Here is a 57,671-nt window from a genome sequence, read left to right as displayed (position 1 = left end):
TTCGTTGTCCCAGGGTTTCAGCACAAAATCCGCGGCTCCGTTCTTCAGTGATTTCACGGCTAGGTCAATATCTCCATAAGCCGTCAACATGATGACCGGCAATTCCGGTACGGTTTCGTGGATGCGCTGGAGCCAGAATAGTCCTTCATTGCCGGTATTGACTCCCACGGAGAAATTCATATCCAGAATGACCAGATCGATGGAATGTTTGTCCAGGACAGTGATTATCTTGTTGGGGTCGGATATCGTTTCCACTCTTTCAAACTCACCTTCCAAAAGCAGTTCAAGGGAGGTCAATACGCTTTTATTGTCGTCTGCGATTAGGATTCTTCCGGGGTGCATAGGTTCTTTTTTGGGAATAAAGGTATGGGTTTTGCAAGTGCCCGGCAAAAAATCGTCTAATTATTTGACACTTTTGCAATTTAAGCTGGTTATGTTCCTCGTAAAGACAGAAAAGCATTCTCAATATCGGGCATTTTGTTGCTGTTTGTATAGCGGTGATAATCAATTACTTCTAACTTTACACTTCTTTATTAAGAATAAAGTGTTACTGTAATGCTGATAAAGTGGTGCTGTAACACCGGTAAAGTGGTGCTGTAACACCGATAAAGTGTTACTGTAATACCGATAAAGTTGTCTCTGATACTCGGAATGAAGTGTCGGTTAAAGAATGTGTCAAAAGATTGGACGGTGCGGCGTCAAAATGATAGACGGTTTTTTGTTTGATTGATTTGCAATCATCTATTTATTAGTATGTTGTATGTTTGGCATGCGGTTTGTATTGTGGAGATAAGTCTATAAGTAGCGAGTTGTTGGATATGAATGCGAGAATAACAATCAAACGTGGTTTATGGGTTCTGTTGTCAATCGGTATTTGGATGCCGGAGGTTGGCAGGGCACAGTCCGGTTGGACCGTAGAGGAGTGCATGCGTTATGCCGTCGAACATAATTTCCGGATACGGAACCGTCGGTTGGATTCGAAGATGGCCCGCACGGATGTAGCGGCGGGCTACGGAGATTTCCTGCCGTCGATACAGATTACCGGTGCGTCGGGCAAGCGGGAGGGACGTTCGGTAGATCCTCGCACGAACCAATATACTTCCGAGTCTTTTCTTGAAAACTCCTTTGGCCTGAACCTTTCTCTCTCTTTGTTTGAAGGGTTTGCGCGCATCAATAGATTGCAGTTTTATAAGCTGAATGGAAAAATGAGTGCCTTTACGGAAAAAATGGAAGAAAATGGGGTAGCCTTCAGGGTACTTGAAGCGTTTTATTGCTATTGTTTCGACGAGAAACTGTATGAACTCGCCATGAAACAGCGGAAACAGAGTGAACGTTATTACGAGCAAATGCTTGCCTACATTGACTTGGGGTTGCGTTCCCGCTCCGACTTGCAAGAAGTGAAGGCACGTTTGCAAGCCGACATTTATCAGGAAACGGTGAAATCAAACAATTGTCGTCTCTCTCTATTAACCCTGAAGGAGTTGATGGGGCTGAAAGATACGGATACCTTGTCAGTCTGTGTGGCAGACGGGCAGGGCACACCGGATGCTTCCCTTTCTCTAAGCTTGGATGACCTCTGTGCAAGCGCCGAGTCCTCCCTTCCGGAGTTTAATGTAATGAAGATGAGAGAGGAGGCCTCTCATGAACTGGTGGCCGTGGCATGCGGTTCTTTGTGGCCTTCCGTCCGGATGGAGTTTAACCTTGGTTCCGGATATTATGATACGGAGAAGGAAGAGTCCGGAAAAACGGTGCCGTTCTGCGAACAATGGAACAATAACAAGAGCCGGTATATCGGAGTATGCGTATCTTTACCCTTGTTTGACGGATTGTCCCGGCTCAAGAATATAAGGAAGGAGAAACTCCGCTTGCAGCAAGTGCGCAATGAGAATGAACAGCAACGCCTGTCCCTTTATAAAGAGATGCATGATACTTATTTTTCCTTCCGGGCTACGTCCGACGAGCGCCTTCGGGCCGACGAGCAACTCCGCGCAGCTGCTATCACGTGGGAAGAAAGCGAGGATAAATGGAAGGAAGGCATGGTGTCGGTGTTCGAGTTGCTGGAAAAGCGGAACAGGTACATGCAGGCCAAAGCAGAAGTGGTGCGAACGGGCTTGCAGCATGACTTGAAAAGCAGGATGGTACGATTCTACCAGGCAGGGACATTTTTAGAATGAGTAACAAATTTCGGAAGTTGCTTGGATTTTGTTTAAACTTGGAAAATGCTTATAAGAAAATCCAAACAGCTTCTCATATTCAATCAAAAAGAAACGAATGATGAATTCTAGTGATTTCAACGGAATGGATACGAAAATAGAGCGGAAGAAGCGTTTCCCGTTTCAAGTCGTCCTAGGTTCGGTTCTGGGTTGCATAGGCTTGTTGTGGATAGTTTTCCGTGACACTTCTTCTTCCATGAACGTGGATAAGGATAGTGTGACGATTGCTGCGGTGCGAGAAGACGAATTCAACGATTACATCCGTGTGGTAGGGCAAGTCATCCCCGATCATATCATCTATCTGGATGCCATAGAAGGCGGACGTGTGGAAGAGCGACCGGTCGAGGAGGGAGCACAAGTGAAGGCCGGAGACGTGATTCTTCGGCTGAGTAATCCGTTGCTGAACATCGGCATCTTGCAAAGCGAGGCAGATTTGGCTTATCAGGAGAATGAACTCCGCAACACCCGTCTCAACATGGAGCAGGAACATCTCCGCCTTCGCCAGGAGCGTATTACTTTGAACAAGGAACTGGTGCGCAAGGAACGCCGTTCCGGGCAGTACGAACGATTGTACCGGAAAGAGCTGGTGTCGCGCGAGGATTATCTGCAGGCCCGGGAAGACTACCGCGCGGCTTTGGAGCAGTTGGGAGTCGTGGATGAAAGAATCAGGCAGGATTCCTTGTTACGCGACAATCAGCTGCAAAGCCTGAATGAGAATATCCGGAACATGAAGAAGAGCCTTGTGCTGGTGCGCGAACGTCTGGAGAACTTGAATGTCAAGGCTCCCGTTGACGGGCAGTTGGGAAATGTGCAAGCTCAGGTGGGGCAGTCTATCTCGCAGGGCGAGCGTATCGGACAAATCATTACTCCGGAACTGAAAGTGGAAGCGCGGATTGACGAGCATTACGTGGAGCGCATCGTGCCCGGACTCCGTGCCCGCTTCGAACGTGAAGGGAAAAGCTATGACATGGTAATGGCAAAAGTATATCCGGAAGTGCAGAACGGCCAGTTTCGTACAGACCTGCACTTTGTTGCCGACCGCCCCGGCAATATCCTTGCCGGGCAGACCTGCCATATCGACTTGCAGCTAGGCGACCCGACGCAAGCTGTTATCATTCCGCGTGGAAGCTTCTACCAGACCGGTGGAGGCGGGTACGTCTACGTGGTGGACAAAGACGGAACGGTAGCCCACCGTCGTCCGATACGCATAGGTCGCCAGAACCCTTTGTACTACGAAATACTGGACGGGCTGCATTCGGGCGAGAAAGTCATAATCTCGGGATATGACTTATTTGGCAAGAACGAACGATTAAATTTACGATAATGGACTATTTCTCTCAGATTATGAAGAGCCAGCGGGTCAGAAAATCGCTTTCTGCCCTGAATGTATTGGGCCTTTCCGTGTGCATCGGTGCGGCTTTGCTGATTTTGTTTTATGTACGGTTTGAGTTGAGCTTCGATTCGTTTCACGACGGTGAACGAATCTACCGCGTGGAAAGCCGCCTTTATGAAGGAGAGGTGTTGACGGACAATTGGGCCACAACGGCATTTGGCCATGCACCCGTGATGCACCGCGAGATTCCCGGTATCGAGCAGTATGTAAGGGTTACCGCACAAGACCGTGAGCAGGAAGTGACGTACGGTGACCGTCAGTTCATCGAAGAACGTTATTGCTATACGGAACCCTCTTTTTTTGACCTGTTCAATTTTTCTGTCATTAAAGGAAAAGAAGAGGGGCAGCTGGTTCGTCCGCATACGGCCGTGATTACGGAGAGTGCTGCACGTCGCTACTTCCGCGACAGTGACCCTATAGGCAAAATTCTCTCTTTCAAGACCCCTTCGTCGGAACAGCATTTCGAAGTTACGGGAGTCATGGCAGACATGCCCTGCAACTCTCATTTGCGTTATGATTTCTTGCTTTCCTATTCGTCCATTCCCGAAGCCCGGCGCGACATCTGGTATATTCACGGGGTATATACGTACGTGCGTTTGGAGCCGGACAAGAATCCGCGGGAGGTGGAAGAAGCCTTTCGTGCCATCTCCGGGAAATATAAGACGGCGGCCTTGAAGCACAAGGATTGGCGGGTGGAGCTGATTCCTCTGAAGGACATTCACCTGACCCCTCGCAAATCGTATGAAAAAGAGGAAAAAGGAAGTCGGACAGCCGTTCGTATCCTTTCGGTGATGGCTGTGGCCTTGCTGCTGATAGGGTGGGTGAACGCGCTGAACCTGACTATTGCCCGCTATCTGGAGCGTGGCAGGGAGTTCGGGCTCCGCAAGGTCTTCGGGGCTTCGCGCCGCCAGATTGTGGTTCAGGGCTTGTTGGAGTCAGGGTTGTTGAACCTGTCGGCTTTGTTTTTGGCACTTGGCTGGTTGGAAGTCTTGCTGCCGGTTGCTTGTCGCTGGGCCGGGCGGGATTTTGCTTCCGGTGTGTCGGCATCGCCGGAGTGCTGGGCCATGACAATCCTGATATTTGCCGTCGGGGTTCTGTTCATCGGGTTCTATCCCTCCTTTTTGCTCACGCATATCAAGCCTTCGGATATTATGCGGGGAAAGCTGCTGCATAGCCGCAAAGGCAACAGGATGCGTAAGTTGCTGATTGTCGTTCAGTTCATGGCTTCTTTCATACTGGTATCGGGTACTTTTGTCGTGGCCCGTCAGATAGACTATATGCAACAGGCGACCGCTTCTGCTTCGTTGAGCCGGGTATTGGTCTTGAAACATCCTGCTTTGGCAGATGAGATGACCGTCAGGATGCAAAACTTCAAGAAAAGGCTGGAGCAGGAATCCTACATCAGCGGAGTGTCCGTTTCAGGTGCCGTGCCGGGCGTGGAGGTGGCGAATTATTTTACCAACCGTCCTTACGGAAGCGACATTTCGGAAGTGAAGCTCATACAGATGTTTGCCGTCGATTACGACTACCTGACGCTTTATGCGCCGGAATTGCTTTGTGGACGTGGATTTTCCGAGGAGTATGGTAATGAACTCAACAAGGTGGTGCTGAATGAAGAGGCTGTTCGGTTGCTGGGATATACTTCTCCCGAGGAGGCTTTGGGCAAGCAGCTGGCCATGGAAGTGCTGAAAGAGCCGCTCGAAGTGATTGGTGTGGCAAGGAATTACCATCAGCAGTCACTTGCCGAACCCTATAAGCCCATCATGTTTTTCATGAAGGAGCGTGTTCCGATTATAGCCACTCCTTATATATCGGTCAAAATGGAGGCTGGGATAACTCCGGAAAGGTTGGCCGGGATAGAACGGATTTACCGGATCTACTTTCCGTCGGCGGTCTTCTCTTATTTCAAATTAGACGATTATAACTACGAGTTGTATAAGTCGGACCGCAATTTCAGTTGGATATTCACGTGTGCGGCCTTGTTGGCGATATTCGTGGCTTGTTTGGGCCTGTGGATTATGGCTCTTTTTTCTACCCTGGCCCGTGTTCGTGAGGTGGGAATACGGAAAGTGCTGGGGGCCGACAAGAAGAGCCTTTTCAAGCTCCTGACCCGTGAGTTGCTGCAACTTACCGTATGGGCCGCAGTGTTGGGGACTCCTGTTTCTGTCATACTGATGAATGAATGGCTCAAGGGCTATGCCTTCCGTGTGTCGTTGCCTTGGTGGGGCTATGCCGTTGCCTTTGCAGGGATGCTGGGTATTGCCTTGCTGACGGTCAGCTATCAAGTCTGGCGTGTAATCCGGTTGAAGCCGATGCATATTTTGCGGAATGAATAATCTAAATACATAAAAAAATGATTAAGACAGAGAATCTATCTATGGTCTTCACAACCGAAGACGTACAGACCAGAGCACTGAGCGGTGTGAACCTGGCCATCAAGCCTGGTGAGTTCGTGGCCATCATGGGGCCGTCGGGATGTGGGAAGTCCACGTTGCTGAATATTTTGGGAACCCTTGAACTCCCGACCTCCGGCCGTTATCTTTTTGACGGCAAGGAGATGACCGGAATGAGTGAAGGCCGACTGACCGATTTCCGCAAGAAGCATATCGGTTTTGTTTTCCAAAGTTTTAACTTGATAGATGAGTTGACGGTATTCGAGAATGTAGAGCTACCTTTGATTTATCTGGGGATGCGGAAAGCGGACCGGAGGCGGAAAGTGACGGACGTGCTGCAACAAATGAACATCGCTCATCGTGCCGGACACTTCCCGCAACAGCTTTCCGGAGGGCAACAGCAACGGGTGGCCATTGCCCGTGCCGTCGTGACGGACTGTCCGCTGATTCTGGCAGACGAACCGACCGGCAATCTGGACTCCGCCAATGGACTCGAGGTGATGTCCTTGCTGCAAAAGCTGAACGAAGAAGGAACGACTATCGTTATGGTCACACACTCGGAAAGGGATGCGGGCTATGCCCATCGAATCATTTATCTGCTGGATGGCAGAATTGTGGAAAGGCAGTGATTGGTTTGCATTTATTGCTTCTCTTCTTCGAACATCCGGTTGAAGATCTGCCTTAACACATCTTTGTCCGCAAGGATAGCCCGGAGTTTCTTCAGCTGTTCCGCATTCTTGCCCTCGGGAAACCGGAGCTTCAGGTAACCGCCGGGGGCGTATTTCTCCGTAAGATGCCGGCAGAACCGCTGGTAGTGCCACTCTCTGTCTGCAGTGGGATTCGGGTATCATGCTTTTTCTGATTTATATGATGTCACGACGTCTTTCATTTAAAGGAATCAGAAGAGTTACAGGAAAAAATTGTAATATACTTTGCAAAAGTATGTATTTTCAGCTGTTTTCTGTTAATTTTGCGTGGGATATTTTGTATTTCGTGTTACATTAAATTTATAGATAGTATGAATAAACTGACATCAATTCTCATGTATGGCCTTACGGGAACGGTGGCAACCGCCTCATTTTCTTCCTGCAAGAACATGAAAAAAGAAGAGGTTAAGAAACCTATGAACATTGTCTACATCATGTGCGACGATCATTCGTTCCAGACAATCAGTGCCTACGACCGGCGTTATATGCAAACACCTAACATTGACCGGATAGCTAACGAGGGAGTGCGCTTCACCAACAGTTTTGTAGCCAATTCGTTGAGCGGACCTAGCCGTGCCTGCATGCTTACAGGCAAGCACAGCCATGCCAACGGTTATACCGACAATGCCGACGGAAACATGTTTGACGGTAGCCAGCAGACCTTTCCCAAGCTTCTGCAACAGGCCGGCTACCAGACAGCCATGATTGGGAAGTGGCACTTGGGCTCCGAGCCTACGGGGTTCAACCATTGGGACATCCTGGTAGGGCAGGGAGATTACTACAATCCCACCTTCATACGCAATGGCGAGAAGCTGAAGCGCGAAGGCTATGCAACAAATATTGTTACCGATGTTGCCCTCAACTGGATGGACAGTATTCGCGATGAGAACAAGCCTTTCTGCCTCTTCATTCACCATAAGGCACCGCACCGCACCTGGATGCCCGACCTCTGCGACCTCGACCTTTATGAAGATGTGACGTATCCTATGCCCAAGAACTTCTATGACAAATATGAGGGGCGTATTCCGGCTTCCAAGCAAGAGATGAGCATTATCGAAGACATGGATTTGGTCTATGACCTGAAAATGGCCGACAAGGAGAATGAAATACATACCAATACCGGGCTGGAAGGCTACGGTCGCTATCTGTATAACGCATTGAACCCCGAACAGAAAGCTGTGTGGGACAAACATTACGACCCCATTATCGCCAAGTTCAAGAAAGACAAACTATCAGGAAAAGCGCTGGCAGAGTGGAAGTACCAGCAATACATGCACGACTACATGCGCGTCATACATTCCGTAGACCGTAACGTGGGCCGCGTACTCGATTATCTGGAAGCACACGGTTTACTGGAGAATACCATGATTGTCTACACTTCCGACCAAGGCTTCTATATGGGCGAACATGGATGGTTCGATAAGCGATTCATGTATGAGGAGTCATTCCGTACTCCGCTTCTGGTGCGTCTGCCCGGTGGCAAGAAGGGGGATGTTGACGAGATGGTGCAGAACATAGACTACGGTCCCACTATTCTTGACCTGGCAGGCGTACAGGTGCCCGAAGATATGCACGGAGTTTCCTTCTTGCCGTTGCTAAGGGGAGAAGAAGTGCCCGAATGGCGTAGTTCCTTGTATTATCATTTCTATGAATACCCTGCCGAGCATTCCGTTTGCCGTCATTATGGCGTGCGCACCGACCGTTATAAACTGATTCACTTCTATAATGATGTGGATTGCTGGGAACTGTATGACTTGCAGACCGACCCGAGCGAGATGAACAATATCTTCGGAAAGCCCGGTACGGAAGAGATTACGAAGCAGTTGAAACAGGAGATGCTGAAGTTGCAGGAGCGGTATGACGACCCGATAAGGAACCAATATGAAGACTGATATCACCAAGCCTTCGAGGTGAACGGAAAAGGTAGAGAGCCGGAATACTTCGCGTACTCCGGCTCTCTATGTATAAAAAGGTTTTGGTTGGTTTAGGACTCGAATATTTTACTTTAAAAGAGAATTTGTCTGTTACATGTTGGGGTTGTCCATGATTACCGTCATCTCGGGAACCAGTACATATTCACCCTTCTTGCTGTTCCATTTATAGTACGTGGTAGTCATCGTCTTGCCTTGGTAGGCATAACGGATGCATATGTCGTTACCCCATGCATTCTTGGTGCTGTTCCATTTCAAGGCTTCGCTTTCTGTCATGCGGTTCTGGTCGTCGTACTTATAATTATACTTCATATAGTTGGCGAGCGTGTTTCCGTCCATCTTGTATACGGTCTCTGCCACTTTCATGCCATTTACTTCTTCCGAATTGTAAATGAAGTTGCTCTTATTGTCGGCTGATGCATTTAATCCGCAAACTAAGAGGAGTGCTGAAATAATCACTGTTTTTAAAGATACTTTTGCTTTCATGGCCTTATGTCTTTTTCTGTTTAACTTTCTATTTTCTATAAATATGTCATTTATTTCGCTGCAAAGGTACGTATTAAATTGACATAAATATAAATATTGGATTAAATTTTATCAATTTGTTATTATTGAGGAGCCCGCTATGCTTCCCTTTTGGCAAGATAGGTGAACAAAAAATATCCGGTAGCGAGGTTACCGGATATTCTGATGAGCAAACTGTATTTGGAAAGGATTGCTTCTGTTGCTTTCTGATTGTAAGTTAAATAAAGTTATTGGGCTGTTTAGTGTGCCTGCAACCAGTTGTTTCCCCACCCGCAATCGGCTTTCAGGGGTACGTGCATGCGATATGCCTGCTCCATCTCTTCGATTACGATTTTCTGCACAAGCTCCTTTTCCGCCTCTGGAACGCTGAAATTTAATTCGTCGTGGACTTGCAAAATCATCTTTGCTTTCAGATTGTAAGCTTGGAAACGTTGATAGATGTGTGCCATGGCTACTTTTATGATGTCGGCGGCACTTCCCTGGATGGGAGCATTGATGGCATTCCGTTCGGCATAGCCTCGGACTACTCCGTTTCTTGAGTTGATGTCCGGCAGAAAGCGCTTGCGGTGGAAGATGGTTTCCACATAGCCGTTTTCGCGTGCCACTTGGATACTTTTGTCCATGTACTCCTTGACTTGCGGATAGGTTTCAAAGTATCCGTCTATCAGCTCTTTGGCTTCCTGGCGGGAAACATCCATGCGCTCAGCCAGTCCGAAGACGGAGATGCCATAGATGATGCCGAAGTTTGCCGTTTTTGCCTTGCGGCGCATGTCGGCGGTTACGTTGCCGATATCTACCTTATATATCTTGGCAGCGGTGGCGGCATGGATGTCGTGCCCGCTGAGGAAGGCGTCTATCATGTTCTTGTCCTCGCTCAGATGGGCCATGATGCGCAGCTCTATCTGCGAGTAGTCGGCAGAGAAGAACTCGCAGCCGTCATCGGGGATGAACGCCTTGCGGATTTCCTTTCCGTCTTCGTCGCGGATGGGGATGTTCTGCAGGTTGGGGTTGCTGGAGCTGAGGCGTCCGGTGGCTGTCACCGCCTGGTTGAAGGAGGTGTGGATGCGTCCCGTGCGCGGATTGATGAGTTGGGGCAGGGCGTCTATGTAGGTGCTCAGCAGTTTTTTCAGTCCGCGGTACTCGAGTATCTTTCCGATGATTTCGTGCTTGCTGCGGTAGCTCTGCAGCACTTCTTCGGAAGTGACGTACTGCCCGGTTTTGGTCTTTTTGGCTTTCTCCACGATTTTCAGCTTGTCGAAGAGCACCTCGCCTACCTGCTTGGCAGAGCTGATATTGAACGTTTCTCCCGCCATCCCGTAGATTTCCTTTTCAATCTCCTGCAGGCGGACGGTGAAGTGCTGGGACGACTGCTTCAATGCTTTCGTATCGAGCAGTACTCCATTGCTCTCTATATTGACAAGTACGGGCACGAGCGGCATCTCTATTTCGTAGAACAGATGTTCGGCACTTTGCTTTTTCAGCTCCTTTTCCAGTACGTTCTTCAGTTTGAGGGTGACGTCTGCATCCTCGCAGGCATAACGGTAGACGTCTTCGGGCGGAAGGTCGCGCATGTTCTTCTGTTTTTTGCCCCGCGCTCCAATCAGCTCGTCGATGTGGATGGTCTGGTAGTGCAGATAGATTTCCGCCAGATAGTCCATGTTGTGCCGGAGTTCGGGTTGAAGCACGTAATGGGCAAGCATGGTGTCGAAAAGCTTGCCCTTCACCCGGACTCCGTAATTCTGGAGGATAATCATATCGTACTTGATATTTTGTCCTACTTTCATGGATTTTTCGTTTTCGAGGAGTGGGCGGAACTCATTTACAATTTTTAAGGCTTCCTCTCGTTCAGCAGGCACGGGTACGTAGTACGCCCGATTTTCAGCGTCGCTGAAGCTCATTCCCACGAGTTCGGCATCCATCGGTTCGGTTCCGGTGGTTTCGGTATCTATTGAGAGAATTTTGCTTGTAAGTAACTTTTGAATAGTTTTCCTTCTTTTTTCTTCTGTATCAATGAGTTGATAATCCACATCGAGCATTTCTAACCGCTTCAGATTTGAATTTTCGGAAGCGCCCGTCCACTCGCCCGCCAAATTTGCAAACAAATCGCCTTGAACGGGGACACTGTTTTCGGGAGTGGAGATTTGCGGCTGGGCAAACAGAGTTCCGGCAAAGGGGTCGGGGGCCGGAGAGGTTGGGGTGGGGGAGGAAGAGTCGCCGTTTCCTTTTTTGAGTACTCGGTCGATAAGCGTACGGAATTCCAGTTCCTCGAAAATCCTGCGGAGTTCTTCTTCGTTCGGCTCTTCCCGGACAAGCGAATTCATGTCGAGTCGGATGGGGACATCCGTTTTGATGGTGGCAAGGAATTTGGAGAAGGTAATCATCTCCCGGTTTGTCTCCACTTTCGTTTTCAGTGCGCCTTTCAGTTGCCCGGTGTGTTCCAGCAGATTCTCGATACTGCCGAATTCGGCAATCAGTTTCTGTGCGGTTTTCTCGCCCACACCCGGACAGCCGGGGATGTTGTCGGAAGCATCTCCCATCAGCCCGAGCATATCGATGACCTGCTCCGTGGACTGTATATTGAACTTCGTCTTTACCTCTTCCGTGCCCATAATCTCGAATCCGCCGGTGTGCTTGGGACGGTACATGAAGACATTGGCTGATACTAGTTGTCCGTAGTCCTTGTCGGGAGTCATCATATAGGTGGTGATGCCCTGCCGTCCGGCTTCGGTGGCAAGCGTGCCTATTACGTCGTCCGCTTCATAGCCGCCCACCTCGAGGATGGGGATGCGGTAGGCGCGGATGATATCCTTTATAATAGGTACGGAAAGGCGGATGGCCTCGGGCGTCTCTTCGCGCTGTGCCTTGTATTGCTTGTAGGCTTCGTGGCGGAAGGTAGGTCCCGACGGGTCGAAGGCCACCCCTATGTGTGTGGGATTCTCTTTTTTGAGTACTTCTTCCAGGGTATTCACAAAGCCTAGAATGGCCGAAGTGTTGAATCCTTTTGAGTTGATTCTCGGGTTCTTGATGAACGCATAATAAGCCCGATATATCAGTGCGTATGCATCGAGCAAAAACAGTTTATCGATTGAATTCATACATTTAATCCTTTTTTTTCATGGTAAAAGTACAAAAAAATACCGTATTAACCGTTTTATTACTATTTTTGTGGGCAAATAGAGATGCATGGACTACTCATCACTTATACAATCTCCGATTTCTGAGGAATTGGAGGACTTCAAGAAACTTTTTGAAAGTGCCCTCACCAGTTCCAACCTTTTGCTGAACAGCGTGATTGCGCATATCCGGCAGAAGAATGGAAAGATGATGCGCCCCATTCTGGTGCTTCTGGCTGCGAAGCTTTTTGGTAGGGTATGTCCTGCAACCCTGCATGCTGCGGTTGCGCTGGAACTTCTTCATAATGCAAGCCTTGTGCACGATGATGTAGTGGACGAAAGTACTGAACGCCGTGGACAACTCTCCGTTAATGCCGTTTTCAATAATAAGGTAGCCGTGCTGGCAGGCGATTATCTGCTTGCAACAGCGTTGGTGCAAGTGGGCATGACCCGTAATCATGACATCATTGACATTGTCTCCTGTCTGGGGCAGGACTTGGCGGATGGTGAGCTTCTGCAGCTCTCCAATGTCAGCAATCTCCATTTCTCCGAGGATGTCTATTTCGACGTTATCCGCAAGAAGACGGCCGTGCTTTTTGCGGCTTGTACGAAGGCGGGAGCTCTTTCGGTGGGAGCCGGCGATGAAATGGCGGAATCTGTACGTCTGTTCGGTGAATATATCGGGCTTTGCTTTCAGATAAAGGATGATATTTTCGATTACTCCGAGAGCAAGGAGATAGGCAAGCCTACCGGAAATGATATGGTGGAAGGGAAGTTGACTCTGCCCACGCTCCATGTACTCAATACCGTGAAGGATAAAACAGCGGAAGAGATAGCCGTGAAGATAAAGAACGGGGAGGCAACGACGGATGAAATAGCCCATTTAATCGAATTTACCAAACAGCATGGTGGTATAGAGTATGCCTCGCAAGTGATGTATGAATATAAGGAAAAGGCTCTTTCTTTGCTGGCTTCTTTGCCCGATACGGAGGTGAAGGCGGCGCTTGCCGGGTATCTGGACTATGTGGTGGAGCGGGAGAAATGACGGAGCTGTTTCCGGCCGATGATAATGATAAAGCCTGATGGAATCCAATCCGTCAGGCTTTATTCATAGGTAGATGCAGCTTCTTCTTAGAAGAATTTCATCTCTTCACCCTTGATTTCCGAAAGCAGCAGGTTGGCAAGACGGCTGGTTCCCAAGCGGAACAGTTCGTTGTTCAGCCATTCTTCGCCGAGCACTTCCTTGACGATAGTGTAGTAAATCAGTGCGTCATTCACGCAGTTGATTCCTCCTGCAGGCTTAAAGCCTACCTTGATACCCGTCAGCTCGTGATATTCCTTGATGGCCTGGCACATGACCAGAGCGGCCTCCGGTGTAGCTGCAGGCTGCTGCTTGCCGGTGGAGGTTTTGATGAAATCGGCACCCGAATACATGGAAAGGATAGAGGCTTTCTTGATGTTCGAAGCCGTTTTCAAGGCTCCGGTTTCGAGGATTACCTTCATGTGGTGCTCCTTGCAGGTAGCCTTGAGCTCCTGTATCTCCTCGCACATGCTTTCGTAGTCGCCTGCCAGGAACTTGCCCACCGAAATGACGATGTCTATCTCGTCGGCGCCTTCCATCAGGGCCATGGCGGTTTCTGCCACTTTCACTTCGACGAAAGTCTGGGAGGAGGGGAAACCGGCCGATACGCAGGCGATTTTTACATCTTCCACTTCCAATGTGTCTTTTACGACTTCTGCGAAATTGGGGTATACGCAGATGGCTGCCACGTTCTTCAGGTCGGGGAACTCTTCGTCGAACCTGTTCACTTTCTGGGTGAACTTCATGACGCTTTCGTCGCTGTCTTCACTCTTCAGGGTAGTGAGGTCGATGCAGTTGAACAGGAACTTTTTCACTTCCGGTGTATTGTTTTCCGGTACTTTTTCTTCGATGATGGCGGCTGTTTGTGCGGCTATTTCCGCATCATCCAGCTGGGTGTTGTACTTTGCCAGGGCGGCATCGTACTTGCTTTGGGTAGGCTCATTTTTCTCCATAATCTTTCAATTTCGGGTTATTGATATGTCTTGTCCGGTCACGTCCGGTTTTCTTCTCGAGGTTGCGGTGAAAGGCTTCGGTAAGGTTCACTCCGGTCTGGTTCGCAATGCAGAGAAGTACCCAGAGAACGTCTGCCATTTCATCGTCGAGGTTGTCTTTTTCTCCCTCCTTGAAGGACTGGTCTCCATACTTGCGGGCCATGACACGGGCCAGTTCGCCCACCTCTTCGGTCAGGATGGCCATGTTGGTGAGTTCGCTGAAATAGCGTACTCCGTATTCCTTTATCCAGGAATCCACTTGTTTCTGTGCTTCTTCTAGCGTCATTATTCCTTGTTTTTTGTATCCATACAGATGGTCACGGGGCCATCGTTCATCAGTTCTACCTTCATGTCGGCGCCAAATTCGCCGGTACCTATTTCTTTACCTAAAGCCAGACTCAGTTCTCTGCAGAATTGTTCGTACAGCGGCACGGATATTTCCGGCCGTGCCGCCCGTATGTAGGAGGGACGGTTGCCTTTCCTGGTGGAGGCGTGGAGGGTGAACTGGCTGATGACCAGTATGTCGCCGCCTGTATCAAGAATGGACTTGTTCATTACGCCGTTTTCGTCATCGAAAACGCGCAGGTTGACTATCTTCTTGCAGAGCCAGTCGATATCTTCCTTTCCATCGGATTCTTCGATGCCTACGAGTATCATGAGGCCCTTTCCGATGGAGGCTTTGCAGGTTCCGTTGATGGTGACGGAAGCGTGTCCGGCACGTTGTATCACTACTCTCATGTTTTTCTTGTCTTTTTGAGGCAACAAAGTTACGAATTAATTCGTTGCGTACATGGCTTTACGGGCCGATTTATCAGGCATTATCCGCGGCTTTTTCATTTGCAGCAGTTAGAGGATCTATCACTTCGCTCCGTCAGGAGCTAAAGAAGTTAGAGTCGGTACTCTTGCGTATGTACTTGCAGAAGTATCGGCTTAACTCCTGAGCCCGAAGGGCGATAACTCCCTTTACCTCCTTTAAATGAAACAGCCTTTGAATGAAATAACCGTGAGCATTATCAGGCGTTTTGACAGATACTGGACTTTGTCGTCTCAGACGCCAGTGTCTGTCCGCTTGAACACCAGTGTTTGTCCGCTTGAACACCAGTGTCTGATAATGGCTGCTCAATACGCTGTAAATCAGTGCTTATTTTTCCGAAAAATAGGTCTGTATGATTCTTGCCTTTGCTTCTCCCACTACGGTTGCCAGCTCTTGGGCAGATGCTTCGCGGATACGCTTCACGCTTTTGAACTCCTTGAGCAACGCACTTTTTGTCTTTTCTCCGATGCCTTTTATCTCGTCCAGTGCAGAGGCTATCTGCCGTTTGCTGCGTTTGTCGCGGTGGAAGGTGATGGCAAAGCGGTGTACTTCATCCTGAATCTGCGTCAGCAACCGGAAGAGGGGGGTGTTCTGTTTCAATCCGATGGTTTGGGGAGGGAAGCCGTACAGCAGCTCGGAAGTGCGGTGTTTGCCATCCTTGGCAAGTCCGGCGATGGGGATGTTCAGACCAAGTTCGTCCATCACCTCTTTTACGGCGTTCATTTGCCCTTTCCCGCCGTCGGTGATAAGGAGGTCGGGCAGGGGAGCTTTCTCTTCTATGGCGCGCTGATAGCGCCGTTTTACGACTTCTTTCATGGAAGCATAGTCGTCCGGCCCCTCTACGGTCTTGATATTGTACTTGCGGTAATCTTTCTTGGAAGGTTTCCCCTTGACGAAGACCACGCACCCGGCCACGGGGTCGGAACCTTGGATATTGGAGTTGTCGAAGCATTCTATCTGCATGGGCAGGCGGTCCAGGTGCAGCTCTTGCTGTATCTCTTTCAGCAGACGTACGGTCCGTTGTTCCGGATTCAATTTTTCGGCTTGTTTCAGACGGTCGGCTTTGTACTGCTTCACGTTGAGGATGGAGAGTTCCAGCAGTTTCTTTTTGTCTCCCCGTTGCGGGATGGTGAAAACGACGTCTTTCAGTTCCATATCCAGCTCAAAAGGCACGATGATTTCGCGCGAAAGGCTTTTGTACCTCTCCCGCATTTCGATGATGCCGAGTGAGAGCAGTTCTTCTTTGGTCTCGTTCAGCCGCTTCTTATATTCGAAGGTGAAAGCCTGGTTGATGGCACCGTTCGTGATGTGCAGGTAATTGATAAAAGCAGACTTCCCGTCACTGTCTTCTTCGATGGAGAATACGTCGATATTGTGCAGCACGTTACTTACCACTTCCGATTTCGCCCGGTAGTTTTCAAGCAGCAGGTATTTCTCCTTTATCTTCTGTGCTTCTTCAAACTTCATTTCGGCTGCCAGTTCCTGCATTTGTTGGAAAAGCATCCGTTCTATCTCCTGGGTATTCCCTTTGAGTATTTCCTTGATTTCAGCGATGTTTTTCAGATACTCCTCCTGACTTTGTCTGCCGATGCAGGGTCCTGCACAGTTCTTGATGTGATATTCCAGGCAGACATTGAACTTTCCGGCACGTATGTTCTCCGGAGAGAGGTTCAGGTGGCATGTACGCAAAGGGTACAGGTGCTTGATGAGGTCGAGTAATGCGTACATGGAAGGTATATGGCTGTAAGGGCCATAATAGGAGGAGCCGTTACGGATTATCTTCCGGGTTCTGAATACGCGTGGAAAGTATTCGTTCTGCACGCAGATGCTGGGATATGTTTTGTCGTCTTTCAACAGCACGTTGTAGCGTGGCTTGTATTTCTTGATAAGATTGTTTTCCAGCAACAGCGCGTCTTCTTCCGTATTCACCACGATATACCGAATATCTGCAATCTTGCTTACCAATACCCGTGTCTTTCCCGGTTCGTGCTCGCGGTTGAAGTAGGAGGATACTCTTCGCTTCAGGTTTTTGGCCTTTCCTACGTATATGATGGTTCCTTCAGTATTCAGATATTGGTAAATACCGGGGCTTTCGGGAAGGTTGGATACAATCCCTTTGAGGTAGTCGTTGGTTCGTAATTCAGAACTGCTTTCCATAAATTATCTTGTATCTATAACCTGATTTTGATTTCTTGTTCTCCATGATTGTTCTATCCCGTCCTTTGGTTTCCCTCCTTCCGGAAGGAGGAAAATTGGAGATGGCTTAGGGAGACGATTTGCTTATAATGAAAGCACCGTCTCTACCTCTACATCCTTGCCGAACACTTCTCTCCCGTGGAGGTCTTTCAGCTCGATGATGAAGTTTACATAAGTTTTCTTGGGATTTGTCTGTTTCACCAGCTTGCAGGCTGCTTCCATTGTTCCGCCGGTTGCCAGCAAGTCGTCGTGCAGCAATACTACATCGTCTTCGGTGATGGCATCCTTGTGCATCTGTATGGTGTCTTTGCCGTATTCTTTGTCATAGCTTTCCTCAATGGTTTCTGCTGGCAGCTTTCCCGGTTTGCGGATGGGAACGAAACCTGCCCCCAGTCTGGTGGCGAGAATTGGTCCCATAATGAAACCTCTTGATTCGATACCTGCTACTTTGGTTATTCCTTTGTCCTTGTACATCTCGTACAGCGTGTCCGAAAGTTCCTGCAAGGCGGCAGGTTCCTTGAACAGGGTGGTTACATCGTAGAATAGAATTCCCGGGATGGGGAAGTCGGGTATTTCCCGAATGCTTTTGGCGAGTGTTTCTTTGCTCATAATCAGTTTATTTAATACGTTTGTTGAATTCTTTGTTTCACGTGGAACTTTGCCTCCTATCGTCCGCAAAGCACCAGCAGTACGTTGATGTCGCTTGGAGATACTCCCGGAATGCGGCTTGCCTGGGCTATTGTTTCTGGGTCGATCTTCATCAGCTTCTGTCTGGCTTCGGTGGAGAGGGACTGGATGGAGTTATAGTCAAACTTCCCTTTTATTTTGATGCTTTCCAGTCTTGCCAGCTTATCCGCAATAATCCGTTCGCGTCCGATGTACCCCTCGTATTTGATAAGTATTTCTGCTGCTTCTACAATTTCTTCCTTTCTGTCGGATATTTTATCCAGTTCCCGCTTAAAGGCGTTGACGTGTTCGGCAATATTATCAATCGTTACTTGCGGCCGGTTTATCAAATCAATCAGTTTGCATCCTTGGCGCAGTGGAGTAGTGCCAAGCTGTTCCAATGCCGGATTGATTAATGCCGGTTTCATCGAATAGTTCCGTGTGAAGTCTATGATTCGGTTCACGGCTTCACGCTTTTCTGTCAGCAGTCTGTAGCGGTCTTCCTTGGCGAGTCCCAACTTCCATGCTTTTTCCGTGAGGCGCATGTCGGCATCGTCCATACGGAGGAGGATGCGATATTCGGCACGGGAAGTAAACATGCGGTAAGGCTCGTCCACGCCTTTTGTTACCAGGTCATCGATTAAAACACCGATATATGCTTCATCCCTTGCTAGGACAAACGGTTCTCCGCCGTGGCAATTGATGTGGGCGTTGATACCTGCCATGATTCCTTGTCCGGCAGCTTCCTCGTAACCGGTAGTTCCGTTTACTTGTCCGGCAAAGAACAGATTCTTTATTTTCTTCGTCTCCAGCGTATGCTTCAGTTGCGTAGGGTCAAAGAAGTCGTATTCGATGGCATAGCCGGGGCGGTAGATGACCAAATCTCTGAATGCCGGTATCTTTTTCAACGCCGCAATCTGGATGCTCATGGGCAATGAAGAAGAGAATCCGTTCAGGTAGAGTTCTTGGGTTGTTTCTCCTTCGGGCTCCAGAAAAAGCTGGTGCTGCGGTTTGTCGGGAAAGGTCACAATCTTGGTTTCTATGCTGGGACAGTAACGCGGACCGATACTTTGAATCTGTCCGTTGAAAAGGGGAGAATCGGGGAGCCCTTCGCGAAGGATGCGGTGCGATTCTTCGTTGGTGAAGCAAGTCCAGCATGGAAGCTGTTTGAGGTGGCGTATGCCGGTGTTCATGAACGAGAATTTGTGGAAGTCGCATTCTCCGTCTTGGATTTCCATATCCTCATAATGCACGCTGCGTCCGTCTATGCGTACGGGGGTTCCCGTCTTCATGCGTCCGAATGTGATGCCATGTTTGGCGATGGACTCGGTTAATTGGTAGGATGCAGGTTCTGCCATGCGTCCGCCCGGAAGCATAGTGCGCCCCACGTGCATCAGTCCGTTGAGGAAAGTGCCTGCGGTGAGTACTACACATTTGGCACGGAACGTTACTCCCCAGAGGGTCACTACTCCCGTAATCTCACCGTTTTCAACGAGGATTTCCTGCACGGTATCCTGCCAGATATGCAGATTGGGGATGTTCTCCAGAATATCTCTCCATGCCCAGATGAATTTGTTGCGGTCGCACTGTGCGCGCGGGCTCCACATGGCAGGGCCTTTGGAGCGGTTCAGTATACGGAACTGTATGGCTGTCTGGTCTGTCACCAGGCCCGTATATCCTCCCAGAGCATCTATTTCGCGTACTATTTGTCCTTTGGCGATGCCTCCCACTGCCGGATTGCAACTCATCTGACCGATTTTGTTCATATCCATTGTGATGAGACAGGTCTTTGAACCGAGGTTTGCGGCAGCAGCTGCTGCCTCGCATCCGGCATGTCCGGCACCGATTACAATAATGTCATACTTAAACTCCATTCGTTCCGTGTAATTTAAAACTGTGCAAAGTTACTAAAAAGTTGCGGTTTCGTCATGTGTTATCTTACAGAATACTTGTCTGTTCTCAATGTGTGTGAGGGGAGACTCCGGATGAAATATCCTGTAATGGTTAAAGAATTTAAATGACGGTGGGATAATTAAGAAAGCATTTGTCTGGTAACTTTATTATCAATTTCTTTACGACAACAAAAAGAATTTATTCCTCGTTGTCACGTCCGCAAGCGTGTTACTCCGTAGCAATTCATTCCTTTGTTTGCCTTTTAATCAGTGATACATAAATTTTGAGTGGATGAAGAACAAACAGCTTTCCGTTGTCCCTGCCTGGAACCTGCAAATTTAGGATAATCCGGAAGTTTTAAGCGTCAGAAGGGATAAATGTGGCATTTATTGGCTCGAAATTTCTATTCTTTTTTTCAGAATCGGCTTATCTTTGCTTTCGTAGAAACCAATAAAAAGTTATAATACAATGAGAAGACTTTTCCTCATATCGTCATTCTTGACGTTGTTTGCAATCGGAAGCTCGGCGCAATGGAAGCCGGCAGGTGATAAAATCAAAACGGACTGGGCATCCCAGATTAATCCCGCGGATGTGTTGCCCGAATATCCTCGTCCCATCATGGAACGGAGTGACTGGAAGAACTTGAACGGACTGTGGAATTATACCGTTATAAATAAAGGTGAGCATCTTCCGGCAGAGTTCGAAGGGCAGATACTTGTTCCCTTCGCCATCGAATCCTCCTTGTCCGGAGTCGGAAAAAGAATCGATCAAAATCAGGAACTGGTCTACCAGCGCAGTTTTGAAGTACCTTCCTCCTGGAAAGGAAAACAAGTACTGCTGCACTTTGGCGCTGTCGACTGGAAAACGGACGTGTGGGTGAATGATGTGAAAGTTGGCAGCCATACGGGTGGATTTACCCCGTTCTCCTTCGACATTACTGCCGCCCTTTCCGCCAAAGGTGCCAATCAGTTGGTTGTAAAGGTTTGGGACCCGACGGACAAAGGACCTCAACCTCGTGGAAAGCAGGTCAGTAATCCGGAAGGTATCTGGTATACTCCCGTAAGCGGCATCTGGCAGACGGTATGGATGGAGCCGGTTGCCGGAAAGCATATCGAGAACCTCCGTATCACTCCCGATATTGACCGTAACATGCTGACGGTGAAAGCTGAACTGAATGCCGGATGTCCATCAGACCTTCTGGAAGTGAATGTGTATGACGGCAATCAACTGGTAGCCACCGGCAAAAGTATCAATGCAGAGCCGGTGGAGGTGTCCATGCCCCGGAATGCCAAGTTGTGGAGTCCGGATTCCCCCTTCCTTTATACGCTGAAAGTGACTCTGAAAAGTGGAGGCAAGGTAGTGGATAAGGTGGACAGCTATGCTGCCATGCGTAAGTACTCCACCCGTCGTGACGCGGATGGCATCGTACGCCTGGAACTGAATAACGAGGCTTTGTTCCAGTTTGGACCGCTGGACCAGGGTTGGTGGCCCGACGGACTGTATACAGCTCCCACAGACGAGGCTTTGCTGTATGATGTACAGAAGACGAAAGATTTCGGTTTCAATATGATTCGCAAGCATATCAAGGTGGAACCGGCACGTTGGTACACACATTGTGACCGTTTGGGTATCATCGTATGGCAGGATATGCCGAGCGGTGACCGTAATCCGGAATGGCAGAACCGCCGCTATTTCGACGGAACAGAACTGAAACGCTCCGCCGAATCCGAAGCCTATTATCACAAGGAATGGAAGGAAATAATGGATTGTCTCTACTCTTATCCGTGTATCGGTACATGGGTACCGTTCAACGAAGCTTGGGGACAGTTCAAGACGGTAGAGATAGCCGAATGGACGAAACAGTATGACCCGACCCGCCTGGTGAATCCGGCAAGTGGCGGTAACCATTATACTTGCGGTGACATGCTCGATCTCCACAACTATCCCCAACCGGAAATGTATCTGTATGATGCACAGCGTGCCACGGTTTTGGGTGAGTATGGCGGCATCGGCCTTGTCTTGAAAGACCATATCTGGGAACCGAACCGCAATTGGGGATATGTTCAGTTCAACTCTTCCAAAGAAGTGACTGATGAGTACGTGAAATATGCCGATATGCTGTATCAGATGATAAAAAGAGGTTTCTCGGCAGCCGTCTATACACAGACCACGGATGTGGAGGTGGAAGTGAACGGTCTGATGACTTACGACCGCAAGGTGATAAAGCTGGATGAGAAGCGTGTGAAGGAGATAAATACGCGTATTTGCAATGCGTTGAAAAAATAACCGGGCAATAATTTCATAATGATGAGTGATTGGCGTAAATTGCCGGTCACTCATCATTGTTGTTGGGCTTAAAGCATATTGTTGTTATGAAACGATTGATTATAAGTATTTTCCTTAGTCTGTGCATGGGAGCGGTGTTACCGGCCTGTGCGCAGGATGCCGTTCATTACTATTTCAGAACGATGGATATCCGGAACGGTCTTTCGCAGAACACCGTGTATCAGATTTTGCAGGATAGGAAAGGCTTTATGTGGTTTGGGACCAAGGACGGTCTGAACCGTTATGACGGATTGTCTTTCCGTGTCTACAAGAAGGAGAATTCCGGTTTAGGAAAGAACTTCATAACTGCGCTCTATGAAGACTGCCGGGGCAATATCTGGATTGGTACCGATGGAGGAGTCTTTATTTACGATCCCGTACTGGATTTCTTTACCGCTTTCGATGAGGCCAGTGATAGCGGCAGTGTTATCAGGGATTTTGTCACCATGATTGGAAGTGACGAGGACGACAATATCTGGATATCGGTAGAAAACCAAGGGCTGTTCTGCTATAGACTGGATGAAGGGAAACTTCTGAACCGTCTGCATGATTCGGGACTGCCCAACGTCACCCGCTTCTGGCTGAATGGGAATACTTGTTGGCTGGCTTTGTATGCGGATAATCTTTACTATACGAAAGCTGATTTTGAGACTCCTCTGCAGCCTTTCAAGGATGCGGAAGGAAATGAGATTTTCAAGAACGACATTATCAACTGGCAGGTCAGCGGCCCCCATAACTGCGTATATATCGCTTCGCTGAACGGGTTGACAGAGATAAACCAGACTACAGGCAAGACGCGGAAGCTGCTGGACACCTATGTGAGGGCTTTGCAGTTCAGGTCTGACGACGAGCTGTGGGTGGGTGCGGAGTCCGGTTTGTATATTTACAATCTGACGAATGACAAGATTACCCATTTGACCGTTCCCGACCAGGATGATTCGTATGCATTGTCGGACAAAGCCATTTATTCGCTTTGCTGCGACAAGGAGAACGGTATGTGGATAGGGTCTTATTTCGGTGGAGTGAACTATTGTCCTTATCAGTGGACTTATTTCGAGAAGTTCTATCCAAGAGACAATCTCAGGCATTTTGGCCGTCGTGTACGGGAAATCTGTGAAAGCAATGACGGCACCTTGTGGATAGGCACCGAAGACAAAGGCTTGTTCAATTACAATCCGGAAAACGGAAAGATAGTGCCCTTTGAGCATCCGGGTATTTATCAGAATATTCACGGCCTTTGCCTGGACGGGGATGATTTGTGGGTAGGTACGTTCTCCGGTGGCTTGAACCGGGTAAATCTTCCTACCGGGCAGGTGAGACATTATGCCAAGGGTGAGAGTGAGAATTCCATGGCCGCCAATGACGCTTTCACCATTTGCAGGACTACTACGGGAGACGTGTGGATAGGCACTACATCCGGTCTGTTGAAGTACAATCGTTCCACAGACGACTTTGTCCGGATTCCTCAGTTGAAGAATCTGTTTACTTACGACATTCTGGAGGACTTCAACGGGAATCTGTGGTTTGCCACGTTCTCTAATGGAGTGTTCTGCTACAATGTAAGAAGTCGGCAGTGGAGGAACTATCTGTCTAATGAGAACGATTCGACCTCTCTTTCCTACAATAAGGTCATCAGTATCTACGAAGACAGTAAGAAGCGTTTGTGGTTCACGACGCTGGGTGAGGGCTTTTGCCGCAACAATCGGGAAACGGACAACTTTACCCGTTATGACATGTCGAAAGGTTTTCCGAGCAATACCATCTACAAGATGGTCGAGGACAAGCGGGGAAACTTATGGATTACTTCCAATTATGGCCTGGTCTGCTTCAATCCCGATACGGAGAGCAAACATGTCTATACCACGGCAAACGGGCTGCTGAGCAACCAGTTCAATTTCCAGTCCGGTTACATTGACAAGAAGGGGCGCATCTATTTAGGTAGTATCAACGGATTCATAGCCTTTGACCCGGAAACTTTTGTGGAGAACACTTTTCTCCCTCCCGTAGTGATTACAGATTTTTATCTGTTCAACAAACGGCTTTCGGTGGACAGTCCGGATTCTCCTTTGGAGAAGAGCATCACCTATGCGGATGAGTTAGAATTGGATGCCGACCAGAATTCCTTCTCTTTCCAGGTTGCGGCCCTGAGTTACCAGGCACCCGAAATGAATGGTCTTGAATGTAAGCTGGAAGGCTTTGACCGCGACTGGTATACGGTAGGACGGAATTCTATCATCAACTATTCAAACCTTCCATACGGAAGCTATACATTGCGTATAAAAGGTTCCAATAGCGATGGCAAGTGGAACGTGGCGGAACGTGTGCTCGACATCCATATCCGTCCTCCTTTCTATCTTTCCACTTGGGCGTATGTCGGTTATGCGGTATTGGTGCTGTGTTCGCTGGTTGGCATAGTTATCTATTTCAGAAAACGGACCCGGCAGAAGCACCAGCAGGCTATGGACAAGTTTGAGCGGGAAAAGGAGCGGGAGTTGTATACTGCAAAGATAGACTTCTTTACGAATGTAGCACACGAGATACGTACTCCGCTTACACTGATAAAGAGCCCGCTTGAGAATGTACTGGCTTCCCAGTCTGTTTCGGATGACATCAGGGATGATTTGGAGACCATGGAGTTGAACACCAACCGGCTGCTCGATCTGGTGAATCAGTTGCTGGACTTCCGGAAGACAGAGACACAAGGTTTCCAATTGAATTTTGTGGAATGTGACGTGTCTGAGCTCTTGCAGAAGACGTATAAGCGCTTCAATCCCCTGGCACGTGAAAGGGGGCTGGCATTGAGTATAGAGACTCCCGAAAGCTTGTATGCTTCGGTTGACAGGGAAGGGCTTACCAAGATTATCAGCAATTTGCTGACCAATGCGATAAAGTATTCGGAGACCTATATACGCATCAGGTTATATTCGGAAGGTGAAAGACTGCTGCTTTCCGTATACAATGACGGCCTTGTCATTCCGGCAGAGATGCGCGAGGAGATTTTCAAGCCGTTCATCCAGTATAAAACCGGTACGTTGCGCTCTGTGCCCGGCACCGGTATCGGGCTTGCGCTTGCCCGTTCATTGGCCGAGTTCCATGAGGGTACGTTGTGCATGGAAGATTCGATGGAGAACAACTGTTTCTTGCTGTCACTTCCACTAAGGCACGAGCAGACGGTGGTCGTAGAGCATAAAGAACCGGTAACGTGCGGGGAACCCTCCGAGGAAAGTGGTGCAGGTACTGCCTTGGAACAGCACCGGTATACCCTTTTGGTGGTGGAAGACAGCCCGGAGATGCAGGCATTTGTTGTAAAACAGTTCTCTTCGGAATATCGTGTGCTGACTGCCATGAACGGAGTGGAAGCTTTGAAAGTGTTGAAAGAGCATACCGTAAATCTTGTCATTTCAGACATAATGATGCCCGAGATGGACGGACTGGAGTTGTGCGAGCATCTGAAGTCCGAGCTTGATTGTAGCCATATACCGATTGTCCTGCTTACGGCGAAGACGACCCTTCAAGCCAAGATAGAGGGAATGAAGCTGGGGGCTGACGTATATATAGAGAAACCTTTCTCCGTGGAATACCTGAAAGTTTGTGTGGCCAATCTGCTGAATAACCGTGAGAAGCTACGGGCTTCTTTTGTCAATTCTCCTTTTGTGCAGACGGGCAGTATGGCAATGACAAAGGCAGATGAGTCTTTCCTTAAAACATTGAAGGAAGTGGTGGTTGCCAATATGCAGAATCCGGATTTCTGTCTGGATGATATGGCAAGCCTGCTGAACATGAGCCGTTCGAGCCTGAATCGGAAGATAAAGGGCATATTGGATATGACTCCCAATGACTACATCCGCTTGGAACGACTGAAGAAAGCGGCGCAGCTTTTGAAGGAGGGGGAGTGTAAAATCAATGAGGTTTGCTATATGACCGGCTTCAATACTCCTTCCTATTTTACCAAGTGTTTCCAAAAACAATTTGGTATTCTGCCCAAAGACTTCGTGAAATGATAGCATGGAATGCTTGCTAAATATAACAATCCAATCAAATGCCTCTGAGAGACACCTCAGAGGCATTTTTTTGGATTTATAATTGCATAGATTGAAGCGATATTTGCATTAATTTTAGCTTTATGCGGATATATTTGCATCCGAAAATCAACAGTATCATAATACTATGCCCCCTATGCCTATGACGTAACAAATCCTAATCAATGTTCTATGATTGGCAGAAGTGACTAATCACTTTCTGCGGTGTATTTAAAAGGCGGACGTTAGTTTCCGCATAGTTTTAAAATCTAATTCTATAAAAAATGATCAAGAAAATCTTATTCTTATTCTTTGTTGTGTTTGCAGCTACCGCTTATTCACAAGATGTGACCATAACGGGAACGGTGACGGATGCAAATAGTGAGCCTTTGGTGGGCGTGAATGTATTGGTGAAGGGTACTACCACGGGTGCCATTACCGATATTGATGGTAATTTCTCAGTGAGTGGAAAGAAAGGAAGTACACTCGTTTTCTCTTATATCGGTATGCTTACGCAGGAAGTCGCCTATAAGGGAACTGCTTTGCGCGTGGTGATGAAAGATGATTCGAAAGCACTGGAGGAAGTGGTTGTCATCGGTTATCAGACTGTGAAGAAATCCGACTTGACTGGAGCGGTTGCCGTTGTTGATACCAAGGAAATGAAGAAAAGCGCTGCAGGGACACTGGCGAGCCAGATGCAGGGCTTGGCAACCGGTGTCAATGTTCGCAGCAGTGGGCGTGCAGGCGAGGATGCCGATATTCAGATTCGTGGTGTAGGCTCGTTGAGCAACAACTCTCCGTTGTGGGTCATCGATGGAATGATTACCAATCCGGGCGTTGACTTCAATCCGGCCGATGCGGAATCTATTCAAATCTTGAAGGATGCTTCTGCTGCTGCCATTTACGGTTCGCGTGCTGCCAATGGTGTGATTATCGTTACTACCAAGAAAGGTACGAAAGGTCCCATGAAAGTGAATGTAAGCGTAAAGGAGACATTGGAATGGAGCCCGAAATTTGATTTGATGAATGCGGCAGAATATATCAAGTATAATGATATTGCTTATAATGAAGCTATCAAAGATGGCATTGCTACTGTAAACAGCACTCAGAAACACTCACAGTATGATACCAATTGGCAGGATGAAGTGTTGAAGACCGCATTGGTGCAGGACTACAACGTATCACTCTCCGGTGGCGGAGACTCCGGTAGTTATTTTGTATCAGCCGGTTACTATAACAATGATGGCGTTTCTTATGGAAATACTTTCGACCGTTATAGCTTCCGTGTCAATACACAAGGTAAAAAGGGCTGGTTCTCTTTTGGTGAAAACTTGGCTTATTCACTTACAAACACAGACCCGAACCAGACAAATACCTACAATGACTTTTTGCGTATGATGCCTACCATTCCTATTTATGATGAGAATAATCCGGGTGGATATGGCTATGGTGATGCTGCCAAATACAATACTTTTGGTGTGAACCCGATTGCTCGTGAAGATTTGGAATATCGTCATTTCCGTCAGAATCGTTTGAATGGTTCTTTATGGCTGGAATTCAAGCCTTTCGAATTCCTTTCCTATAAATTCAATGGTGGTATTGACCTTTACTTTTATGAGAATTCATGGTTCCGTGGAGAAGGTAACTGGACTCAGAACCAGGAACACCGTGACCCGGAAAGCCAGAAGGCACGTGACAATACTTACAATATGCTGGTTGAACATACTTTGAACTTTAATAAGGATTTTGGCAAGCATCATGTGGATGCTGTAGTCGGTACTACTTACCAGCACCATGAGTGGGAAGGTTTGTGGGCTTCCCGTCTGAACTTCCCGATGTTGGGTAACGGTGATTACCTGACCGTATTGAATGCCGGACAGAGCAACCAGCAGAATACAAACAGTATCAGTGAAAATGCGATGATTTCTTATTTGGGACGTGCGAACTACATTTATGATGATAAATACTATTTGACTGCCACCTTCCGTCGTGACGGAACTTCCCGTCTGGCTAAGGAGAATCGTTGGGGTAATTTCCCATCATTCTCCGGTGCCTGGAGAATTTCAAAAGAGGAATTCTTTGATGTACCTTGGATTAATGATTTGAAGATTAGAGGTAACTGGGGCCGTCTTGGTAACTCTTCCATTGGCGATTGGGATTATATTGGAACTATCAATCAGAGTATTGTAACTGTATTCGGAGGTGCTATTGTTCCGGGTTCTACTCAGGTGAAACTTGCGAATGCAGGTCTTGTTTGGGAAACGAAAGAAACGGTGAATGTAGGCTTTGATGCCAGTTTCCTTAACCAGCGCTTGACTGTCAGCGCAGAGTATTACAACTCAAAGACCAGTGATGTATTGGCAGAGACTCCGATTGCCATTTCTACCGGTAACCAAGGAGGTTCTCCATGGAAAAATGCTGCCAGCTTGCGCAACAAGGGCTTCGAGTTTACACTTGGTTGGAAAGATCAGATTTCGGACTTTAGGTATAGCGCTTTGCTGAATGTGACTACTATGGATAACGAAGTATTGAGCTTGGGTCGTGATGGTACTAATAGAGATTATATTGATTCTGGTCAGGCAAGAACTAAACCGGGCAGATCTTTGGCTGAATTTTATTTGAGAAAAACAGACGGTATCTTCAAGACACAAAAGCAGATTGATAATTATGTGACATCTACGGGTACCCCCATTATGATTGAGGGAAAGCGTCCTCAATTGGGAGATGTGAAATACCTTGACTTGAATGATGATGGAGAGATTACTGATGCCGACCGTGATTATTGCGGTAGTCCCTGGGCCAAGATGCAAATGTCATTAGTATTCAATGCAGAGTGGAAGAACTTCGATTTCAGTATGATGTGGAATGGTCAGTTCGGCAATAAGATATACAACGTATCCCGCTGGCAAGGACGTCTGTTTGCAGACAACTCTAACTATATTCGCTTTGAAAAGGGTGAAGAACCTTACCAGGTAAATCCTAACTCCAATACCCCGCGTATCATTTACGGTGATTTCCGTAACTCCCGTGATGCCGACCGTTTCTTGGAGAATGGCTCTTATTTCCGCATGAAGAACATTTCTATCGGTTATAACTTCAAGCAGAAGTGGCTGACCAACCTGGGTGTTGAGAAACTCCGTCTGTTTGCTACCGGTAGCAATTTGATTACTATCACCGGATATTCCGGCTTGGATCCTGACTTCAAGGGCGCGAATTCCGTTTGGAACAGTGGTACGGACAGTTTTGCATATCCTAATACCCGTTCGGTAATGTTTGGATTGGATTTGACCTTTTAACTTATAAATCAGCTTATAAATTATGAAAAAGATATATTATGGATTAATGCTTGCAGGTGCCTTGACCTTGTGCACCGGATGCAGTTCGAGTTTATTGGATATTGATAATCCCAATGAAGCAACTAATGATACTTATTGGAATAAGCCGGAAGATGCGACAGCCGGTGTCAATGCTTGTTATAGCTTCTTCTATAAGGAAGGCACTTGGATGCGTTGGCTTTCTTTCCGCTATGATTTGACTTCGGACGAAGGATGGAGTTCTTCTCCTTGGATTGAATTGGGCGACTGGACACGTTTTCTCTATAATAACTATAATTTTTATGAAGGCAACAACATACATTGGGAACATTTCTATGTAGGTATTTTCCGTTGTAATCAGGTGTTGGCTCATGTTCCTTCTATCGAAATGGATGAGACGACGAAAAACCAGGTACTGGCACAAGCTTCTTTCTTGCGTGCATTGTGGTATTTTCAGGTAAATCTGTTGTGGGACAAAGGAACTATGCCGTTGGAGCCTAAAGATGATTCTTATATACCGGAAGATGCTTCCGAGCAGGAAATATGGGACCAGGTAGAGAAAGATTTGACTTTTGCCATGCAGTATCTGCCGGAATCTTGGGATGCTGCCAATCTGGGACGTGCTACCAAAGGTGCTGCCAAGGCATTGTTGGGCAAGGCCTATATGCAACAGCATAAGTATGACAAGGCAAAGGAACAATTGCAATGGTTGATTGATAAAGAGGGCTCTTTATACGGTCTTATCGCCAATCGTGAAGATAATTTCACTGACTTGAACGAGAACAACAAGGAAGGTATCTTTGAGATTCAGTTCGATGACCAGAACAAGGGTGGTACGGGTAATGATGCCAGTATGGCATTCGGTTTCCAGCGTACTCAGTTCTATGCTCCAAGTGGTATAGGTTGGGGAGATGGTAAGGCACGCCGCTGGTTGGTAGACGAGTTCTTGAAAGAGAAACGTGTGGATGGAAAGAATGACTTGCGCTTGTACGGCAGCATCCTTTATCGTGGATTTTCGCAAGACTTCCCCGACCAGCCGAAAAGTTACTATAGATTTGAAAATGCCGATTGGAATGACGGTTGGGGAACTGATCCGGAAGACTGCTATATCCGTAAATACAATACTTCGTACTATCGTAGTGCAGAAGATTATTTTGCCCGTAACAACTATCGTATCATGCGTTACGCAGATATCCTGATGAACTACGCAGAATGTCTTGTTGAAACGGGAACTAATCCTGCCGATGCTGCTGTTTATGTGGACAAGGTGAGAGAACGTGCCGGTCTGGCCAAGTTGAAAGACAGTCAGTGGAAAGACTGCTTGAGCTCTAAAGATGCCTTTATCAAGCGTCTGCAGATGGAACGTACTTTGGAACTCTGTTTCGAAGGTTGGCGTTGGGCCGACTTGAAGCGCTGGGGATTGCTTGATTCCCAGGCTGGAATTGATGAACTGAAAGCTCGTGACAAAGACTTTGATAACTTTATTGTCGGCAAGCACAGACGTCTGCCTATTCCAAGAGATGAGGTGGAAAACAGCACAGTAGGTGGTGTTGCACATCTTACTCAGAATCCGAACTATTAATAACTAAAGAAGGCTATGCCTGGAAGCCTGTTCTCGTTCAGGATGCTTCCGGCATAGCCTTTTCTTTCTTAAATCTTATACCATATGCTTGTCTGTAAAAAACTACTATTACCATTCGCTTTTGCTTGCTGCGGCAGCTTGTTTGCGCAGAACATCCAGAATCCGGTACTTCCGGGAGTGGCGGATGCCGGCGTAATGAAATATAACGGCAAATATTATATTGGCGGGGTCCGTACAAACGGGGATTTCTATGTATCCGATGACCTGGTTCATTGGGGGAAACCTATCCATGTCGTATCCATGGACAATGACTGGACCAGAGGCAGCGGAGCCGGAGATGACCAGATTCATGCCAATGACATGTTCTATCTGAACGGTGATTTTCATTTGTACTGGTCAGTCAATTATTGGGGGAAGGACAAGCATGCCGTTCACATTGTACATGCGCAGAGCAAAGATGTCTTGGGCGCTTATACAGAACCGAACAAGAAGACATGGATGGATAACCGTATCGACCCCAAAATATTCAGAGATGATGATGGACAACTATACATGTATATGGTACGTTTTACTGATGGAAATACCATATGGGGACGTAAAATGAAGAACCCGGCAGAATTTGCCGGCGAACCGGTGTGCCAGTTCGCCTCATTGCCGGATACATGGGAAACGATGGATAACAGAGTAGCGGAGGGACCGTGGGTCATGAAGTATAGAGACCGCTACTATATGATGTATAATGCCAACCACACCTCTACAGAGTGGGGCAATTATCAGTTGGGAGTTGCTGAGGCAGACTCTCCTTTAGGTTTTCAAAATGGTAATAAATATAGCTATCCGGTTGTAGGCTGCAATCAGACGCAACTGGAGGAGAAGCAAGTGGATTTATTGCGGTATGGCTGCACGTATGAGCCGTTGTTTGCTTATACGGAGAGCAAGCCGGAGGGCGACTGGACAAAAGTGACCTACGATGACTCCGGCTGGGCGAGGGGGGAGACCGGCTTTTCGTCGCGTGAAGTGAAAGGTTCCACAACCCGGCATCTGGGCACCTTGTGGGATACGCCCTCCCTATGGTTGCGAAAGACTTTCTCTGCCGGCAGCGAAACCGGCAATCTGGCACTGCGTGTCGCTCACGACGGAGATACCCGGATTTATCTGAACGGAACAATTGTCTACGAGAAGCAGGGGCGTGATTATTGCATCGTAAACCTGGACAAGAAGCTGCGAGCTGCTTTGAAGGAAGGCGCGAATCTTCTTGCCGTAGAAACAAACAAGGGACGTTCGCAATTCTTCGATGTTTCTCTGTTCGATATGAAAGACGGCATTGCCGACGATATTCTGATGACTCCCGGCCAGCCCAATATCCTGAGGGGGCCCAACGGATTTGAATGGTGGCTGATTTATATGGCAAACAAGAACGATGAGCACCGCGGGCAATACATCAACCGTGTCCAGTTCTTCGACAAGACTTTGTTTGTGGACGGTATCACCGGCCCCCGCACGGCGGGTTATCATCCCGAACCTTCGATGCCCACATTGGCGGTCAAAGGCGAGACAGCCTCGTTCGGTGTGTTGAAGGAGGTACAGCCGTCCGTGGCTTACTTGTTCGAGACGGGAGTCAAGACCGAGGGTGGAGCCGGCGTCATTGCCTGGTGGAAGGATGCAGATAACTGTGCCTATGTAGGTTTGGATGCCGGGAACCGGAGTTGGTACCTGCGTACACTTGTCGGCGGTAAAGAAAACAAGGAATCCTATGCCCTGCCTGAAGATTTCCGTTGGGGTGTGTACCATCATCTGCGCATTGAGCGTAATGGTGGCTGTCTGAAGATTTGGCTGGATGAGATTCCCACACCGGGAAAACATGTCTTTGCAGAGGCTCTTCCGGCGGAAGAAGCGGGTGTTCCCGGAGTGTTTGACGAGACAAAGTCTGCCTTGTTCGAAGGGGCTACCTATACCATCGGCTTCGATGATGTGCATTTCCAGCTTTCGGAGAATGAGGAGTTGTTGAAGGGCGATTTCTTGAACGATTATGAATTCAGCTTCCAGTTGTCCGGCTTGTCCGGACAAGACAAGGCAGGAAGCTATCCGGTTTATGTGGATAAGGATAACTATGTGAAGGCTCAGTTCGATGGCATCACCCGTATGCTTGAGGTGACAGCCGTGAAGAAAGGGAAAACTGTCTGGAAGAAGGAATTCCCGTTGGGATGCCTGCAAACGCTCTATCCGGATGTGAAGTATACCGACTTCATTGAGAAAGGTTATCGTTTTGCCGCACCTGCATGGTTGGATACACTTTACCTGAATCGTCACGAAGCAGGCAATAAATCCGAATTTGCGGATGACATGTTCGGCAAGTTCGACATAGAATACCTGAATGGCGGCGAATGGCATCCGATAGAAAACAAAGATAGGGGGATAGCAGAACATCCTGCATATAATTATTGTACCTTTACTCCGGTAAAGGCAGAAGGTATCCGCTTCATCAACAAGGAGGCGGAGGATTTGGAACGCCATATCTATAAGATAGGTGTACATGAATTGTGGAAGGAATCCTATAATTTCCGTGCCGTGCGTCGTGCAGACAAACTGTATCTGTTTGTCGACGGCAGAGAGCTGGGAGCTTTGGATATACGCTACCCTGCATCCCGCATCGGATTCTGTTCGGAGGGCGGTTCTCCGGTTTATAGTGGTACGTTGTATTATCATGTAGGGCAGAGGCGCGATTAGACGCAATCGTGGGATGTGCCGTTCCGTATATATGTAATGAAAAATGTATATAGAAGCCGGTACTTGTATTTCCTTGTGGATCGGTGTGATGGACTGGGGGTGATTCAGTATACGACTGAATGTATTTCAGTATACGATTGAATAGGATTCAGTATACGACTGAATAGGGTTCAATATACGGGTGTAACGGAACATCTACTTGAAAGTAAATATTTATCATCATAACAATTGTTTAAGAAAGAATCATGAAAAAGAATTTTATATGTACGTATCTGTTTCTGTTGGTCACGCTGGCTTCCTGCCAGTCCTGCTCTTCAGACTATAAGGATGTGGACGATATTGTTGTCGAAGGAGTTGAAACGCCGGTGCTTTTGGGCGACCCGTTCATCATGTTGCACGATGGCACTTACTATGCCTATGGCACCCATGTGGATGAAGGCATCGAAGTCTATACCTCCGATGATTTGAAGACTTGGAAGTATAAGGGCGTGGCGCTCCAGAAGAAGGATGTCTGGGCCGACCGCTGGTTCTGGGCACCGGAGGTCTACGAAGTGAACGGGAAGTTCTATATGTATTACTCGGCAGACGAGCATATCTGTGTGGCAACAGCAGACTCACCTGCAGGACCATTTACCCAAAGTAAGAAGGAACCGATGATTGCCGATGAGAAATGTATTGACAACTCTCTGTTCATTGATGATGACGGCACGCCTTATCTCTTCTTCGACCGTTTCAACGACGGGCTCAACATCTGGGTGGCCGAATTGGAGAAAGACCTCATGACTATCAAGAAGGAGACCATGCACCCTTGCATCCACGTCTCTCAGGCATGGGAGGAAGTGTGGCCCCGCGTGAATGAAGGTCCGTTTGTCATCAAGCACAACGGACTCTATTATATGACCTATTCCGCCAACAGCTATGAGAGTCCTTTCTACGGCATAGGTTGCGCCACAGCTACCGATTTGATGGGTACCTGGACCAAATACGAGGAGAATCCCTTGCTGCAGAAACCCGGAGAACTGGTTGGGGTGGGGCACAGTGCCACCTTCACCGACAAGGCGGGCAAGCTTCGTATCGTTTTCCATGCCCATAAGGACAAGAGTAGCATCCATCCGCGCGCCATGTACATCAGTGACGTTTCTTTCGAGAAAGTGGACGGTGTGGACTGCATGAGAATCAGCAAGGACTATATGACACCCAAAATAGTAAAATAAGAGATGGATATGAAAAAGAATTATATATTGCTGCTATTGTTTTGTCTTTGCTTTGCAGGCTGCAAGGAGAAGACGGTTGTAGAATCGGACTATCTGCCCATTGCCGACCCCTACGTGATGCTTTACGAAGGCAAGTATTATGCCTACGGCACCGGAGGTACGGTAGAAGGGGAAGGCTTTGCCTGCTTCTCTTCCGATGACTTGAAAAACTGGACGCGTGAAGGCCAGGCGTTGTCGGCTGCCGACTCCTACGGCACGTGGGGATTCTGGGCACCGGAAGTTTACTACATCGAATCGAAGAAGAAGTTTTATCTGTTTTATTCCACCGAAGAGCATATCTGCGTGGCAACGGCAGATGCTCCCCAAGGCCCGTTCCGTCAGGAGGTGAAGCAGCCGATATGGGATGAGAAGAGTATCGATACCTCTCTCTTCATCGACGATGACGGCACGCCTTACCTCTATTTCGTGCGTTTTACGGATGGCAACGTCATTTGGGTGGCAGAGATGAACGATGATCTGACCGGCATCAAGCAGGAAACGCTGACGGAGTGCATTAAGGTGGGAGAGCCTTGGGAGCTTTCGCAAGACAAGCCCGCCAAGGTTGCCGAAGGCCCTTCCATCTTGAAGAAAGAGGGTGTATATTATCTGGTTTATTCGGCCAATCACTTTGAAAGCAAGAACTACGGAGTGGGCTACGCCACTTCGGACAGTCCGACGGGACCGTGGAAGAAGTACGAGGGAAACCCGATTCTGCAACGTTCCGACGGCTTGATGGGCACCGGACACGGAGCGCCCTTCCGTTGCAAGGACGGCAGTTGGAAATACATTTTCCATGCACACTGGGATTCCACGAAAGTACAGCCGCGCACTTCGTATATCAAGGATTTTGCCATTTCCGACCGGGGAACGGTTTCTATCGGTGGCCCTCTTGTCCGTCCGCAGGTATTGGGCAGCGCATCATCTGAAAAAGTAAAATGAAAAAAATACATAGTATGAAAAAGTTTCTTGTATTATCGGTGTTATGCTGCCTGATAGCATGCTCCTCGTCATCGGCCACAAAGGAAGACAAACCGGGTGAACAGCCGAATGAACAACTGAAGAATGTCTACCGCAATCCGGTGATAAACTACAGTTTGCCAGACCCTTCTGTGATAAAGGGCGGTGACGGTTATTATTATCTGTATGCCACCGAGGACATACGCAATCTGCCGATTCACCGTTCCGGGAATCTGGTGGATTGGGAATATGTAGGTACTGCCTTTACCGACCGTACCCGGCCTGACTTTGAGCCGAACGGAGGTTTGTGGGCACCGGACATCAACAAGATAGGTGATAAATACGTGCTCTACTATTCCATGTCCGTCTGGGGAGGCGAGTGGACTTGCGGCATCGGTTGTGCCACTGCCGATAAACCGGAGGGACCTTTCAAGGACCACGGAAAGATGTTCCGCAGCAATGAAATCAATGTGCAGAACTCCATCGACCCTTTCTATATAGAGGATGGGGGAAAGAAATATCTTTTCTGGGGCAGTTTCCGTGGAATCTATGCGATTGAACTGTCTGATGACGGACTTTCTCTGAAGGACGGCGCCACACCGCAACAAGTGGCAGGAACCGCTTACGAGGGTACTTATATTCACAAGAAGGACGGACATTACTACTTCTTTGCTTCCATAGGAAGTTGCTGTGAGGGGTTGAACAGCACCTACACCACCGTTGTAGGGCGTTCAGATAATCTTTTCGGCCCCTATGTCGACAAGAATGGCGGCAGCATGATGGACAACAAGCACGAAGTGCTGATTCGGAAAAGCAATACCTTTGTGGGAACCGGCCATAACTCCGAGATTGTGACGGACAATGCCGGTAATGACTGGTTCTTCTATCACGCGGTGAGTACTAAGAATCCCGAAGGCCGCGTATTGATGCTGGATAGAATTAGCTGGGAAGACGGATGGCCGACGGTAGAAGACTCCGTTGCATCTACGGAAGCGGAGAAACCGAAATTCTGATTATCATGAAAGTAGCCCGTCGGAATGGAATGAATGATATTTTTTTCTAACAACAATAAAACAGATGTAACTATGAGAGTAAAAAGATTGTTTTTAGGAGTAATGCTCGTTGCGGGCATTACGGGTGCGGGAGCGGTGAATGTTGCTTCGGAAGACATCTCCGCCTCTATTTCCTTGAAAGTGCCGGGGAATGATGCCAGGCAATATCAGCTGGCTTTGCAGAAGATGCAGGAGGGTGTGTACGGTTGCCGAGCTTCGGAGAAGCTGCCGCTGGAAATCGTCCGCCGGGTGGTGGAGAAGGATGACAGACAGCGCATTACCGTCACACTCAAGGCGCTGGAAAATGTGTATTTCAACTACGGGGAACAGATAAAGACCGGTTACAAGCATTCGGACTGCCAGTTCTACATGCCGGGCTTCTGGTATCGACGCAACCTGCGTTCGCCGAAGGAAGCTCCTTCTTTCCACACATCGGACAGTTGGCTGGTGCGTGAGGACCGTTTGAGCACTCCGCTGACGGCGGCTTTCAATCCGGCGGGCGGTACGTCCATGTCGGTTATCCGCATTGACAAGTTCGACAAGGAGGCTTTGACCACTCATAAGGAGGGAGAGGTAATCTTGTCCGGTGAGACTTCCATCGGGTATACCGGCTTCCTGAATGTGGACGGCATGACTGTCTTGGCATACGGGTTCCCCTATAAGGAAGCACCGAAGACATACATTCGCAAACTGACGCTGGCTCCTGCCGTTGAGGCTTTCCAACTGCTTCGCAAAGGCGACAGCATCTCCATGACCTGGGAGTTGTCCGAAAGGAATGCTGCCGATTTCTCGGAATGCGTACAGCGCACCTGGGAATATAGCTACGACACGAACAGCCCGAAACCGGTCGGCACACCTTACACGGTAGACCGCATGAAGGAGGTGATGAGCAACTTCTTTGTGGAAAGCTATGTCAGCAATACCCCCACTCATTATTACTCCGGTGTAGAGTTGGAGACTGCTACTTGTGCCAATACCGATGTTGCCGAAGTGGGCTTTGTGGGACGTACGTTGCTGAACGCTTTCAATGCGCTGGAATATGGTAAGCAGCAGAATCGCCAAGACTTGGTGGACAATGCCAACCATATCTTTGACACTTATCTCCGGAACGGTTTCTCGCCTGCGGGCTTCTTCAACGAAGTGGTACACTACAACCGCGGCTTCAAGGAAACCAGACATAGCATCCGCCGTCAGTCCGAAGGCGTATATGCCATTTTGAACTATCTGAACTACGAGAAACAGCAGAAGCGTAAACACCCCGAATGGGAGAAACGCATCAAGGGCATGCTGGACAACTTCCTTAAGTTGCAGAACGAGGACGGCAGCTTCCCGCGTAAGTTCAAGGATGATTTCTCTATCGTGGATGCCAGCGGTGGTAGCACGCCTTCGGCAACCTTGCCTTTGGTGATGGCGTCCAAGTATTTCAAAGACAAGCGTTATCTGGCAAGCGCCAAGCGTACGGTAGACTATCTGGAGAAGGAACTGATATCCAAAGCCGATTATTTCTCTTCTACGCTGGATGCCAACTGCGAGGACAAGGAAGCCTCCTTGTATGCTGCTACGGCTGCTTATTATCTGGCTTTGGTTACCAAAGGAGAAGAGCGTGCACACTATGCCGGTCTGGCAAAGAAAGCCGCTTATTTTGCTTTGTCGTGGTATTATACTTGGGATGTTCCTTTTGCCGAAGGTCAGATGCTGGGAGATATCGGCTTGAAAACCCGTGGTTGGGGAAATGTGTCGGTAGAGAATAACCATATCGATGTATTTATCTTCGAATTTGCCGATGTGCTGCATTGGCTCTCAAAGGAGTACAACGAGCCGCGCTTCTCTGACTTTGCCGAGGTGATTTCCACTTCCATGCGCCAGTTACTGCCGTATGAAGAACACATGTGCGGCATTGCCAAAGTAGGCTATTACCCGGAAGTGGTGCAGCATACCAATTGGGATTACGGACGTAACGGAAAGGGATATTACAACAATATCTTCGCTCCGGGCTGGACGGTTGCTTCTTTGTGGGAGTTGTTCACTCCGGGACGTGCGGAGCAGTTCTTGTTGAAAAAATGATAGTCTAAACAGTAACCAATATTGTATTTATGAATAAGATGATGACTTTGTTGGCAAGTGTGATGCTGTTGGCATCGGCTTGCACGGGCAAGCAGGCGAGCGAAAAGACTGCCTCGGGACTGGAACCTGCGAACTTCCGTACGGAAGTGGATGGCAAGCAGACAGACTTGTTTGTTTTGAAGAATAAGAATGGTATGGAAGTTTGCATTACGAACTTCGGCGGACGTATTGTATCGGTGATGGTGCCGGACAAGGATGGCGTTATGCGTGATGTGGTGCTGGGCTTCGATTCCATTCAGGACTACATCAAGTTCCCTTCGGATTTCGGCGCTACCATCGGACGTTATGCCAACCGTATCAATCAGGGTAAGATTACAGTGGATGGGGTAGAGTACCAGCTGCCGCGCAACAATTACGGCCACTGCCTGCATGGAGGTCCCAAGGGATACCAATATCAAGTGTTCGATGCCCGCCAGTTGAGCAATCAGGTTCTGGAGCTGACTTATCTGTCGAAAGACGGAGAGGAGGGCTTCCCGGGTAACCTGACCTGCAAGGTCACTTTCTCGCTGACAGATGACGATGCCATCGACATTCGTTACAGTGCCGAAACAGACCGTACCACCGTCATCAACATGACGAACCACTCTTACTTCAATCTGGATGGCGATCCCTCCAAGTCCAATTCGGATTATCTGCTCACTATCGATGCAGATGCTTATACCCCCGTGGACAGTACCTTCATGACTACCGGTGAGATTGTTTCCGTAGAAGGTACGGATATGGATTTCCGCACTCCTACTGCTGTTGGCGCCCGTATCGACAATGACTTTGAACAGTTGAAGAACGGCAAGGGCTATGACCACAACTGGGTACTCAATACGAAGGGTGACGTCACCCGCCCGTGTGCCACCCTCGAGTCTCCCGTGACGGGTATTGTGCTTGATGTCTATACCAACGAACCGGGTATTCAGATTTATGCCGGTAACTTCCTGGATGGCACACTGACCGGAAAGAAAGGTATCGTGTACGGTCATCGTGCTTCTGTCTGCTTAGAGACGCAGAAGTATCCCGATACGCCCAACAAGCCGGAATGGCCTTCGGCACTGCTGAAGCCGGGAGAGAAGTATGACAGCCATTGTATCTATCGCTTCTCGGTGAAGAAATAAATGAGGGGATGTCAAAACCCTCTTATGGGATGGATATAAATATGACAAGAAGCCTGAAGTAACTTGTTTTTCTTAAATACTCTGTCTTGGTAAAATCAGCACTTTATCAAGACAGAGTTTTATTCTTTGGAATTACCGCATCGCCAGCGCCTTATTCTCCGCCTCCTCCATAATCTCCCGTTCTCCCGGCCCTTTGTCATTGATTCCGCAAAGGTGGAGGATGCCGTGGATGATGACCCGGTACAGTTCACGTTCGTAGTTGTTATCGGCGAACTGTTCCGCATTGGTGCGTACGGTATCGAGGCTGATGAAGAGGTCACCGCTAAGGCGGTTGCCTTCACAGTAGTCGAAAGTGATGATATCTGTGTAATAATCGTGTTGCAGATATTGGCGGTTCACTTCGAGTATCTTCTCGTCCGAGCAGAAGATGTAGGCGATTTCACCGACTCTTTTTCCGTAAGTGGCGGCTACGGATTTTATCCATTCCGTGGTTTCACGCTTCTTGATGGAGGGCATTTCAACGCCGTCTGTCTGATAACTAATCATTTTATTTACAATTTTACGATTTACGATTGAAATTACATTCCTGTGATTAAGACAGTTTCTTTAGAAGAAGAACATATAACTGATAATAATCGCTGCAATGATGCCGGAGAAATCGGCAATCAGCCCACACGTCACGGCATTCCTCGTTTTGGTGATACCTACGCTGCCGAAATACACGGCAAGGATATAGAACGTAGTATCCGAAGCACCGCGTGCCACGCAACTCATGCGTCCTACAAATGAATCGGCGCCATACTGTTTCATGGTGTCAATCATCAGTCCGTTGGCACCGCTGCCGCTCAGTGACTTCATCAGGGCAGTGGGCAGGGCACCTACAAAGCTGGTATCTACACCGAATAGTCCTACTACATAACCGATACCGTTCACCAGTATATCCATGGCGCCTGAAGTGCGGAAAACGGCGATTCCAACGAGGAAGGCAACCAGATAGGGAATGATGCGTACAGCGGTGGTAAAGCCTTCTTTGGCTCCTTCGATGAAAGCATCGTATACGTTGATTTTCTTCCACAGCCCCCAGAGGATGAACAGCAGGATGATGGAGAACAGCAGTATGTTGGCAATCAAAGTGGAATATACGCCCATTTCATCGCGACTAATCTGTGTGAACAGATAAATGAGCGCGGCAAAGAAAAGGCTGATGCAGCCAATCAGGATAAGTATGGGCTTGTTCAGCAGGTTGATGCGCTGTGCAATGCTGACGGCGATGACACCGACAACGGTCGAGATGGCGGTCGTTATCAGTGTGGGGATAAAGATGTCCGTGGGCTGGGAGGCACCCATCTGCGAGCGATACATCATGATGCTGACGGGGATAAGTATCAGTCCCGAAGTGTTGAGTACAAGGAACATGACCATCGGATTGGTGGCGGTGTCCTTTTTCGGGTTCAGCTCCTGAAGTTCCTTCATGGCTTTCAGCCCCATCGGAGTAGCGGCATTGTCCAGCCCCAGCATGTTGGCAGAGAGATTCATGAATATGGAGCCCATGGCAGGATGTCCTTTCGGTATGTCGGGGAAGAGGCGGCAGAATACCGGGCTCAGCCAACGTGAGAGGGCGTTGATCATACCGCTGTTTTCGCCTATCTTCATCACGCCGAGCCAGAAGGCAAGTATTCCTGTCAGCCCCAGGGATATTTCAAAAGCTGTTTTGGAAGAGGAGAAGGTGGAGTTGACGAGTTCTGTGAATATCTCCACATCACCCATAAAAATGAGTTTGCAGAGGGCCACGATGAATGCGATGACGAAGAAAGCCACCCAGATGTAATTTAAAACCATTTTATTTTGAGTTTTTTAGTTTGCGAACTTTTGAGTTATGGACTGATGTGAAAACCGCAGGCTGCCAAAGGCAGCCTGTTGCGGTTAATACTTCTTTTCGTTGGCAAGGTTCCAGACATTGAGGAACGAGGCCTTGGTGATTTCCACAACCTTTTCCCAGTTCAGTCGGTCGGCATGGTCCGAGGGTTGGTGGTAGTCGGGGTGTCCGTCCGTGTGATACCAGATGATGGGAATGTCCAGCAAGGCAAAGGTGGCATTGTCGCTGCCACCCACTGGGCGGTCCCAGGCGCGGCTGTCGGGTTGCAGTTGCAGGTTGTAGCGTGCGATGTCCTGTTTCAGCCAGTCGCCGAAGGCGGGATGGGCGGCAGTGTAGAAGTAGACTACATGTTGCGGTTGTTCCGGCTTGCTGTTGCGTCCTATCATGTCGAAGTTGAGGTAACCTTTCACTTGGCTGATGAAAGGGCAGCTTTGCGCGAAGTGTTTCGAGCCGAGCAGGCCTTTCTCTTCTCCGTCCCAGAAGGCGAAAATTACGTTTCTCAACGGTTTCTGACCGCTGGCCGCAAAGGCACGCGCTATCTGCAGGACGGCGGACACGCCCGAGGCATTGTCGTCCGCACCGTTGTATATCCGGTCGTTGACCAGTGTCTCGTCCGTGCCCAAGTGGTCGAAGTGAGCGCCTACAATGACATATTCGTCGACACGTTGGCCGGGAATGAATCCCAACACGTTGTCCATCTGTAAGGAGCGATGGGTGCCTTGCTTCAGGGCAGCGATGGAGTCGGGATGCACGTGCCATCGTCCCCGTTGCTGCCTCTCCTTGCTGCATGCTTCGAAGGGCTGGTAATACCCCTCCTTGTAGAGCGGTGCGATGCCGGCTTCTTTCAGGAGGGAGGCGATGTAGCGGGCTGCCACTCGTGCCCCGTGGGTACCGGCTTCGCGCCCTTGCAGCTCATCGTCGGCCAGAAAGCCGACAATGGCTTCGGCCGAAGCCCGGTTGATGCTTTGCAATCCTTTCTCGAGTGGTTGCTGCGCTTGTAGCGGCAGTGTGAAAAACAGGGAGCAGATGGCTCCTAAAACAGCTTTATACATGTTATATGTTTTTTAAAGGTCGTTTGGCATTCGGTTGCGGTGTCGGAGATTGCTCTTCTTGATACGAGGTCACTCTTGCTCTGTCAGCCTGAATGCTTTGAAATATACTTTCTGTTCGCTTCCGGAGGTGTTGGTCAGCCTTATCTTCAGTACTTTTTGTCCTTCCACATCCGCTTTCTGCATGGTGTATCCTTTCCATACGCTCTGCAAGTTTGCGTTTCGCCACGTTTTGCCGTCAAGGCTTGTTTCCAGCTTGAAGTGCGTATATCCTTCTTCCTTTGTCCCCAAGTCTATCCTCAGCGTGGCAAGCACGCGCGGACGGTCCATGGAGAGGGTCAGAGAGCCGCCTGCCTGCCAAAGGATGACTTCGTTGGAGGGGGCGATGCTGCCTTCTTTTCCCTTCTGCTGCGTGGGGAGCAGGGCGAGCTGTTGCACGTTGCTTTCCAGCGTGTAGGGCGAGTAGACGGCACGGGCGTTCAGTGCGGTATGGAACCGCTGGTTGTATTGCTTCGTGGAGGCCTCGAACAGGGCGTCGAAGGTGGGCATCAGTTGTCCGCTTCCGCTCTTCACTCCTTGCGGATAGCGGGCATCGTTGTCCGTCATCAGGGTTTGCAAGGCTTGTGCGTGGGCATGGCCGGGCAGGAAGGCTTTTTCCTGTTGTGGCAGACGCATCATTTCCAGCACAGTCTTTCCGTATTCGCCCACCAGTTTGAATTGAGTGAGCCAAGGTCTGATTTCATCGATAAGAGGGCGGTTCTCGTTGCCGGAGGCAAGCAGCATATCGGCAGAGAGGATAATCTTGCGGCACTCTTCGTCTACTTGGTTGTAGGCGGTTTCGTCTATCTCGCCTTTCTCCAGATAGCTCTTCAGCAGTGCGGAAAGGGCAGGTTGCAGACGGATGGATTCCTCGCGTCGGAAGCCGTGTCCGTTCTTGCCCAAATCGGAGTTGTGGGCGGCAAATGTTTCCAGATATTCGGCATGGAGTGGCATCAGGTCTTTGATGGCGTGTCTCCAGGAGGTGTCGCTGTCAAATTTCTCCATGTTCCAGGTGTAATCGGCCACGCTGTAGAGGGAAATCTTGGAAGCTTCGGCATGTTCCATGGGGTTGGAGACAAAGGCGGACATGCCGTCTTCGATGTCGAGTCCGTTTCCGTAGACGGGCCCCATCAGCAGGTGGTCGCGTACATAGTCGGACACAGGGAAGTTCCACCAAATGTAGGCTTTGCGTTTTATCAGCGGATTGATGAAGTCCAGGGTAGGCCGGTCTATGGTGGCGATGACCCGGTTTCCGGTCCACATGATTTGGATGTCCTTGTTCAGCTTCTCGCCAAGAGTGGTGAGGTAGCCGCCTTCCACCTTGGTCCATGACTTGTTGTATTCCGTGGGGCACATCACCAGTGGGGCGACGTCTTTCTTGACCTGTACGAAATGGTTGTCGATGTAGTTCAGCAGTTCGGCTTGTTTGTCCGCTTTGGTTCCTTCGCCGGAGATGTCGTCGAAGAAAACGGCAAATCCGCGCACGCCCAGCTGGTACATGCTTTCAAATTTCTGCAACAGCAGCTCACGGTCTTCTTCGTTCCAGCGGATGTCCTGTCCCGGATGGATGGCCCAGTAGAAGATGACGTTGTTGTCGCGGGCTCTGTCCACGAGTTGTTTCAGCCGTTCGGCTTCTTGGGCAGGGTAGGGCTTGCGCCAGTGGGGTGTGCTGTGGTAGGGGTCGTCTTTAGGACCGTAGAGGTAAACATTCATCTTGTTCCGTCCGTAGAAGTCCAGTTGGCGTATGCGGTCTTCCTGGCTCCAGGGGGTTCCGTAGAATCCTTCTACCACACCCCGGTAGGGCACATCGGGATAGTCGGCCACTTCGGCAAGGGGTAGTTTGTCCAGAGTAAGCAGTTGGGCAAGTGTCTGCACGCCGTAGTAAGTTCCCCGTTCGTCGGCTCCGGCAATGATGATGCGGTCTTTTTCTATTTTCAGGAAGTAGCCTTCGGACTTTTGCGGAATCCGTTTCCGGTAGCTGCTTACCACCTTGTCGCCTTTTGTTCCGATGTAGATGCGGAATGCAGCATCGGGGGCCTCTTCCGGCATCAGCGAACGGAGCAGGGGCAGGGCGGTTCCGTTGTTCAAGGAGTTGCCTGCCATCAGCCGGTATTGCCGGGGGATGCTGATGGAGTCGTCCTGTTGTACGGTGTAGTTCTGGGGAGTGGGTTGCAAACGGAACTCTTGTGCATGAATGGTTGCAGTTGCCAGCAGGCTGATGATTCCGAGCAGCAATGGTTTTCTTTTCATAATGTTAAGTAGATTGAGAGGTGAATATTGCCGCAAAGATGGGAAAAATAATGGGAAATGCGGCATATGCTTTATTAACTTTTGAGCAAATATCGTATTTTTGCTTGCTGACGAGGGATTTCCTTTCGATGTTCCCTCTTCTTCCTGTTCCACGCCGCAAGGGGAACCGTGCCCCGGGTCGTAAAGCTGTGCGGCCGACATGCTGACGCCGTTCGGGCGGCTGATGGCTGATGTCCGAAGACAGAAAGTCCGGCAATGGCATCGCGTTTCTTGCCTGCGTGTTGGCAAGCTTTTGCCAGTTTGTTGGCAGGCCGTTGCCTTCGGACAGGCAAGGTGTTGCCTGTTTGTTGGCAATGTTTTGCCAATAGGTTGTCGTTGTCTTGGCAAAATAAGTCCAAGAGAACGAGTTTGTTACCATGCGTAGCCCTCTACGTAGGCATCAAAAGCCGATTCCATGTTTGCTTCAGGCTGTCCGATGATGTTCAGCACGGTTCGTTGTTCGTCCGGTGACAGCAGGCGTTCTCCTTTGCGTATGCGGTAGTAGGTTCGCTGTCCGAAGTGCGCTATCAGGAGGCTGATGACGGTTCTTCGTTTGTTGTAGGGCAGGTTGTCCAGCAGGTTCATGAAGCCTTTGGCGTAGCGCACCTTTTCGCTGGTTCGGAAGAAAGGGCAGTCCCCCTTCAGGGCGGCAAGCCGTTTGGGGCTGACGATGTTCCAGTAATCTTTATCAGCCGGCATGCTTTGCGCGGACAGTTGGCGGAGGCAGTTGGCTGCCTTGGGGCATTCATGGTCGAGGCACAGGGCGTAGTCGAAGGGAATTTGGGAGAGGGCTGTTTCGGGGTTCATGGCATGTATGTTTTATAGGTTTTCATTTGGGCGTAAAGATAGGTTTTCTTTGGGGGAAGGGCAAATCTTTTTCTGTTTCCGTACTTTTTACGAAAAAAATCAGTTCTTTTGCAACAGGAGGTAAGCATGATTAGCTTATGGATGATTTTAAGAACTGTATGAATGAGTTTTTCTTTCATGCAGTTCTTTTTTGGTAGGGGATATAGCCATGAAAAAAACAACTTCTGTCGCTTATCTCAAAATAAATTAGTTATTTTGCAGAAAACAAAGGAGTCTGGAATGGAACAAGAAGATTTTGACATACGCAATCAGCAACCCGTTACCAGCCGAGAGCGTGATTTCGAGAACGCTCTCCGTCCGTTGAATTTTGAGGATTTCAGCGGGCAGGACAAGGTGGTGGACAATCTGCGCATATTTGTAAAAGCTGCCCGCCTGCGTGGCGAGGCGCTGGACCATGTGCTGCTTCACGGCCCTCCCGGATTGGGAAAAACGACACTCAGCAATATCATTGCCAACGAACTGGGGGTAGGTTTTAAAATAACCTCCGGTCCGGTACTCGACAAGCCTGGAGACTTGGCGGGAGTGCTTACCAGCTTGGAGCCGAATGATGTGCTTTTCATCGACGAAATACACCGGTTGAGCCCTGTAGTGGAGGAGTATTTGTATTCGGCCATGGAGGATTACCGCATTGACATCATGATAGACAAAGGTCCTTCGGCCCGGAGCATACAGATTGACTTGAATCCTTTCACACTGGTAGGAGCTACTACTCGCAGCGGTCTGCTGACAGCTCCGTTACGTGCCCGTTTCGGTATAAATCTGCATCTGGAATATTATGATGACGACGTGTTGAGTGGCATTATACGCCGTTCGTCCGGCATTCTCGAAGTCCCTTGTTCGGTGAGGGCTGCCGCCGAGATTGCGAGCCGCAGCCGTGGCACGCCGCGTATTGCCAATGCACTGCTGCGCCGTGTGCGCGATTTTGCCCAGGTGAAGGGCACCGGAAGCATCGATACGGAAATCGCGCAGTTTGCTCTCGAGGCTCTGAATATTGACAAATATGGTCTGGACGAGATAGACAACAAGATACTCTGTACCATCATCGACAAGTTCAAGGGCGGCCCGGTAGGACTTACTACCATTGCCACTGCCTTGGGTGAAGATGCAGGTACGATAGAAGAAGTCTATGAACCGTTTCTGATAAAAGAGGGTTTCCTGAAACGCACTCCGCGCGGACGCGAAGTGACAGAGCTTGCCTACAAGCATCTGGGACGAAGCCTCTATAGTAGTCAGCGTACCTTGTTTGGCAATGAGTGATTCATTTAAAAAAACGAACACAGAGATACGGAGTCACAAAGTCTCTCTTTCCTCTTATCCTAAAAAGTTCTGTGCCTCGGTGCCTTTGTGTTCATAACAACCATTAAAGAAGTGGCCGGATTAAAATCATTGGCAAAAGAAACTGCCATTTATGGGTTGAGCAGCATTGTGGGGCGTTTCCTCAATTATCTGCTGGTGCCCGTATATACCATGGCGATGTCCGCACAGAGCGGAGGCTATGGCGTAGTGACGAATGTATATGCGTGGGTGGCGCTCATGCTGGTGTTGTTGACGTGCGGCATGGAGACCGGTTTCTTCCGCTTTGCCAATAAAGGGGAAGATAATCCGATGCGGGTGTATTCCACGACATTGCTCAGTGTGAGTATGGGGGCGCTTGCCTTCCTTGCATTGGGGTTGTTGTTTCTCGAGTCCATTGCCGGATGGATGGAGTATGGTGACCATCCCTGGTACGTGGGCATGATGATGATTGTGGTGGCGATGGATGCTATTCAGAGCATTCCTTTCGCCTATTTGCGCTACAAGAAGCGTCCCATCAAATTCGCGGCACTCAAGCTGCTGTTCATCTTCCTGAACATTGCACTGAATCTGGTCTATTATGTAGGGATGAAAGGGGATGATGTGGGCTATGCCTTCTTTTTCAATCTGATATGTACCTCTACCATCATGCTTTGTATGATTCCGGAGCTGCGCGGATTTGCATACGTGCTGGATAGAAAACTGCTGAAGCGTATGCTTGCTTATTGTCTGCCGTTGCTGGTACTTGGCTTGGCAGGTATCCTGAATCAGGTGGCCGATAAGATAATTTTTCCTTTTGTCTATCCGGATGAGGCGGAAGCTTCCGTGCAGTTGGGCATTTATGGAGCTGCCAGCAAGATTGCCATGGTGATGGCGATGCTTACACAAGCCTTCCGCTATGCATACGAGCCTTTTGTCTTCGGGAAGAGCCGAGACAAGGATAACAAGCAGGTATATGCGCAGGCTATGAAGTTCTTCATCATCTTTACACTGCTGGCATTCCTGGCTGTCATGTTCTATCTGGACATCCTGCGTCATATTATCGGTCGCGACTACTGGCCGGGGTTGCGGGTGGTGCCCGTCGTGATGGCTGCCGAAATCTTTATGGGTATCTATTTCAATCTTTCTTTCTGGTACAAGCTGATTGATGAGACACGTTGGGGTGCTTATTTCTCCCTGATAGCTTGCACGGTACTGGTAGTGATGAACATACTTCTGATTCCCCGATACAGCTATATGGCTTGTGCCTGGGCGGGCTTTTGCGGTTATGGCATAGCCATGCTGCTGTCTTACTTCGTGGGGCAGAAGAAGTATCCCATTCAGTATGACCTGAAGGCCATCGGCTGTTATGTATTGCTTGCGGCAGTTCTCTACCTGGCTGCCGAGTATGTCCCGGTAGATAATATCTACCTGCGTATGGCATACCGAACTATATTGTTACTGGTCTTTGTGACCTACATTGTGCGGCGTGATATGCCTCTCGGCAGTATCCCCGTCATCAACAAGTTGATAAGGAAACAGTAATCTCAATCATAAATCGTCAAATCGTAAATATTATGGATTCTGATAATAGAAATACCTTCGCCATCAAGACCTTTCTGAAAGAGTATCTTGATTTGCGCAAAGACAAGGATAATGAACTTGAAACCGTAGACTCCATTCGCAAAGGAGTGGAATTCAAGGGAGCTAACCTTTGGATTCTGATATTCGCCATATTCATGGCTTCGTTGGGGTTGAATGTGAATTCTACCGCTGTGATTATCGGTGCTATGCTCATCTCCCCGCTGATGGGGCCTATCATGGGTGTGGGGCTTTCCGTGGGATTGAATGACTTTGAACTGATGAAACGTTCATTGAAGAGTTTCCTGATTACTACCTTATTCAGTGTGACTACGGCTACCATATTTTTTCTGGTCAGTCCGGTTGCCGAAGGACAGTCTGAATTGCTGGCACGTACTTCACCCACCATTTATGATGTATTCATCGCGCTGATGGGTGGTCTGGCAGGGGTGACGGCACTCTCCACGAAAGAGAAGGGAAATGTGATTCCCGGTGTTGCCATTGCCACGGCGTTGATGCCGCCTCTCTGTACGGCAGGTTACGGGCTGGCGACGGGCAATCTGATTTACTTCCTTGGTGCATTCTACCTTTATTTTATCAATTCCGTATTTATCAGTCTCGCCACTTTCGTGGGGGTGCGTGTGATGCACTTCCAGCGCAAGGAGTTTGTGGACAAGAATAGGGAGAAGAAAGTGCGCAAATATATTGTCCTGATTGCAGTGCTGACCATGTGTCCTGCCGTGTATCTGACGGTCGGCATTATTCAGGATACCTTGTTTGAAAGCGCGGCCAACCGTTTTGTCAATGAACAGCTCTCTTTTGAGAATACGCAGGTATTGGACAAGAAGATTCACCGCGATGGCAAGGGCCATGAGATACGTGTAGTGCTGATAGGGCAGGAGGTGCCCGAAACCTCCATTGCCATTGCCCGTAGTAAGATGAAAGACTATAAGCTGGACGATACCAAGCTGATTGTGCTTCAGGGCATGAACAACGGAGCGGTGGACATATCTTCCATCCGTGCCATGGTAATGGAAGATTTCTACAAGAACAGCGAGCAGCGCTTGGTGGAGCAGAAACAGCAGATTGAAACTCTTGAACAGAGTCTGGAAAGATATAAAACCTTCGATGAATTAGGCAAAAAGATTATCCCCGAGTTGAAAGTGCTCTATCCGTCGGTAAAGACAGTGTCAATCTCTCATGCGATTGAACTGACAGTGGATTCGGCACGGGTGGACACAGTGACCCTTGCCGTATTGAAATTCGGTAGGCATCCGAATGCACACGAGAAGGAAAAGATTGCCGAATGGCTCAAGGCACGTACGGGAGCCAAACAATTGCGGTTGATTGCGGAATGACAACACCCCCTGAGGGGTAGAAATATATTTATTGGGCATGAAATTAAGATTTATACTGATAGCCGTCTGCTTCCTCTTCTCTCTGCCGGGACAAGCGGATGAGGGAATGTGGATGCTGGGAAATTTGAACAAGCAGACATGCCGGACTATGAAAGAACTGGGTTTGCAGATGCCTGTGAGTAAACTGTATAACACGAAACGTCCGTCGTTGAAGGATGCGGTAGTCAGCTTCGGAGGCTTTTGTTCCGGGGTGGTAGTATCCGGGGACGGACTGGTATTTACCAATCATCATTGCGGCTTCAGCAGCATACAGCAGCATTCGTCTGTGGAGCACGACTATCTGAAGGATGGCTTTGTGGCACATAGCCTAAGTGAGGAACTGCCCAATCCGGAGCTTTACGTACGCTTTCTCTTGCGCCAAGAAGACGTGACCCGCCGCGTGCTTGGGGCGGTAAGGCCGGATATGGATGAGGCTGAGCGTACAAGTGCGGTCGATTCGGTGATGCTGGCTATCGGTGAAGAGGTTTCCCGCAAGGACTCCACGCTGACGGGCATTGTGGATGTTTACTATGGAGGCAACGAGTTCTGGCTTTCCGTTTATCGCGATTACAATGATGTTCGTCTGGTGTTTGCGCCGCCTTCCTCGGTAGGCAAGTTCGGCTGGGACACTGACAACTGGGAATGGCCGCGCCATACCGGTGATTTCTCCGTATTCCGTATCTATGCCGATAAGCATAACCGGCCTGCCGATTATTCTCCCGACAATGTTCCCTACCGTCCCGAATATGTAGCCCCGATTTCCCTTGACGGCTACCGTGAAGGTTCTTTCTGTATGACGCTGGGCTATCCGGGCAGCACGGAACGCTACCTCTCCTCTTTCGGTATCGAAGAGATGATGAATACCACCAACCGGGCACAGATAGACATCCGTGGCGTGAAGCAGGCCATCTGGAAGCGTGAAATGGATAGCCGCGACAGCATCCGCATCAAATATGCTTCCAAATATGACGAAAGCTCCAATTACTGGAAGAACAGCATAGGGGTGAACCGTACCATTAAAAAATTGCATGTGCTGGATAAGAAGCGTGCTCTGGAAACCGAACTCCGCCGCTGGATACAGCAGACTCCAAAAGAACGGGAACACTTGCTGCACCTTTTCTCCAATTTGGAGTTGAACTACAAGAGCCGCCGTGAGGTCTATCGTGCCAGGGCTTACTTTGCCGAGTCTTTCTTGAACGGTCCGGAACTGGTACAGCTCGCCTTGTCCATTCTTAACTTCGACTTTGAGGGAGAAAAGAAAACGGTGGTTGCCAATCTGAAAGCCATTGTTGAGAAGTATGCCAATCTGGATTTGGGCATTGACAAGGAAGTGTTTGCAGCACTGCTGAAAGAATACCGTTCCCAAGTGGATTCAGCCTACCTTCCCGAACTCTATCAGAGAATTGCAACAGAATACGGAGGCAACGAGCGTACCTATGTAGACAGCCTTTATGCCCGTTCGGAGCTGACCACGCCCCGTGGATTGAAGCGCTTCTTGGAGCAGGATACCACCTATCAGATATATAACGACCCTGCCATCGGCCTGGGCATCGACTTGATTACAAAACTGTTCGAGATGAACATGGAGGTCCAGCAAGCCTCCGGTGAAATCGAGCGGAATGAGCGCTTGTTCAATGCTGCCGTGCGGCGGATGTACGCATCCCGCAACTTCTATCCCGATGCCAATTCCACCATGCGCTTGAGTTTTGGAACTGTGTGCGGCTATGCCCCGTCCGACGGAGTGGAATATGATTATCATACCACCACGACGGGTATTCTGGAGAAAGTCAGAGCCCATGCAGGCGATGTGGATTTTGAAGTGCAGCCCGAATTGGTATCCCTTCTTTCCTCCGGTGACTTCGGCAGATATGCCGATGAAAAGGGCGAAATGAGCGTCTGCTTCATTTCCAACAACGACATTACGGGAGGCAATTCCGGCAGTGCCATGTTCAATGCCAAAGGGGAGCTTCTGGGACTTGCCTTCGATGGCAATTGGGAAGCCATGAGCAGTGATATTCTTTATGAACCGAAGATGCAGCGCACCATCGGGGTGGATGTGCGCTACATGCTGTTCATGATTGAAAAGTATGGAAAAGCGGGGAATCTGATTCGGGAATTGAAACGTGGCAACTAGCTGGATATTTCCCGCTTCTGCATATATTGCAGTCTTACTTCATAGGTTCTATACGGAAGACATATTGATAAGTGCTGTCAGACTTGATTTCATATTTCGGACGAGGACCCGGGTCGCAACTGGCGTTGCCCAGCGACCAGAAGATAACGGAAGGAGGGTTCTTGTCACGCTGTGCCATGCGCACACCACGGTCTACGAATGCAGCTTCCCACGAGGGATTGTCGGTCAGCGAATGGTTGCCGTGGCATTCCAGGTCGGCTTCGTCCATCACATAGAGTCCGTAGTAATCATACAGCCCGTACATCTTGGGGTCGTTGGGGTAGTGGCTCGTGCGGACGGTGTTCAGCTTGTGGCGCTTTCAGTAACGAACTGTTTCAGTTGCTTTCCTTGGGCATCGAGCAACGAGATGCGCAGGGAAGCGTTCTTCATGGCTTTTCCATGGTTTCTTACCATACTCTTCACGTTCAGTTCTGCACGGTCGTAACGTGGGCTGAGGACTGAGGCCAGGTGCAAGTCGCGCAATTCGAACGGGTATTTCGGCCCATGCCGACACATCATATCCGGGCTTGTAGAACTCTTTCAGACGCTCTTCGGGTTGTTTCACCCAATGGAACTTCCAGTTACCGTTCAGCAGCTGGTAGCGGCTGGAGCGGGTACGTTCCCACGGGTGGCGATAGGCAGGGTCGGCTTTCATCTCTGCGGCATTGGCAAAGGGGATGAAGGTGGCGTGTCCGTCTTCCTTGTTGATGGCAAAGACGTGCTGGTTCTCCCACTCATTGTCGCTATGGGTCTTTAGCGGCTCTACCTTGATTTTCACGTCTGACTTCACCAATACCCATTGTTGCCTTTCCTGACCGGCATCGGGTTTCAGCTGAAAAATGGGCTCACCTACCAGTCCGGCATCGGGAAATCCCATGTTATATCCGTTGGCCTGGCAAGTGAAGACGTAGTTGCCGTTAGGAAGTTGCGTGACTTTCCAGTGCTGGTTGCCGTTGGAAGGGTCGCTGCTCCATTGGATGACGCTTTGTTCTTTCTCTTTGTCTCCACTGTTGTCTATGGCTTGTTGGGAAAGGGGACTGACGATGAGATATACGTCATCCTTCACCGGTACGAATTGCCATACTTGCGCTCGATACGTAGACGTACATGTTTGGCTGTGAGGATGGCGGCCGGGATGCCTGCTGCTTTCAGGGTCTGCATCCATTGCCCGCCATCCAGTGCGGTGGGATTGAAGATGGCGGTTGGTGCTTTTCCGTCTCTTTCGTTGGCGAAGTCTTCAAAAGTGTTGATGCCGAAGTGGAAGAAGGCTATCATTTCGCGGTTGTACCATTCTATTTGTCGGGCACTGGGTGTCAGTCCGCAGGGTTCAGGTGCTTTTTGGGCCATTGTTGATAAAGTAGCCGTGGCAGTGAGCCCGGCAGTCAGAAAAATTTTCTTTAATTTCATGGTTATGCTTGATTTTAAAAAATAATGGATAATAATAAAACTGTGTTTGTTTCAGAACCGAGACAAAGATAGGTATAAAAAGTTAGAATTGGAGAATGTGATGTTCGTCGAATGCGAATCGAATCTGAATGTACAGTCGTGCCTGAACGATGCGCAAGGTTATCAGGTAAGAAACATTCCCGTCACACTGACACCCAAAGATGCTTCGTACAAGGGCTCGCTTCGCAAAGAGCTTACTATCGTTTCATTACTGGAGTGCGTATGGTTCTCGACAACAACAATTACGCTAAAGTCATGCAAGAAGGACGGTCGGTTACAGACGTGCGCCGTCGCCGCGAGATTCTGAAGTTCGTAGAAGACTTCCGCTGTTATTACAACGAAAAGAACATCAACGCACTTGAGAAAGTTTTCAGTGAGGATGCCCTCATCATTACAGGCAGCGTAGTCATGAAGAAGAATATGGGAGATTTAAGTGGAGGTAATATGAAAATAAGATACAACAAGAAGACGAAGCAGGAATACATCACTTTTTTGTCAAGAACCTTCGATTCTAATGCATGATTTCGAACTGTAATGATAAAAGCTATGATACACAAAAGAATAGAATTGCTTCTCATCTGCATCAGTTTCTGCCTTTCAGTTTTCTCACAGGAATGGAGCATCCATCATTTTGAGAAAGTGACTCACGGTTTCTTATTTTTTAAAAATACAGAATGTATCCTGTGAATTGTATGAGCCGCTTTACTAAATTCAGACAGATTGATTGAACCTAAAGCTGAGACAAGAAAATTGATTCTTCCTTGTAAGAACTCTCCGATAACTCCTTTGAATAAAAGAGCTGTGGAGTGGGGGACTTGACTTTTTCTTATATCCCTGGCACATAAATCGCAATTTATATCTAAATTTGCGAAAATGAAATTCAACCGGACATGAAAATTCTTTGGATAGACCTCAATAGCTCGTATGCGCACTCTTCGCTGGCACTTCCTGCACTGCACGCACAAATGGTCAAGAACAATTCCATAAAATGGGAGAGTGTATCTGCCACCATCAATGAAAACATAGGAATGATTGTGGACGAAATATACCGGCATCAGCCCGATATCATTGCTGCAACAGCATGGTTGTTCAATCATGAACAGCTACTGCACATCACAGCAAGATTGAAAGCATTGCTTCCCGATAGCTGTTTCGTCTTGGGCGGGCCTGAATTCTTGGGAGACAATGAGGATTTTCTGCGTAAAAATCCTTTCATCAACTGCGTGTTCCGAGGAGAGGGAGAAGAAGTATTTCCTCAATGGCTGGCTTGCTGGAACCGGCCGGAAGAATGGGGCAATATTCCGGGGATTTGCTATATAAGTCCTCAAAAGCAATATATAGACAACGGCATAGCCCGTGTTGTTGACTTTGCCCGGCTGGTGCCGCCGGAAAAAAGCTGTTTCTTCAACTGGAGCAAACCATTCGTACAACTGGAGACTACCCGGGGATGTTTCAACACATGCGCATTCTGTGTCAGCGGTGGAGAAAAACCGGTGCGCACACTGTCCATTGAAAGTATCCGTGAACGCCTTCTGATTATCCACAGCCATGGAATAAAAAACGTACGCGTCCTCGACCGGACTTTTAATTATAATCCGCGCCGTGCTAAAGAATTGCTGCGGCTTTTTCTGGAATTCTACCCGGATGTATGCTTTCACTTAGAAATACATCCTGCACTATTATCCGAAGAGCTGAAAAATGAATTGAAAAAGCTGCCTGAAGGACTGCTCCATCTCGAGGCCGGTATTCAGAGCCTGCGCGAACCAGTCCTGCTGAAAAGCCGTCGGATGGGAGGTCTGGAAGATTCACTGCAAGGTCTTCGTTTCCTGTGTTCTCTGCCCAATATGGAGACACATGCCGACCTCATTGCCGGATTGCCTCTGTACCGCCTGTCCGAAATATTTGAGGATGTGCGTACACTTGCCGGATACAATGCCGGTGAAATACAGCTGGAATCCCTGAAGCTACTTCCCGGCACAGAAATGAGAAGAAGAGCGGAAGAACTGGGCATCCGATACTCTCCCTTTCCTCCTTATGAAGTACTTCGGACGAATGAAATCAGTGTCAACGAACTTCAGACGGCCCGGCAGCTGTCACGTCTTCTGGACGGATTCTATAACACAACCGCTTGGCAAGCTATCACTCGCAGACTTATTTTAGACGACCCCGATTTCCTGCATCGTTTCTTGGAATTTCTGATTGATAAAAATCTTATAGACCAGCCCATGAGCCTGGAAAAGCGAGGTCTTGTACTCTATGAATTCTGTAGCATGCATTATCCGGCATACCAAATCATGGTGACCATTGCTTGGATAGAGGCCGGCATGTCATTAAAGAAAAAACCGGCTGAGAAGGTCAAGACCAAGCGCCAGACGCCACCGGAATATTGGGAAGTAATCTATGGAGACTACAAAGAAAGCCTCCGCTTATGTTTTCTGCCTATTGACGACGATACCTCAAATGGTTGTTGGTTCGGATTCGAATCGGAAATACAAAAGGCAGAACCTGTATTCAAAGCCAAAGGAATGGCGAGGATATGACGGAAAACACAATTACTGCAGATTGCCACAGATAGAGAAATGAATGCCGACTAATCATTTATTGCCATTCCATAGTTGAATGTCCTATTTCACATGAATAGAAGGTACTTTTCGGTTATCCGCATTTTACCCGCCATATGAATTCGCGCTGAATGCAAACGCTATCCGTTTTTTGATTTTTCGTCATTTTGCCAGCACTCCAGCACCGACTGCCTGTATCGCCCTGTTCATTGGCATTACAGCAGTGACGGCAAGAGTGCTGGCAAAACGGTTGCCAGCACTCTGTTATCTCTCCCCTGTCCGGATTCAACTATCTGACAACAAGAACTTAAAGGTGATTTCTTGTCCATTTCTTAATCATTCTGAAATAATATTTATTAACGTAGATATAGGGCCTCTTCTCTGCTTCCCTCGTATAAATTGGGGGCAAATCCCATTGCATGCAGTGCCGGAAGTGTGGATTTTGCCCTCTGGATGCAGGTACTTTTTCTCTTTATGCTTTATGTGTAATGCAGAGAAGCTTGATGCATAATTCCCGAATTCTTATTACAGAGGGGATGTGTCAAAACACCAAAAATATGAAAATCACCCCTGTCACAGATATCTGTAGCAAGGATGATTTTGTTAAAAAGAAGGTTTTGACACATTTACATTTGCAGTATTAAATATCACAACAAAATATAAGTGTATATTTGAAAAGTAGAGTTGCAGTGAACTAACTTTGACACTAGTCTTAAATGACTATAGGCTGAATCAGACTGCAACT

At 48.6% G+C, this 57,671-nt stretch carries 38 protein-coding genes and 3 pseudogenes (1 of these 41 running past the window's edge); 23 read left to right on the top strand and 18 right to left on the bottom strand.

Going from position 1 to position 57,671, the window contains the following annotated elements:
- On the bottom strand, nt 1-342 hold the 5' portion of the coding sequence (locus tag HU824_RS08860; protein WP_136008774.1) for a sigma-54 dependent transcriptional regulator. 993 nt of this gene lie to the left of the window's left edge; the window shows 342 of its 1,335 coding nt (coding positions 1-342); it begins with the start codon at nt 340-342; the stop codon falls past the left edge of the window.
- 476 nt (nt 343-818) lie between these two features.
- Between HU824_RS08860 and HU824_RS08855 the strand changes: the two genes are divergently transcribed.
- The 4 genes from HU824_RS08855 (at nt 819) to HU824_RS08840 (ending at nt 6,628) form a co-directional block, all read left to right on the top strand.
- A complete protein-coding gene (locus HU824_RS08855) occupies nt 819-2,174 on the top strand; it encodes a TolC family protein (RefSeq protein ID WP_176468640.1) in 1,356 nt (451 codons plus the stop codon).
- A gap of 124 nt (nt 2,175-2,298) precedes the next feature.
- The gene (locus tag HU824_RS08850) at nt 2,299-3,537 is read left to right on the top strand and encodes an efflux RND transporter periplasmic adaptor subunit (protein WP_176468644.1); all 1,239 of its coding nucleotides are present in this window, start codon (nt 2,299-2,301) and stop codon (nt 3,535-3,537) included.
- Nucleotides 3,537-5,942 (top strand): ABC transporter permease, encoded by a 2,406-nt coding sequence (locus HU824_RS08845; protein ID WP_176468639.1) that lies wholly within the window; start codon nt 3,537-3,539, stop codon nt 5,940-5,942. Before HU824_RS08850 ends, HU824_RS08845 begins: the two co-directional genes overlap by 1 nt.
- A gap of 17 nt (nt 5,943-5,959) precedes the next feature.
- Nucleotides 5,960-6,628 carry an ABC transporter ATP-binding protein gene (locus HU824_RS08840; protein WP_176468638.1) on the top strand — a complete coding sequence of 223 codons (669 nt, stop codon included), beginning with the start codon at nt 5,960-5,962 and terminating at the stop codon, nt 6,626-6,628.
- An 11-nt stretch (nt 6,629-6,639) separates the two neighbouring features.
- Here HU824_RS08840 and HU824_RS20025 read toward each other — a convergent pair.
- Nucleotides 6,640-6,840: pseudogene (locus tag HU824_RS20025) on the bottom strand (phosphohydrolase); the annotation flags it as partial.
- 177 nt (nt 6,841-7,017) lie between these two features.
- Here HU824_RS20025 and HU824_RS08835 point away from each other — a divergent pair.
- Complete coding sequence (locus tag HU824_RS08835) at nt 7,018-8,598, top strand: sulfatase (protein ID WP_176468637.1); 1,581 nt, start codon at nt 7,018-7,020, stop codon at nt 8,596-8,598.
- 132 nt (nt 8,599-8,730) lie between these two features.
- On the opposite strand, the gene HU824_RS08830 is transcribed toward HU824_RS08835, so the two are convergent.
- Together HU824_RS08830 and polA are read right to left on the bottom strand one after the other, a co-directional pair.
- Entirely contained in the window at nt 8,731-9,123 is a 393-nt protein-coding gene (locus HU824_RS08830; protein WP_136008769.1) for a DUF3836 domain-containing protein, read from the bottom strand.
- Between the two features lie 278 nt (nt 9,124-9,401).
- Nucleotides 9,402-12,257 (bottom strand): DNA polymerase I, encoded by a 2,856-nt coding sequence (gene polA / locus HU824_RS08825; RefSeq protein ID WP_176468636.1) that lies wholly within the window; start codon nt 12,255-12,257, stop codon nt 9,402-9,404.
- Between the two features lie 88 nt (nt 12,258-12,345).
- Here polA and HU824_RS08820 point away from each other — a divergent pair, with 88 nt between their 5' ends.
- Nucleotides 12,346-13,320, top strand: a complete 975-nt coding sequence (locus tag HU824_RS08820; RefSeq protein WP_176468635.1) for a polyprenyl synthetase family protein — start codon at nt 12,346-12,348, stop codon at nt 13,318-13,320.
- Between the two features lie 86 nt (nt 13,321-13,406).
- Here the strand turns inward: HU824_RS08820 and deoC are convergent, their stop codons facing one another.
- The 6 genes from deoC to mnmG all read right to left on the bottom strand — a co-directional run bounded on the left by deoC (nt 13,407) and on the right by mnmG (nt 19,898).
- Nucleotides 13,407-14,309 (bottom strand): deoxyribose-phosphate aldolase, encoded by a 903-nt coding sequence (gene deoC, locus HU824_RS08815; RefSeq protein ID WP_176468634.1) that lies wholly within the window; start codon nt 14,307-14,309, stop codon nt 13,407-13,409.
- On the bottom strand, nt 14,296-14,634 hold the full coding sequence (locus HU824_RS08810) for a nucleotide pyrophosphohydrolase (protein WP_176468633.1): 339 nt from the start codon (nt 14,632-14,634) through the stop codon (nt 14,296-14,298). Before HU824_RS08810 ends, deoC begins: the two co-directional genes overlap by 14 nt.
- Nucleotides 14,634-15,086, bottom strand: coding sequence for a D-aminoacyl-tRNA deacylase (gene dtd / locus HU824_RS08805; protein WP_136008764.1), 453 nt, complete (start codon nt 15,084-15,086; stop codon nt 14,634-14,636). Before dtd ends, HU824_RS08810 begins: the two co-directional genes overlap by 1 nt.
- Nucleotides 15,087-15,489: 403 nt before the next feature.
- Nucleotides 15,490-17,319 carry an excinuclease ABC subunit UvrC gene (uvrC, locus tag HU824_RS08800; RefSeq protein ID WP_176468632.1) on the bottom strand — a complete coding sequence of 610 codons (1,830 nt, stop codon included), beginning with the start codon at nt 17,317-17,319 and terminating at the stop codon, nt 15,490-15,492.
- A 123-nt stretch (nt 17,320-17,442) separates the two neighbouring features.
- Nucleotides 17,443-17,967 carry an adenine phosphoribosyltransferase gene (locus HU824_RS08795; protein ID WP_168354252.1) on the bottom strand — a complete coding sequence of 175 codons (525 nt, stop codon included), beginning with the start codon at nt 17,965-17,967 and terminating at the stop codon, nt 17,443-17,445.
- A gap of 56 nt (nt 17,968-18,023) precedes the next feature.
- Nucleotides 18,024-19,898, bottom strand: a complete 1,875-nt coding sequence (gene mnmG / locus HU824_RS08790) for a tRNA uridine-5-carboxymethylaminomethyl(34) synthesis enzyme MnmG (protein WP_176468631.1) — start codon at nt 19,896-19,898, stop codon at nt 18,024-18,026.
- Between the two features lie 487 nt (nt 19,899-20,385).
- Here mnmG and HU824_RS08785 point away from each other — a divergent pair, with 487 nt between their 5' ends.
- The 10 genes from HU824_RS08785 to HU824_RS08740 all read left to right on the top strand — a co-directional run bounded on the left by HU824_RS08785 (nt 20,386) and on the right by HU824_RS08740 (nt 40,376).
- A complete protein-coding gene (locus HU824_RS08785) occupies nt 20,386-22,203 on the top strand; it encodes a glycoside hydrolase family 2 protein (RefSeq protein ID WP_176468630.1) in 1,818 nt (605 codons plus the stop codon).
- 86 nt (nt 22,204-22,289) lie between these two features.
- Nucleotides 22,290-26,243 carry a hybrid sensor histidine kinase/response regulator transcription factor gene (locus HU824_RS08780; RefSeq protein ID WP_176468629.1) on the top strand — a complete coding sequence of 1,318 codons (3,954 nt, stop codon included), beginning with the start codon at nt 22,290-22,292 and terminating at the stop codon, nt 26,241-26,243.
- A gap of 302 nt (nt 26,244-26,545) precedes the next feature.
- On the top strand, nt 26,546-29,557 hold the full coding sequence (locus HU824_RS08775; protein WP_176468628.1) for a TonB-dependent receptor: 3,012 nt from the start codon (nt 26,546-26,548) through the stop codon (nt 29,555-29,557).
- 22 nt (nt 29,558-29,579) lie between these two features.
- A complete protein-coding gene (locus tag HU824_RS08770) occupies nt 29,580-31,157 on the top strand; it encodes a RagB/SusD family nutrient uptake outer membrane protein (RefSeq protein WP_176468627.1) in 1,578 nt (525 codons plus the stop codon).
- A gap of 84 nt (nt 31,158-31,241) precedes the next feature.
- Nucleotides 31,242-33,884: a family 43 glycosylhydrolase gene (locus HU824_RS08765; RefSeq protein ID WP_176468626.1), complete on the top strand. Its 2,643-nt coding sequence runs from the start codon at nt 31,242-31,244 to the stop codon at nt 33,882-33,884.
- Between the two features lie 245 nt (nt 33,885-34,129).
- A complete protein-coding gene (locus HU824_RS08760) occupies nt 34,130-35,098 on the top strand; it encodes a glycoside hydrolase family 43 protein (protein WP_176468625.1) in 969 nt (322 codons plus the stop codon).
- A gap of 3 nt (nt 35,099-35,101) precedes the next feature.
- Nucleotides 35,102-36,076 carry a glycoside hydrolase family 43 protein gene (locus HU824_RS08755; protein WP_176468624.1) on the top strand — a complete coding sequence of 325 codons (975 nt, stop codon included), beginning with the start codon at nt 35,102-35,104 and terminating at the stop codon, nt 36,074-36,076.
- Between the two features lie 14 nt (nt 36,077-36,090).
- Entirely contained in the window at nt 36,091-37,107 is a 1,017-nt protein-coding gene (locus tag HU824_RS08750; RefSeq protein WP_136008754.1) for a family 43 glycosylhydrolase, read from the top strand.
- Between the two features lie 72 nt (nt 37,108-37,179).
- The gene (locus HU824_RS08745; RefSeq protein ID WP_176468623.1) at nt 37,180-39,210 is read left to right on the top strand and encodes a hypothetical protein; all 2,031 of its coding nucleotides are present in this window, start codon (nt 37,180-37,182) and stop codon (nt 39,208-39,210) included.
- A 29-nt stretch (nt 39,211-39,239) separates the two neighbouring features.
- On the top strand, nt 39,240-40,376 hold the full coding sequence (locus HU824_RS08740; RefSeq protein WP_176468622.1) for an aldose epimerase family protein: 1,137 nt from the start codon (nt 39,240-39,242) through the stop codon (nt 40,374-40,376).
- A gap of 132 nt (nt 40,377-40,508) precedes the next feature.
- Here HU824_RS08740 and ybeY read toward each other — a convergent pair whose 3' ends face one another.
- From ybeY to HU824_RS08710, 6 genes are all read right to left on the bottom strand, one after another.
- Entirely contained in the window at nt 40,509-40,922 is a 414-nt protein-coding gene (gene ybeY, locus HU824_RS08735; protein WP_005826129.1) for an rRNA maturation RNase YbeY, read from the bottom strand.
- Nucleotides 40,923-40,982: 60 nt separating this feature from the next.
- Nucleotides 40,983-42,215: a nucleoside recognition domain-containing protein gene (locus HU824_RS08730; protein ID WP_136008751.1), complete on the bottom strand. Its 1,233-nt coding sequence runs from the start codon at nt 42,213-42,215 to the stop codon at nt 40,983-40,985.
- Nucleotides 42,216-42,299: 84 nt separating this feature from the next.
- Nucleotides 42,300-43,304: a M20/M25/M40 family metallo-hydrolase gene (locus HU824_RS08725; protein WP_176468621.1), complete on the bottom strand. Its 1,005-nt coding sequence runs from the start codon at nt 43,302-43,304 to the stop codon at nt 42,300-42,302.
- 69 nt (nt 43,305-43,373) lie between these two features.
- The gene (locus tag HU824_RS08720; protein WP_176468620.1) at nt 43,374-45,590 is read right to left on the bottom strand and encodes a beta-N-acetylglucosaminidase; all 2,217 of its coding nucleotides are present in this window, start codon (nt 45,588-45,590) and stop codon (nt 43,374-43,376) included.
- A gap of 4 nt (nt 45,591-45,594) precedes the next feature.
- Nucleotides 45,595-46,008 (bottom strand): hypothetical protein, encoded by a 414-nt coding sequence (locus HU824_RS08715; protein WP_176468619.1) that lies wholly within the window; start codon nt 46,006-46,008, stop codon nt 45,595-45,597.
- Entirely contained in the window at nt 46,002-46,436 is a 435-nt protein-coding gene (locus HU824_RS08710; protein ID WP_176468618.1) for a DUF6078 family protein, read from the bottom strand. The genes HU824_RS08715 and HU824_RS08710 overlap by 7 nt, the downstream gene beginning before the upstream one ends.
- A gap of 279 nt (nt 46,437-46,715) precedes the next feature.
- Between HU824_RS08710 and ruvB the strand changes: the two genes are divergently transcribed.
- From ruvB to HU824_RS08690, 4 genes are all read left to right on the top strand, one after another.
- Complete coding sequence (gene ruvB / locus HU824_RS08705; RefSeq protein ID WP_136008746.1) at nt 46,716-47,753, top strand: Holliday junction branch migration DNA helicase RuvB; 1,038 nt, start codon at nt 46,716-46,718, stop codon at nt 47,751-47,753.
- Nucleotides 47,754-47,864: 111 nt separating this feature from the next.
- Nucleotides 47,865-49,313: a lipopolysaccharide biosynthesis protein gene (locus tag HU824_RS08700; protein ID WP_136008745.1), complete on the top strand. Its 1,449-nt coding sequence runs from the start codon at nt 47,865-47,867 to the stop codon at nt 49,311-49,313.
- A 32-nt stretch (nt 49,314-49,345) separates the two neighbouring features.
- Nucleotides 49,346-50,707 carry a TIGR00341 family protein gene (locus HU824_RS08695; RefSeq protein ID WP_136008744.1) on the top strand — a complete coding sequence of 454 codons (1,362 nt, stop codon included), beginning with the start codon at nt 49,346-49,348 and terminating at the stop codon, nt 50,705-50,707.
- A gap of 37 nt (nt 50,708-50,744) precedes the next feature.
- Nucleotides 50,745-52,880: a S46 family peptidase gene (locus HU824_RS08690; protein ID WP_176468617.1), complete on the top strand. Its 2,136-nt coding sequence runs from the start codon at nt 50,745-50,747 to the stop codon at nt 52,878-52,880.
- 118 nt (nt 52,881-52,998) lie between these two features.
- Here the strand turns inward: HU824_RS08690 and HU824_RS08680 are convergent.
- Together HU824_RS08680 and HU824_RS08675 are read right to left on the bottom strand one after the other, a co-directional pair.
- Nucleotides 52,999-54,009, bottom strand: a pseudogene (locus HU824_RS08680) (glycoside hydrolase family 2 TIM barrel-domain containing protein); the annotation flags it as partial.
- Nucleotides 54,010-54,026: 17 nt separating this feature from the next.
- Nucleotides 54,027-54,326, bottom strand: a pseudogene (locus tag HU824_RS08675) (alpha-L-fucosidase 1); the annotation flags it as partial.
- A gap of 88 nt (nt 54,327-54,414) precedes the next feature.
- On the opposite strand from HU824_RS08675, the gene HU824_RS08670 reads away from it, so the two are divergent.
- From HU824_RS08670 to HU824_RS08660, 3 genes are all read left to right on the top strand, one after another.
- On the top strand, nt 54,415-54,672 hold the full coding sequence (locus HU824_RS08670; RefSeq protein ID WP_176468615.1) for a hypothetical protein: 258 nt from the start codon (nt 54,415-54,417) through the stop codon (nt 54,670-54,672).
- On the top strand, nt 54,621-54,887 hold the full coding sequence (locus tag HU824_RS08665; RefSeq protein ID WP_136008739.1) for a hypothetical protein: 267 nt from the start codon (nt 54,621-54,623) through the stop codon (nt 54,885-54,887). The genes HU824_RS08670 and HU824_RS08665 overlap by 52 nt, the downstream gene beginning before the upstream one ends.
- 368 nt (nt 54,888-55,255) lie before the next feature.
- Nucleotides 55,256-56,905 (top strand): B12-binding domain-containing radical SAM protein, encoded by a 1,650-nt coding sequence (locus HU824_RS08660; protein WP_136008737.1) that lies wholly within the window; start codon nt 55,256-55,258, stop codon nt 56,903-56,905.
- Nucleotides 56,906-57,671: the final 766 nt, after the last annotated feature.

The sequence above is a fragment of the Bacteroides sp. L10-4 genome (assembly GCF_013373675.1).
Lineage (GTDB): Bacteria > Bacteroidota > Bacteroidia > Bacteroidales > Bacteroidaceae > Bacteroides > Bacteroides muris.
This window is presented reverse-complemented; position numbering and strand designations above follow the sequence as displayed.

Bases quoted from the DNA above. Each gene is read 5' to 3' on its own strand.
- ruvB (WP_136008746.1), top strand. From the start codon at position 46,716: ATGGAACAAGAAGATTTTGACATACGCAATCAGCAACCCGTTACCAGC.
- HU824_RS08755 (WP_176468624.1), top strand. From the start codon at position 35,102: ATGGATATGAAAAAGAATTATATATTGCTGCTATTGTTTTGTCTTTGC.
- HU824_RS08725 (WP_176468621.1), bottom strand. From the start codon at position 43,304: ATGTATAAAGCTGTTTTAGGAGCCATCTGCTCCCTGTTTTTCACACTG.
- HU824_RS08845 (WP_176468639.1), top strand. From the start codon at position 3,537: ATGGACTATTTCTCTCAGATTATGAAGAGCCAGCGGGTCAGAAAATCG.
- HU824_RS08785 (WP_176468630.1), top strand. From the start codon at position 20,386: ATGAGAAGACTTTTCCTCATATCGTCATTCTTGACGTTGTTTGCAATC.
- HU824_RS08715 (WP_176468619.1), bottom strand. From the start codon at position 46,008: ATGGTAACAAACTCGTTCTCTTGGACTTATTTTGCCAAGACAACGACA.
- HU824_RS08720 (WP_176468620.1), bottom strand. From the start codon at position 45,590: ATGAAAAGAAAACCATTGCTGCTCGGAATCATCAGCCTGCTGGCAACT.
- dtd (WP_136008764.1), bottom strand. From the start codon at position 15,086: ATGAGAGTAGTGATACAACGTGCCGGACACGCTTCCGTCACCATCAAC.
- uvrC (WP_176468632.1), bottom strand. From the start codon at position 17,319: ATGGAAAGCAGTTCTGAATTACGAACCAACGACTACCTCAAAGGGATT.
- mnmG (WP_176468631.1), bottom strand. From the start codon at position 19,898: ATGGAGTTTAAGTATGACATTATTGTAATCGGTGCCGGACATGCCGGA.
- HU824_RS08770 (WP_176468627.1), top strand. From the start codon at position 29,580: ATGAAAAAGATATATTATGGATTAATGCTTGCAGGTGCCTTGACCTTG.
- HU824_RS08710 (WP_176468618.1), bottom strand. From the start codon at position 46,436: ATGAACCCCGAAACAGCCCTCTCCCAAATTCCCTTCGACTACGCCCTG.
- HU824_RS08660 (WP_136008737.1), top strand. From the start codon at position 55,256: ATGAAAATTCTTTGGATAGACCTCAATAGCTCGTATGCGCACTCTTCG.
- HU824_RS08820 (WP_176468635.1), top strand. From the start codon at position 12,346: ATGGACTACTCATCACTTATACAATCTCCGATTTCTGAGGAATTGGAG.
- ybeY (WP_005826129.1), bottom strand. From the start codon at position 40,922: ATGATTAGTTATCAGACAGACGGCGTTGAAATGCCCTCCATCAAGAAG.
- HU824_RS08765 (WP_176468626.1), top strand. From the start codon at position 31,242: ATGCTTGTCTGTAAAAAACTACTATTACCATTCGCTTTTGCTTGCTGC.
- HU824_RS08745 (WP_176468623.1), top strand. From the start codon at position 37,180: ATGAGAGTAAAAAGATTGTTTTTAGGAGTAATGCTCGTTGCGGGCATT.
- HU824_RS08850 (WP_176468644.1), top strand. From the start codon at position 2,299: ATGGATACGAAAATAGAGCGGAAGAAGCGTTTCCCGTTTCAAGTCGTC.
- deoC (WP_176468634.1), bottom strand. From the start codon at position 14,309: ATGGAGAAAAATGAGCCTACCCAAAGCAAGTACGATGCCGCCCTGGCA.
- HU824_RS08835 (WP_176468637.1), top strand. From the start codon at position 7,018: ATGAATAAACTGACATCAATTCTCATGTATGGCCTTACGGGAACGGTG.
- HU824_RS08665 (WP_136008739.1), top strand. From the start codon at position 54,621: ATGCAAGAAGGACGGTCGGTTACAGACGTGCGCCGTCGCCGCGAGATT.
- HU824_RS08690 (WP_176468617.1), top strand. From the start codon at position 50,745: ATGAAATTAAGATTTATACTGATAGCCGTCTGCTTCCTCTTCTCTCTG.
- HU824_RS08740 (WP_176468622.1), top strand. From the start codon at position 39,240: ATGAATAAGATGATGACTTTGTTGGCAAGTGTGATGCTGTTGGCATCG.
- HU824_RS08730 (WP_136008751.1), bottom strand. From the start codon at position 42,215: ATGGTTTTAAATTACATCTGGGTGGCTTTCTTCGTCATCGCATTCATC.
- HU824_RS08840 (WP_176468638.1), top strand. From the start codon at position 5,960: ATGATTAAGACAGAGAATCTATCTATGGTCTTCACAACCGAAGACGTA.
- HU824_RS08780 (WP_176468629.1), top strand. From the start codon at position 22,290: ATGAAACGATTGATTATAAGTATTTTCCTTAGTCTGTGCATGGGAGCG.
- HU824_RS08695 (WP_136008744.1), top strand. From the start codon at position 49,346: ATGGATTCTGATAATAGAAATACCTTCGCCATCAAGACCTTTCTGAAA.
- HU824_RS08795 (WP_168354252.1), bottom strand. From the start codon at position 17,967: ATGAGCAAAGAAACACTCGCCAAAAGCATTCGGGAAATACCCGACTTC.
- HU824_RS08810 (WP_176468633.1), bottom strand. From the start codon at position 14,634: ATGACGCTAGAAGAAGCACAGAAACAAGTGGATTCCTGGATAAAGGAA.
- HU824_RS08775 (WP_176468628.1), top strand. From the start codon at position 26,546: ATGATCAAGAAAATCTTATTCTTATTCTTTGTTGTGTTTGCAGCTACC.
- HU824_RS08830 (WP_136008769.1), bottom strand. From the start codon at position 9,123: ATGAAAGCAAAAGTATCTTTAAAAACAGTGATTATTTCAGCACTCCTC.
- HU824_RS08760 (WP_176468625.1), top strand. From the start codon at position 34,130: ATGAAAAAGAATTTTATATGTACGTATCTGTTTCTGTTGGTCACGCTG.
- HU824_RS08855 (WP_176468640.1), top strand. From the start codon at position 819: ATGAATGCGAGAATAACAATCAAACGTGGTTTATGGGTTCTGTTGTCA.
- polA (WP_176468636.1), bottom strand. From the start codon at position 12,257: ATGAATTCAATCGATAAACTGTTTTTGCTCGATGCATACGCACTGATA.
- HU824_RS08750 (WP_136008754.1), top strand. From the start codon at position 36,091: ATGAAAAAGTTTCTTGTATTATCGGTGTTATGCTGCCTGATAGCATGC.